At 62.3% G+C, this 57,216-nt stretch carries 46 protein-coding genes, 1 tRNA gene and 1 pseudogene (1 of these 48 only partly in view); 19 read left to right on the top strand and 29 right to left on the bottom strand.

The window, feature by feature from the left end:
• The 8 genes from DNK59_RS17290 to DNK59_RS17255 all read left to right on the top strand — a co-directional run.
• On the top strand, positions 1-599 hold the 3' portion of the coding sequence (locus DNK59_RS17290; protein ID WP_110724013.1) for an alpha/beta fold hydrolase. It extends 133 nt beyond the left edge of the window; the window shows 599 of its 732 coding nt (coding positions 134-732); its start codon lies beyond the left edge, outside the window; the stop codon is at positions 597-599.
• Positions 592-1,404 (top strand): malonyl-ACP O-methyltransferase BioC, encoded by an 813-nt coding sequence (bioC, locus tag DNK59_RS17285; RefSeq protein ID WP_110724012.1) that lies wholly within the window; start codon positions 592-594, stop codon positions 1,402-1,404. The genes DNK59_RS17290 and bioC overlap by 8 nt, the downstream gene beginning before the upstream one ends.
• Positions 1,401-2,081: a dethiobiotin synthase gene (bioD, locus tag DNK59_RS17280; protein WP_110724011.1), complete on the top strand. Its 681-nt coding sequence runs from the start codon at positions 1,401-1,403 to the stop codon at positions 2,079-2,081. Before bioC ends, bioD begins: the two co-directional genes overlap by 4 nt.
• A 107-nt stretch (positions 2,082-2,188) precedes the next feature.
• The gene (locus DNK59_RS17275; RefSeq protein WP_060841403.1) at positions 2,189-2,485 is read left to right on the top strand and encodes a hypothetical protein; all 297 of its coding nucleotides are present in this window, start codon (positions 2,189-2,191) and stop codon (positions 2,483-2,485) included.
• 299 nt (positions 2,486-2,784) lie between these two features.
• Positions 2,785-4,590 carry a phenylacyl-CoA dehydrogenase gene (locus DNK59_RS17270; protein ID WP_092309205.1) on the top strand — a complete coding sequence of 602 codons (1,806 nt, stop codon included), beginning with the start codon at positions 2,785-2,787 and terminating at the stop codon, positions 4,588-4,590.
• Between the two features lie 220 nt (positions 4,591-4,810).
• Entirely contained in the window at positions 4,811-6,103 is a 1,293-nt protein-coding gene (locus DNK59_RS17265) for a GGDEF domain-containing protein (protein ID WP_060841401.1), read from the top strand.
• 91 nt (positions 6,104-6,194) lie between these two features.
• Positions 6,195-7,991 carry an acyl-CoA dehydrogenase C-terminal domain-containing protein gene (locus DNK59_RS17260; RefSeq protein WP_110724010.1) on the top strand — a complete coding sequence of 599 codons (1,797 nt, stop codon included), beginning with the start codon at positions 6,195-6,197 and terminating at the stop codon, positions 7,989-7,991.
• 185 nt (positions 7,992-8,176) lie between these two features.
• Complete coding sequence (locus tag DNK59_RS17255; protein ID WP_092309210.1) at positions 8,177-9,955, top strand: acyl-CoA dehydrogenase C-terminal domain-containing protein; 1,779 nt, start codon at positions 8,177-8,179, stop codon at positions 9,953-9,955.
• 237 nt (positions 9,956-10,192) lie between these two features.
• On the opposite strand, the gene DNK59_RS17250 is transcribed toward DNK59_RS17255, so the two are convergent.
• On the bottom strand, positions 10,193-11,122 hold the full coding sequence (locus DNK59_RS17250) for a LysR family transcriptional regulator (RefSeq protein WP_092309213.1): 930 nt from the start codon (positions 11,120-11,122) through the stop codon (positions 10,193-10,195).
• Positions 11,123-11,224: 102 nt separating this feature from the next.
• On the opposite strand from DNK59_RS17250, the gene DNK59_RS17245 reads away from it, so the two are divergent.
• The 3 genes from DNK59_RS17245 (at position 11,225) to DNK59_RS17235 (ending at position 13,727) form a co-directional block, all read left to right on the top strand.
• Positions 11,225-11,923 carry an MOSC domain-containing protein gene (locus tag DNK59_RS17245; protein WP_092309215.1) on the top strand — a complete coding sequence of 233 codons (699 nt, stop codon included), beginning with the start codon at positions 11,225-11,227 and terminating at the stop codon, positions 11,921-11,923.
• Entirely contained in the window at positions 11,920-13,203 is a 1,284-nt protein-coding gene (locus tag DNK59_RS17240) for an aspartate aminotransferase family protein (RefSeq protein WP_110724009.1), read from the top strand. The genes DNK59_RS17245 and DNK59_RS17240 overlap by 4 nt, the downstream gene beginning before the upstream one ends.
• A 365-nt stretch (positions 13,204-13,568) precedes the next feature.
• Entirely contained in the window at positions 13,569-13,727 is a 159-nt protein-coding gene (locus DNK59_RS17235) for a YqaE/Pmp3 family membrane protein (RefSeq protein ID WP_011063854.1), read from the top strand.
• A gap of 41 nt (positions 13,728-13,768) precedes the next feature.
• On the opposite strand, the gene DNK59_RS17230 is transcribed toward DNK59_RS17235, so the two are convergent.
• The 10 genes from DNK59_RS17230 to DNK59_RS17185 form a co-directional block, all read right to left on the bottom strand.
• Positions 13,769-15,601, bottom strand: a complete 1,833-nt coding sequence (locus DNK59_RS17230; RefSeq protein ID WP_110724008.1) for a S9 family peptidase — start codon at positions 15,599-15,601, stop codon at positions 13,769-13,771.
• Complete coding sequence (pqqE, locus tag DNK59_RS17225) at positions 15,567-16,733, bottom strand: pyrroloquinoline quinone biosynthesis protein PqqE (protein ID WP_110724007.1); 1,167 nt, start codon at positions 16,731-16,733, stop codon at positions 15,567-15,569. Before pqqE ends, DNK59_RS17230 begins: the two co-directional genes overlap by 35 nt.
• The gene (gene pqqD / locus DNK59_RS17220) at positions 16,705-16,980 is read right to left on the bottom strand and encodes a pyrroloquinoline quinone biosynthesis peptide chaperone PqqD (protein WP_092309227.1); all 276 of its coding nucleotides are present in this window, start codon (positions 16,978-16,980) and stop codon (positions 16,705-16,707) included. Before pqqD ends, pqqE begins: the two co-directional genes overlap by 29 nt.
• Positions 16,977-17,729, bottom strand: a complete 753-nt coding sequence (gene pqqC, locus DNK59_RS17215; protein ID WP_103741680.1) for a pyrroloquinoline-quinone synthase PqqC — start codon at positions 17,727-17,729, stop codon at positions 16,977-16,979. The genes pqqD and pqqC overlap by 4 nt, the downstream gene beginning before the upstream one ends.
• A 74-nt stretch (positions 17,730-17,803) precedes the next feature.
• A complete protein-coding gene (gene pqqB / locus DNK59_RS17210) occupies positions 17,804-18,715 on the bottom strand; it encodes a pyrroloquinoline quinone biosynthesis protein PqqB (protein ID WP_092309233.1) in 912 nt (303 codons plus the stop codon).
• A gap of 103 nt (positions 18,716-18,818) precedes the next feature.
• The gene (pqqA, locus tag DNK59_RS17205) at positions 18,819-18,893 is read right to left on the bottom strand and encodes a pyrroloquinoline quinone precursor peptide PqqA (protein ID WP_003194766.1); all 75 of its coding nucleotides are present in this window, start codon (positions 18,891-18,893) and stop codon (positions 18,819-18,821) included.
• A gap of 157 nt (positions 18,894-19,050) precedes the next feature.
• Complete coding sequence (pqqF, locus tag DNK59_RS17200; RefSeq protein ID WP_110724006.1) at positions 19,051-21,510, bottom strand: pyrroloquinoline quinone biosynthesis protein PqqF; 2,460 nt, start codon at positions 21,508-21,510, stop codon at positions 19,051-19,053.
• 48 nt (positions 21,511-21,558) lie between these two features.
• Entirely contained in the window at positions 21,559-22,353 is a 795-nt protein-coding gene (locus DNK59_RS17195; protein ID WP_092309238.1) for a carbon-nitrogen hydrolase family protein, read from the bottom strand.
• Positions 22,354-22,451: 98 nt separating this feature from the next.
• The gene (locus DNK59_RS17190) at positions 22,452-24,134 is read right to left on the bottom strand and encodes an NAD(P)/FAD-dependent oxidoreductase (RefSeq protein ID WP_110724005.1); all 1,683 of its coding nucleotides are present in this window, start codon (positions 24,132-24,134) and stop codon (positions 22,452-22,454) included.
• A gap of 176 nt (positions 24,135-24,310) precedes the next feature.
• Complete coding sequence (locus DNK59_RS17185; protein ID WP_011063845.1) at positions 24,311-24,772, bottom strand: Lrp/AsnC family transcriptional regulator; 462 nt, start codon at positions 24,770-24,772, stop codon at positions 24,311-24,313.
• A gap of 207 nt (positions 24,773-24,979) precedes the next feature.
• On the opposite strand from DNK59_RS17185, the gene DNK59_RS17180 reads away from it, so the two are divergent.
• A complete protein-coding gene (locus DNK59_RS17180) occupies positions 24,980-27,352 on the top strand; it encodes a glucose/quinate/shikimate family membrane-bound PQQ-dependent dehydrogenase (RefSeq protein WP_110724004.1) in 2,373 nt (790 codons plus the stop codon).
• 173 nt (positions 27,353-27,525) lie between these two features.
• Here the strand turns inward: DNK59_RS17180 and DNK59_RS17175 are convergent.
• From DNK59_RS17175 to rpsU, 5 genes are all read right to left on the bottom strand, one after another.
• Positions 27,526-27,602 (bottom strand) — tRNA-Ile (locus DNK59_RS17175).
• Between the two features lie 15 nt (positions 27,603-27,617).
• Positions 27,618-31,361, bottom strand: a complete 3,744-nt coding sequence (locus DNK59_RS17170; RefSeq protein ID WP_110724003.1) for a bifunctional diguanylate cyclase/phosphodiesterase — start codon at positions 31,359-31,361, stop codon at positions 27,618-27,620.
• A 116-nt stretch (positions 31,362-31,477) separates the two neighbouring features.
• The gene (rpoD, locus tag DNK59_RS17165) at positions 31,478-33,325 is read right to left on the bottom strand and encodes an RNA polymerase sigma factor RpoD (protein WP_110724002.1); all 1,848 of its coding nucleotides are present in this window, start codon (positions 33,323-33,325) and stop codon (positions 31,478-31,480) included.
• 67 nt (positions 33,326-33,392) lie between these two features.
• A complete protein-coding gene (gene dnaG, locus DNK59_RS17160) occupies positions 33,393-35,366 on the bottom strand; it encodes a DNA primase (protein WP_110724001.1) in 1,974 nt (657 codons plus the stop codon).
• 481 nt (positions 35,367-35,847) lie between these two features.
• Positions 35,848-36,063: a 30S ribosomal protein S21 gene (rpsU, locus tag DNK59_RS17155; RefSeq protein WP_002551877.1), complete on the bottom strand. Its 216-nt coding sequence runs from the start codon at positions 36,061-36,063 to the stop codon at positions 35,848-35,850.
• A 200-nt stretch (positions 36,064-36,263) separates the two neighbouring features.
• Here rpsU and tsaD point away from each other — a divergent pair, with 200 nt between their 5' ends.
• Positions 36,264-37,289 (top strand): tRNA (adenosine(37)-N6)-threonylcarbamoyltransferase complex transferase subunit TsaD, encoded by a 1,026-nt coding sequence (tsaD, locus tag DNK59_RS17150; protein WP_110724000.1) that lies wholly within the window; start codon positions 36,264-36,266, stop codon positions 37,287-37,289.
• A gap of 45 nt (positions 37,290-37,334) precedes the next feature.
• Here the strand turns inward: tsaD and plsY are convergent, their stop codons facing one another.
• Positions 37,335-37,904 (bottom strand): glycerol-3-phosphate 1-O-acyltransferase PlsY, encoded by a 570-nt coding sequence (plsY, locus tag DNK59_RS17145; protein ID WP_092309279.1) that lies wholly within the window; start codon positions 37,902-37,904, stop codon positions 37,335-37,337.
• Between the two features lie 74 nt (positions 37,905-37,978).
• Between plsY and folB the strand changes: the two genes are divergently transcribed.
• Together folB and folK are read left to right on the top strand one after the other, a co-directional pair.
• Positions 37,979-38,332 (top strand): dihydroneopterin aldolase, encoded by a 354-nt coding sequence (gene folB, locus DNK59_RS17140; RefSeq protein WP_092309282.1) that lies wholly within the window; start codon positions 37,979-37,981, stop codon positions 38,330-38,332.
• A complete protein-coding gene (folK, locus tag DNK59_RS17135) occupies positions 38,323-38,838 on the top strand; it encodes a 2-amino-4-hydroxy-6-hydroxymethyldihydropteridine diphosphokinase (protein ID WP_092309285.1) in 516 nt (171 codons plus the stop codon). The genes folB and folK overlap by 10 nt, the downstream gene beginning before the upstream one ends.
• A 56-nt stretch (positions 38,839-38,894) precedes the next feature.
• Here folK and DNK59_RS17130 read toward each other — a convergent pair whose 3' ends face one another.
• From DNK59_RS17130 to DNK59_RS17080, 11 genes are all read right to left on the bottom strand, one after another.
• Positions 38,895-40,124, bottom strand: coding sequence for a multifunctional CCA addition/repair protein (locus DNK59_RS17130; protein ID WP_110723999.1), 1,230 nt, complete (start codon positions 40,122-40,124; stop codon positions 38,895-38,897).
• Positions 40,125-40,189: 65 nt separating this feature from the next.
• Positions 40,190-41,752 carry a SpoVR family protein gene (locus tag DNK59_RS17125; RefSeq protein WP_110723998.1) on the bottom strand — a complete coding sequence of 521 codons (1,563 nt, stop codon included), beginning with the start codon at positions 41,750-41,752 and terminating at the stop codon, positions 40,190-40,192.
• Complete coding sequence (locus tag DNK59_RS17120) at positions 41,749-43,020, bottom strand: YeaH/YhbH family protein (protein ID WP_092309294.1); 1,272 nt, start codon at positions 43,018-43,020, stop codon at positions 41,749-41,751. Before DNK59_RS17120 ends, DNK59_RS17125 begins: the two co-directional genes overlap by 4 nt.
• A gap of 118 nt (positions 43,021-43,138) precedes the next feature.
• Entirely contained in the window at positions 43,139-45,061 is a 1,923-nt protein-coding gene (locus tag DNK59_RS17115) for a PrkA family serine protein kinase (protein ID WP_011063831.1), read from the bottom strand.
• 299 nt (positions 45,062-45,360) lie between these two features.
• On the bottom strand, positions 45,361-45,690 hold the full coding sequence (gene glpE / locus DNK59_RS17110) for a thiosulfate sulfurtransferase GlpE (protein ID WP_092309297.1): 330 nt from the start codon (positions 45,688-45,690) through the stop codon (positions 45,361-45,363).
• Between the two features lie 33 nt (positions 45,691-45,723).
• Positions 45,724-46,593: a symmetrical bis(5'-nucleosyl)-tetraphosphatase gene (locus DNK59_RS17105; protein WP_110723997.1), complete on the bottom strand. Its 870-nt coding sequence runs from the start codon at positions 46,591-46,593 to the stop codon at positions 45,724-45,726.
• Positions 46,593-46,973, bottom strand: a complete 381-nt coding sequence (gene apaG / locus DNK59_RS17100) for a Co2+/Mg2+ efflux protein ApaG (RefSeq protein WP_060841373.1) — start codon at positions 46,971-46,973, stop codon at positions 46,593-46,595. The genes DNK59_RS17105 and apaG overlap by 1 nt, the downstream gene beginning before the upstream one ends.
• Positions 46,974-47,099: 126 nt before the next feature.
• On the bottom strand, positions 47,100-47,912 hold the full coding sequence (rsmA, locus tag DNK59_RS17095) for a 16S rRNA (adenine(1518)-N(6)/adenine(1519)-N(6))-dimethyltransferase RsmA (RefSeq protein WP_092309303.1): 813 nt from the start codon (positions 47,910-47,912) through the stop codon (positions 47,100-47,102).
• Positions 47,909-48,898, bottom strand: coding sequence for a 4-hydroxythreonine-4-phosphate dehydrogenase PdxA (pdxA, locus tag DNK59_RS17090; RefSeq protein WP_110723996.1), 990 nt, complete (start codon positions 48,896-48,898; stop codon positions 47,909-47,911). The genes rsmA and pdxA overlap by 4 nt, the downstream gene beginning before the upstream one ends.
• Complete coding sequence (surA, locus tag DNK59_RS17085) at positions 48,895-50,211, bottom strand: peptidylprolyl isomerase SurA (protein WP_042942111.1); 1,317 nt, start codon at positions 50,209-50,211, stop codon at positions 48,895-48,897. Before surA ends, pdxA begins: the two co-directional genes overlap by 4 nt.
• Positions 50,192-53,023 (bottom strand): LPS-assembly protein LptD, encoded by a 2,832-nt coding sequence (locus tag DNK59_RS17080; protein ID WP_110723995.1) that lies wholly within the window; start codon positions 53,021-53,023, stop codon positions 50,192-50,194. The genes surA and DNK59_RS17080 overlap by 20 nt, the downstream gene beginning before the upstream one ends.
• A gap of 130 nt (positions 53,024-53,153) precedes the next feature.
• Between DNK59_RS17080 and DNK59_RS17075 the strand changes: the two genes are divergently transcribed.
• Genes DNK59_RS17075 through DNK59_RS17065 form a run of 3 tightly spaced genes read left to right on the top strand, consistent with a single transcriptional unit; the run spans position 53,154 to position 55,619 of the window.
• Positions 53,154-54,179: an aminoglycoside phosphotransferase family protein gene (locus DNK59_RS17075; RefSeq protein ID WP_110723994.1), complete on the top strand. Its 1,026-nt coding sequence runs from the start codon at positions 53,154-53,156 to the stop codon at positions 54,177-54,179.
• Positions 54,176-54,850, top strand: coding sequence for an N-acetylmuramate alpha-1-phosphate uridylyltransferase MurU (murU, locus tag DNK59_RS17070; RefSeq protein ID WP_092309315.1), 675 nt, complete (start codon positions 54,176-54,178; stop codon positions 54,848-54,850). The genes DNK59_RS17075 and murU overlap by 4 nt, the downstream gene beginning before the upstream one ends.
• A gap of 1 nt (position 54,851) precedes the next feature.
• Positions 54,852-55,619 carry a TerB family tellurite resistance protein gene (locus DNK59_RS17065; RefSeq protein ID WP_110723993.1) on the top strand — a complete coding sequence of 256 codons (768 nt, stop codon included), beginning with the start codon at positions 54,852-54,854 and terminating at the stop codon, positions 55,617-55,619.
• A gap of 57 nt (positions 55,620-55,676) precedes the next feature.
• Here the strand turns inward: DNK59_RS17065 and DNK59_RS17060 are convergent, their stop codons facing one another.
• A complete protein-coding gene (locus tag DNK59_RS17060) occupies positions 55,677-56,666 on the bottom strand; it encodes an alpha/beta hydrolase family protein (RefSeq protein ID WP_110723992.1) in 990 nt (329 codons plus the stop codon).
• 74 nt (positions 56,667-56,740) lie between these two features.
• On the opposite strand from DNK59_RS17060, the pseudogene DNK59_RS17055 reads away from it, so the two are divergent.
• Positions 56,741-57,157, top strand: a pseudogene (locus tag DNK59_RS17055) (transporter substrate-binding domain-containing protein); the annotation flags it as partial.
• Positions 57,158-57,216 lie beyond the last annotated feature (59 nt).

Below are 57,216 nucleotides of genomic sequence, written 5' to 3'. Positions count from 1 at the left end.
GCGATCCGCAGGCATGGCTGGACGAGCTCGACGACGCGCTGCCGGAGGACGCCTGGCTGGGGGGCTGGTCCCTGGGCGGCATGCTCGCCACGGAGCTGGCGGCCCGACGCGGCGAGCGCTGCTGCGGCTTGTTGACCCTGGCCAGCAACCCCAGTTTCGTTGCTCACGAGCAATGGTCCAGTGCCATGTCCGGTGAGGTCTTTGATGGCTTCCTGGCCGGTTGCGCCGCTGATCCGCGCACCACCCTCAAGCGCTTTTCCCTGCTGTGTGCCCAGGGCGCGGTCGATCCCCGCGGCTTGTCGCGGATGCTGCTGGGCGGCGCGCCGACGACGCCAGGGCCGGTGCTGATGGCGGGCCTGGAGTTGCTGGCGCAGTTGGATACGCGCGAAGCCTTGCTGGGGTTTCGCGGCCCGCAGTTGCACCTGTTCGCCGGGCTGGATGCCTTGGTGCCCGCCGAGGCGGCCGCCGAGTTGCTGGCCTTGTTGCCGGATATAGAAGTTGGCCTGATCGAGCAGGCCAGCCACGGTTTTCTTCTGGAAGATCCCCACGGAGTGGCGGGGGCGATCCAGGCTTTCTTGCATGAGTCCGGTGATGACTGATCTGTCTGTTGCTGTCTTGCCCGCCGGCCTGCCTGACAAGCGTCAGGTGGCGGCGTCCTTTTCCCGCGCGGCGGCCAGTTACGACAGTGTTGCCGAGTTGCAGCGAGCGGTCGGCCAGCAGTTGTTGAGTCGCTTGCCTGAACGGCATGCACCGACGCGTTGGTTGGATTTGGGCTGCGGCACCGGGCATTTCAGTCGTGTGCTGGGGCAACGCTATGCGGGCAGTCAGGGGCTGGCCCTGGACATTGCCGAGGGCATGCTCAAGCATGCGCGGCCTCTGGGCGGTGCCGAGCACTTCATCGCCGGTGACGCCGAGCGCCTGCCCTTGCAGAACGGCAGTTGCGGGCTGATTTTTTCCAGCCTGGCGGTGCAGTGGTGTGCGGATTTTTCGGCGGTGCTCAGCGAGGCTCGGCGGGTGCTGCAACCGGGGGGCGTGCTGGCCTTTGCCAGCTTGTGTGTCGGCACCTTGCACGAGTTGCGCGAGAGCTGGGGGCGGGTCGACGGGCAGGTGCACGTCAATCGATTCCGTGAGTTCGAACGCTATCGTCAGTTGTGTGAGGCCAGCGGCCTGCAGGTGCGCAGCCTGGAGCAGAGCCCCCATGTGCTGCATTACCCGGATGTGCGCAGCCTGACCCACGAGTTGAAGGCCTTGGGCGCGCACAATCTGAACCCTGGTCGCCCCGGCGGCCTCACGGGGCGGGCGCGAGTCGCCGGGCTGATCGAGGCTTATGAAGGCTTTCGTCAGCCCGGGGGGCTGCCGGCGACTTATCAGGTGGTCTACGCCGTGTTGGAGAAACCGCTATGAGTGCTGCCTATTTCATTACCGGAACCGACACCGATGTGGGCAAGACCACCATCGCTGCCGGGTTGCTGCATGCGGCGCGTCTGGCCGGGTTGAGCACGGCGGCGGGCAAGCCGGTGGCTTCCGGTTGCGACTTGGGTCCCAAGGGCCTGCGCAATGCCGATGCCCTGGCGCTGCTGGCCCAGTCGTCGTTGCCACTGAGCTATGAAGAGGTCAATCCGTTCGCCTTCGAGCCGGCCATCGCGCCCCATCTGGCGGCGCGGGAGGCCGGCGTGGCGTTGACGGTGCAATCGCTGCTGATGCCGATGCGCGAGCTGCTGGCCAAGGGCGCGGACTTCACCCTGATTGAAGGGGCCGGGGGCTGGCGGGTGCCCCTGGCCGATCAGGACAATTTGTCGGACCTGGCCATGGCCCTGGGGTTGCCGGTGATTCTGGTGGTGGGCGTGCGCCTGGGTTGCATCAATCACGCATTGCTGAGCGCCGAGGCGATTGCCCAGGACGGTCTGCAGCTGGCGGGCTGGGTGGCCAATATCATCGAGCCGAAGACCTCTCGTCTGGAAGAGAACCTGGCGACTTTGGCTGAACGCTTGCCCGCGCCGTGCCTTGGCAGAGTGCCGCGACTCAAGCCGGCCACTGCCGAGGCGGTGGCCGAGCACCTGCAACTGGATCTGCTGGACTAGATTTTGCCTATGAACAGGCATATTGCTATTAGTGTTTTTGACGGGTGTTTTCTTGACGCGTCTGCTTCAATGACACCCGTCACTCATTTTCAAGGTCGAGTCCTTCCATGGAAATCTCCGGGAACAGCGCTTTCTACGCTGGCCTGAATGCCATTCAGGCCGGTCAGAATCGTGTCGATCAAGGTTCCAGCCAGATCGCCAGCAGCGCCGTTGAGCGCTCTTCCGACAGCCGGGCGTCTGCCGATCAGGTCAATCGCCTGAACGGCGTGGATCGCAGCCAGGAGTCGGACCTGGCCAGCAGCATGGTCGATATGTCCATGGGCAAGATCCAGGTGGAGCTGGGAGTCAAGGTTGCCAAGGCCTCTGATGAGGCACTCGGTACCCTGATCGATACCTACGCTTGATCACTTCTTACAAAAGCCCGTTTCCCTGAGGGGAGGCGGGTTTTTGCTCATGCCTTTCCTTCCTGTAGTTCCGCTTCTTCATTTCCTTGTGTAACTGATCGCCGGTGAACCGGCTCCTACACTTCATGGCAGAGCCGTGGGTATTGGCCTGCGCGTGCATTTTGTTTCGATGACGAAAGGCATCGGAGCGGCGCTTGACAAGATTTGGGCCTAAACGTATGTTTCAAACACCTGTTTGACCGCTATAAAAAATCAACGCGGTTGTTCATTCCCGGTTACATCAGCAGAGGTTTATCGCTATGCCTGACTACAAGGCCCCCTTGCGTGATATTCGCTTCGTTCGTGACGAACTGCTCGGCTATGAGGCGCACTATCAGAGCCTCCCGGCTTGCCAGGACGCCACTCCGGACATGGTTGACGCCATTCTTGAGGAAGGTGCCAAGTTTTGTGAGCAGGTGCTGGCTCCGCTGAACCGTGTGGGCGACCTGGAAGGTTGCACCTGGAGTGAATCCGGCGTTAAGACCCCGACCGGCTTCAAGGAAGCCTACAAGCAGTTCGTCGAAGGCGGCTGGCCAAGCCTGGCTCACGACGTCGCGCACGGTGGCCAGGGTCTGCCTGAGTCCCTGGGCCTGGCGGTGAGCGAAATGGTCGGCGAAGCCAACTGGTCGTGGGGCATGTACCCAGGCCTGTCCCATGGCGCGATGAACACCATTTCCGAGCACGGTACCCCTGAGCAGCAAGAGGCTTATCTGACCAAGCTGGTGTCGGGCGAATGGACCGGCACCATGTGCCTGACCGAGCCGCACTGCGGCACCGACCTGGGCATGCTGCGCACCAAGGCCGAGCCTCAGGCTGATGGTTCCTATAAGGTTACCGGCACCAAGATCTTCATCTCCGCCGGCGAACACGACATGGCCGACAACATCGTGCATATCGTTCTGGCTCGCCTGCCGGACGCACCGGCCGGCACCAAAGGCATTTCGCTGTTCATCGTGCCCAAGTTCCTGCCTAACGCCGATGGCAGTGTCGGCCAGCGCAACGCGGTCAGCTGCGGTTCCCTGGAACACAAGATGGGCATCCACGGCAACGCCACCTGCGTGATGAACTTCGACGCGGCCACCGGCTTCCTGATCGGCCCGGCGAACAAAGGCCTGAACTGCATGTTCACCTTCATGAACACCGCGCGTCTGGGCACCGCTCTGCAGGGCCTGGCCCACGCCGAGATCGGCTTCCAGGGTGGCCTGAAATACGCTCGCGACCGTCTGCAGATGCGCTCCCTGACGGGCCCGAAAGCGCCGGACAAGGCCGCTGACCCGATCATCGTGCACCCTGACGTGCGTCGCATGCTGTTGACCATGAAAGCCTTCGCCGAAGGCAACCGGGCGATGGTCTACTTCACCGCCAAGCAGGTGGACATCGTCAAGTACGGCGTGGATGAAGAAGAGAAGAAGAAAGCCGATGCGCTGTTGGCTTTCATGACTCCGATCGCCAAGGCGTTCATGACCGAAGTCGGTTTCGAAGCCGCCAACCACGGTGTGCAGATCTACGGTGGCCACGGCTTCATCGCCGAGTGGGGCATGGAGCAGAACGTTCGCGACAGCCGTATCTCGATGCTGTACGAAGGCACCACCGGTATCCAGGCTCTGGACCTGCTGGGCCGTAAAGTGCTGATGACTCAGGGCGAGGCGCTCAAGGGCTTCACCAAGATCGTCCACAAGTTCTGCCAGAACAACGAAGGCAACGAGGCCGTGAAGGAGTTCGTTGCACCGTTGGCCGCACTGAACAAGGAGTGGGGCGAGCTGACCATGAAAGTGGGCATGGCCGCGATGAAGGACCGTGAAGAAGTCGGTGCCGCTTCGGTGGACTACCTGATGTACTCCGGTTACGCCTGCCTGGCCTACTTCTGGGCCGACATGGCGCGCCTGGCGGCTGAAAAACTGGCAGCCGGTACGACCGAAGAGGCGTTCTACACCGCCAAGCTGCAGACGGCGCGCTTCTACTTCCAGCGCATCCTGCCGCGTACCCGCACTCACGTTGCCAGCATGCTGTCGGGTGCCAACAACCTGATGGACATGAAGGAAGAGGACTTCGGCCTGGCTTACTGAGCCTGACTGGACGCCTTTGCCAAGCCGCTCGCCCTTCGGGTCGAGCGGCTTTTTTGTGCCCGCAGAATCTTCATGAAAATTCCCGACTAAAACGCTAAGCAGAAGCGATTTCCTGCCGTTAAAGAGATGGCAATGTGATGCCTGTCACAGCAAGTGTGCTCAACTTCAGTAAGCGAAGGCACAATGCCATCTATTGATCAGCCGGGTCGGAGTTTTACCCTTGCCGCGTTCTTCCGCTGTACGTTTCAGTCACTTTCTACCGTCTTTACTGCTTTTGCTTGCGGGGCTGGCGGCCGCCTACGTCAAGGACCTCAACGTCTTCTTCACTTCGCTGTTCAACGTGCTGCCGACCTTGGTGCTGTTGCTCGGCGGAGCCTATTGCGCGGTGTATCGTCGCCAGCGCGAACTGTTCCTGATGGTCACGGTGTACATCGCCTATTTCCTCCTGGATACCCAGACCGACTTCTATCGGGATAACGGCCGGGTCCGCGAAGATGCGGCGGTGGTGTTCCATCTGTGCTGTCTGCTGCTGCCTTTGTTGTTTGGCTTGTTCGCCGCCTGGCAGGAGCGCACCCATCTGTTTCAGGACATGGTGGCGCGCTTTGCCGTGCTGCTGGCATTTGGCAGTGTGGCCCTGGGCCTGGAGCAGAGTTACCCGCAGGCCTTGCTGAACTGGCTGGCGGAGATTCGCTGGCCGGCCTTGCACGGCAGCTGGATGAGCCTGATCCAGTTGTCGTATCCGGTGTTCTTCGCCGCCTTCCTGTTGTTGGCGATCCAGTATTGGCGCAGCCCGCGACCACTGCATGCCGCACAGTTGGTGGGCCTGCTGGGGCTGTTCTGGATGCTGCCCAAGACCTTCATCCTGCCGTTCACCCTGAACATCATGTGCAGCCAGGTGATGCTGATGATCGCCGCGGCGGTGGCTCATGAGGCCTATCAGATGGCCTTTCGCGACGAGCTCACCGGCCTGCCGGGGCGCCGGGCCCTCAATGAGCGGATGCAGCGCCTGGGGCGCAACTATGTGCTGGCCATGACCGACGTCGACCATTTCAAGAAATTCAACGACACCCACGGCCACGACGTGGGCGACCAGGTGCTGCGTCTGGTGGCCAGCAAGCTGTCGAAGGTCACCGGCGGCGGGCGGGCCTATCGCTATGGCGGGGAAGAGTTCGCCGTGGTGTTCGCTGGCAAGACCCTGGATGAATGCATGCCGCACCTGGAGATGATTCGCGAGATCATCGCCACCTACAACATTCAGCTGCGCAACCAGGACAGCCGTCCCCAGGATGATCAACAGGGGCGCCAGCGCCGTGGCGCGGCGGGAGCATCCAGTGTTTCGGTGACCATCAGTATCGGTGTCGCCGAGCGGCTGATGGAGCATCGGACCCCCGAGGAAGTGCTCAAGGCCGCCGACCAGGCGCTCTATAGCGCCAAGGGCGCTGGCCGTAACTGCGTCATGGCATTCGGTCAGAACCGCCGTGGTGCGGTGCGCATGGATACCGCTGCGGGTTGATTGATGACGGTGCATTCAGCGACTGCAGCGTCATTGGCAGGCTGAGGGCGACGGCAGTAGGTTGGGATGATCTGCTACCGGAGAAACCACCATGCCCGAGTATCAAGCTCCCCTGCGCGACATGCGCTTTCTGATCGATCACGTCTTTGACTTTCATGCCGGCTATGCCGCACTGGGTGCCAGCGATGCCAGCCCGGACATGGTCAACGCGATTCTTGAGGAAGGGGCGAAGTTCTGCGAGAACGTCCTGGCCCCGCTCAATCGCTCGGGTGACGAGGAAGGCTGCCATTTTGACAATGGCGCAGTGACCACCCCCAAGGGTTTCAAGCAGGCCTTCGCGCAATACGTCGAAGGCGGCTGGCATGGCCTGGCCGCCGATCCGGCCTACGGCGGCCAGGGACTGCCCCAGTCCCTGGGACTGGTGATCGGCGAGATGGTGGGTTCCAGCAACACTTCCTGGGGCATGTACCCGGGGCTGACCCATGGCGCCATGTCGGCGATTCATGCCCATGGCAGCGATGAACAGAAGCAGTTGTACCTGCGCAAGCTCACCGCCGGGCAGTGGACCGGCACCATGTGCCTGACCGAAGCCCACTGCGGCACGGACCTGGGGCTGATCAAGACCCGCGCCATACCCCAGGCCGACGGTAGCTATGCGGTGTCGGGGAGCAAGATTTTCATCTCTGCCGGCGAGCACGACATGAGTGACAACATCATTCATCTGGTACTGGCCAAACTGCCGGACGCACCGGCCGGGACCAAGGGCATTTCCCTGTTCATCGTGCCCAAGTTCCTGCCGGATGCGGCAGGTGAGGCCGGCGAGCGCAATGCGCTGAGTTGCGGCTCCATCGAGCACAAGATGGGGATCAAGGCCTCGGCCACTTGCGTCTTGAACTTTGACGGTGCCAGGGGCTTTCTGCTCGGCGAGGCCAACAAAGGCCTGAACTGCATGTTCACCATGATGAACCACGCGCGCCTGGGCACCGGGATGCAGGGCTTGTGCCTGGGGGAAGCCAGTTTCCAGGGCGCGGTCCGCTACGCCAACGATCGTTTGCAGATGCGCTCCCTGAGCGGGCCCAAGTCCCCGGACAAGGCGGCGGATCCGATCATTGTCCATCCGGATGTGCGGCGCATGCTGTTGACCATGAAAGCCTTCAACGAGGGCAACCGTGCCCTGGCCTATTTCACCGCCCAGTTGCTGGACGTGGCCCACCTGAGCAGCGATCCGGCCCAGCGTCAGGATGCCGAGAACCTCCTGGCCTTCCTGACCCCGATCTGCAAGGCCTTCATGACCGAGACCGGCCTTGAGGTGACTAACCACGGCATGCAGGTGTTTGGCGGCCATGGCTACATTCGTGAGTGGGGCATGGAGCAACTGGTGCGCGATTGTCGTATCGCCCTGATCTATGAAGGCACCAACGGCATCCAGGCCCTGGATTTGCTGGGGCGCAAGGTGCTGGGCAGCCAGGGCAAGCTGTTGCTGGGGTTCACCAAGATCGTGCACAGGTTCTGTGGGGCCCATGCCGAGCATCCTCAGCTCAAGGCCCATGTCGCGCAACTTGATGGCTTGAACCGTCAGTGGGGCGAGTTGACCACCAGGCTCGGCATGGCCGCGCTGAAGAACCCGGACGAAGTGGGGGCGGCGGCCCAGGATTACCTGATGTACAGCGGTTACATCGTCCTGGCCTATCTCTGGCTGCGCATGGCCCTGGCGGCTCGGCAACAGCTCGATGCCGGCCAGGGGGACAGCGATTTTGCCCGCGCCAAGCTGGCGACCTGTGAGTTCTACTTCAAGCGCTTGTTGCCGCGTACTGCTGCGCACCTGGGGGCGATCGATGCCGGCAGTGATTGCCTGATGCAGCTCCCAGCACGTTGCTTTGCTCTGTAAATAGACGTGATGTCCGAATGAAGCCCGCTTCGTGCGGGCTTTGTCTTGCGCATTCATGCTGGTGACCAAAATTAACAATAAAGTCACTAGTTGACCCTATGTGTCGCAAAAGTTGTTCGGGTACACTCGGCTTTTCGTCAATGGGCCCGTTGCGGTCCGCTTGTTTAGATTCTGCGAGGTTTGCCATGGCTGACTACAAAGCGCCCCTGCGCGATATGCGCTTCGTCCTCAATGAAGTTTTCGAGGTCGCCAAACTCTGGGCCCAGTTACCGGCATTGGCTGAGACTGTGGACGCCGAGACAGTCGAGGCGATTCTGGAGGAAGCGGGCAAGGTCACCGCCCGCAGTATCGCTCCGCTGAGCCGTGCTGCCGACGAGGAAGGCTGTCACTGGAATGACACCGCGGTCACCACTCCCCAGGGTTTCCCCCAGGCTTATCAGACCTACGCCGAAGGCGGTTGGGTGGGCGTGGGCGGTGATCCCGAGTTTGGCGGAATGGGCATGCCCAAGGCGGTTTCTGCCCAGGTCGAGGAAATGGTCAACTCCGCGAGCCTGGCCTTTGGCCTGTATCCGATGCTGACGGCGGGCGCCTGCCTGTCGATCAACGCCCACGCCAGCGAAGAGCTGAAAGCCACTTACCTGCCGAACATGTACGCCGGTGTCTGGGCCGGTTCCATGTGCCTGACCGAGCCCCATGCCGGTACCGACCTGGGCATCATCCGCACCAAGGCCGAACCCCGGGCCGACGGTGCCTACGCCATCAGCGGTACCAAGATCTTCATTACCGGCGGTGAGCACGACCTGACGGAAAACATTATCCATCTGGTGCTGGCCAAGCTGCCGGACGCCCCGGCCGGCCCCAAGGGGATCTCCCTGTTCCTGGTGCCCAAGTTCCTGGTCAACGCCGATGGCAGCCTGGGCGAGCGCAACCCGGTGAGCTGTGGTTCGATCGAGCACAAGATGGGCATCCAGGCTTCGGCCACCTGCGTGATGAACTTCGATCAGGCCATCGGTTACCTGGTAGGCGAGCCGAACAAGGGCCTGGCGGCGATGTTCACCATGATGAACTACGAGCGCCTGGGCGTTGGTATCCAGGGCTTGGCCACTGGTGAGCGCTCCTATCAGAACGCTGTTGAGTATGCTCGTGACCGTCTGCAGAGTCGTGCGCCGACCGGGCCGCAAGCCAAGGACAAGGTCGCCGACCCGATCATCGTGCATCCGGACGTGCGGCGCATGCTGCTGACCATGAAGGCCGCCAACGAAGGCGGTCGGGCATTTTCCACCTATGTGGCGATGCAACTGGATACCGCCAAGTTCAGTGAGGACGCCCAGACCCGCCAGCGCGCGGAAAGCCTGGTGGCCTTGCTGACCCCCGTGGCCAAGGCATTCCTGACCGACCTGGGCCTGGAAACCACGGTGCATGGCCAGCAGATCTTTGGCGGGCACGGCTACATTCGCGAATGGGGCCAGGAACAGCTGGTGCGTGACGTGCGGATCACCCAGATCTACGAAGGCACCAACGGTATCCAGGCCCTGGACCTGGTGGGGCGCAAGATCGTGGGCAGCGGCGGGGCTTTCTATCGTCTGTTTGCCGATGAGATCCGCCATTTCACCGCGACGGCCGATGGGCAACTGGCAGAGTTCACCCGGCCGTTGAATGCGGCCCTGGACAATCTGGATGAACTGACCGCCTGGCTGCTGGATCGAGCGATCAGCAACCCGAATGAAATCGGTGCGGCTTCGGTGGAATACCTGCAGGTGTTTGGCTACACCGCTTATGCCTACATGTGGGCGTTGATGGCCAAGGCGGCTTTGGGCAAGGAGCAGGAAGAGGAGTTCTATGCCAGCAAACTGGGGACCGCGCGGTTCTACTTTGCACGTCTGCTGCCGCGTATTCACTCACTGACCGCCTCGGTGAAAGCGGGTAGCGAATCGCTGTTCCTGTTGCCGGCTGAGCAGTTTTAACTGGAAAGGGGTTTTGTAAGTAATCTCTTACATAACGTGCTGCTGATCGTCCATATCGGTAGATGACGGCTGAGGCTAATCTACTTCACATGGACGTCGCGCAGGAAGCGCAAAGCAACAACACGGACACGTAGGATTCCGCCAGGATGGTGGAGTGAAAAGGATGTCAGGGAAACAGTCTGCAAAACCCCGCTTCGGCGGGGTTTTCTTTTGCCCGGCTTTTTTATTCCGGCGAGTTCAGCCCAGGATGTCTGGCACTACCGTTGTGCCCAGGCGTCCGTCGTGGGTGTGCGTCGAGTCTTCCAGCAAGGTTCGCAGCAATTCCAGGGTCCCTTGCTGACGTTGCAGATCGCGACAAACCAACCCGACTTTCAATGGCACCCTGGGTTCGCTCAAGGGCTTCCACAGCAATTCGCTGTTGCTGTGCTGGTGTTGCGAACGCCCCGGCAGCACGGTGGCCAGTTGGGTGTGAGGCAGGCTGTCGAGGATGCCGGCCATATTGTTCAGCTCCGCCTGCACCTGCGGGCGCCGTCCCAGATTGGCCAGTTGTGCCTGCCAGATCTGGCGCACTTGAAACTCCTCTCCTAGTAGCAACATCGGCAGTTCCGCTGCCTGGCTCATGGATACCTTCTTGAATTCGCGCAGCGGGTGTTGCGCGGGGATGACCAGTGTCAGCTCGTCTTCATAGAGCGGAACGCCATGCAGGCCGGGCTGGCGTGGTGGCAGGTAGCTGATGCCGATATCCAGCGAGCCATTGAGCAAGCGCCGTTCGATCTCCAGGCCCGTCAGCTCGTAGATCTGCACCACCAGATGGGGTTGGGCCTTGCGTACCCGTTCGAGCATCTGCGGCACCAGGCTGGTGTGCACCGTTTGCAGTACGCCGATGGCCAGGGTACGCAAGGCCTGGCCCTTGAAGTTGCGCAAGGCTTCGCGGGCCTGTTGCAGGCCATCGAGCAGGGGCAGGGCGTGATTGTAGAGAGTGTGGGCGGCCAGGGTCGGCAAGAGCCGCTTGCTGCTGCGTTCAAACAGGCTGACGTCGAGGTTCTGTTCCAATTGGCGGATCTGCTGGGACAGTGCCGGTTGCGAGATCGACAGGCGCTCTGCGGCACGGCCCACGTGGCCTTCTTCATACACCGCGACGAAATAACGCAGTTGCTTGAAATCCATAAGTGTTTCTTATCGAAAAAGCTTAAAAATCGAAATGGCCCGGAGCCCGCAAGGCGCCTAGTCTAGCGCCTATTCACAAGGCTTACAGGGCCAAGAAGCGCGATGAATACCGTTTACGTCGATGGTGTTTACATAGGCAAGGCAAAAAATATCGGCCAGGGTCTGGTCATAGATACCGACAAGCACCCGGTTGCAAACCGCCTCTGGTTGTGGCCACAAGGCCTGGGCAGCGATGAACAGGGTGATCCGCGCTTTCATACCGGTCCTGAACGGGCCCTGCATCACTATCCTGCCGAGCACTACGCCCACTGGCGCAAACGTTATCCACAGTTCGATTGGGCGGCTCCGGCCTTTGGCGAAAATCTCTCGACCCGCGGCCTGACCGAAGAGCAGGTGTGCCTGGGGGACATGTTCCGCTGGGGCGGTGCGTTGTTGCAGGTCAGTCAGCCCCGTTCACCCTGCTACCGCCTGAGCCAGCGCTGGGGGCTGGTCAATCTGCCTCGGCAGGCCCAGGACAATGGCCGCTGTGGCTGGTTCTACCGGGTGCTCAAACCCGGCTTCGTCCAGGCGGACGAACCCTTCGAACTGATTCAGCGCAGCTATCCCGGCCTGACCGTGGCCTGGGCCCTGCGCTGTTTTTTCCAGGAACCCCTGGAGCCTGCCGGTCTGAAAACCCTGATTGACTGCCCCGCGCTGTCCTCGCGCTGGCGCGATATCGCCATCAAGCGCCTGCGCACCGGTCGTGTCGAGGACTGGTCCTCGCGCTTGTTGGGGCTGCCCCTGGAGGGGTTGCGGGCATGAATCTGTTCAATCTGCGCCGTACCCCGCCCAGTCTGGAGGATCTGGCCGTCGAGCCATGTCTGGCTGCCGTGGACGATGGCTGTGCCAGTGAGTGCCTGATGCCCAGTGTGCCGCGCCCCCAGACAGTGTTCGTGCGTGGCCAGGGTTCCTGGCTATGGGACAGCAATGACCGCACTTATCTCGACTTCACCCAGGCCGGAGCCGCCAACAGCCTGGGCCATAGCCCTTCGGTCGTGGTCAACGCCCTGGCCGCTCAGGCCCAGTCGCTGATCAACCCCGGCTCGGGTTTCTACAACCGCGGCATGCTCAAGCTTGCCGATCGCCTGTGCCGCAGCACCGGCAGCGACCAGGCCTATCTGTTGAGCAGTGGCAGCGAAGCCTGCGAGGCCGCGATCAAGCTGGCACGCAAGTGGGGACAACTGCACCGGGGCGGCGCGGCCGGCATCATTACCGCCAGTCGCAGTTGTCATGGTCGTGGATTTGCCGCGCTGTCGGCGGCGGGGCGTGATGCCTCGGGCAATCGCTTCGAGCCGCAACTGCCGGGCTTCAGCCAGGTACCGTTCAATGACCTGCCCGCTTTGCATGCGGCAGTGGATGCGCAAACCGTGGCCATCATGCTGGAGCCGATCCAGGGCGAGGCCGGGGTCATTCCAGCGACTGAACACTACCTCAAGGGCGTGGAACGTCTGTGTCGTGAACTGGGCATCCTGTTGATTCTCGATGAGGTGCAGACCGGCATCGGCCGCTGCGGCACGTTGCTGGCTGAACAGTTGTATGGCGTGCGCGCCGACATCATTGCCTTGGGCAAGGGCCTGGGCGGCGGCGTGCCGCTGGCGGCGCTGCTGGCGCGGGGCAAGGCCTGCTGTTTCGAAGCGGGCGAACTGGACGGCACGCATCATGGCAATGCGCTGATGACCTCGGCCGGCCTGGCGGTGCTGGACAGTCTGCAGGAACACGGGTTTCTGCAGCAGGTGCGCACTCATGGCCAGTACCTGGGGCAGGGGCTGACTCGTCTGGCGAGCCGTTATGCACAGGGCGAGGTGCGCGGCCATGGACTGCTCTGGGGCATGAGCCTGGCCGACGCCTCGGCTGAGGCGGTGGTCAAGGCGGCGTTGCTCGAAGGGTTGTTGCTCAGTGCCACGCAACCGGACTGCCTGCGCTTCACTCCGGCCCTGAGTGTCAGCAAGGGCAATATCGATGAAATGCTGCTGCGCCTGGCCCGGGCTTTCTCCCGGGTGCGCACTGCGCAACTGCAATGCCGCAAGGGGGTGGTGGTCTGATATCCAGACCGATCCTGCGCGCTTCACCGAGGTTTGCTGCCGAGTACTTGCGACCTCACGTTGACTGAATTCCTGAACCGTCTCGCGGTATAACGCATCGCCCCGTGTCCGATTTTTCGCACGGGGCGTTTTTTTTGTCTCCGTGCTTTTCAGCACCCAGTGTTGCTCCAGAAGCAACGGTCGATTGCTGATTCGTTGCGCCTATCGACCCGGGCCGTCGCTGTCATCGGCGCAATGCCATTGGGCCGGTCCACTGGAGCAAGACCGCCATCCGGCTGGCAGGTGATTATTCTGAACCCTGGCCCGTGGCCGGAGTCGATTGCAGGCAAGGCTCAACCGAGTCGATTTCCAACAGGAGCTGCCCTATGGACTTGATCCGCATCATCTTCGCCATTCTCTTGCCGCCCCTGGGGGTTTTTCTGCAAGTGGGCTTTGGCGGCGCTTTCTGGCTGAACATCCTGCTGACCCTGTGTGGCTACATCCCCGGTATCGTCCACGCGGTCTACATCATCGCCAAACGCTGAGGGGCCGGCCCGCCCGTTCCGATAGAACGGGCGGGGCTTGCTCAAGGCTGCGCCTGCAGCACCTTCTGATAGAACCGCCACTCCTGCTCCAGGGCATGGGCCTGATTGTCCGCCTTGCGAAAGCCGTGGCGCTCATCCGGGTAGTAATGCGCCTCGGCGGCAATGCCCTGGTCCTTGAGTGCCTTGAGCATGTCGCGGGTTTGTTGCGGCACCACCACGGCGTCCAGCGCGCCCTGGAAAAACACCACCGGGACACGGATATCGCCGGCGTGCAGCAGCGGTGTGCGGGCCAGATAACGCTGCCGGTCCTGCTGCGGATCGCCGATCAGCCAGTCCAGATAGTCGCCCTCGAACTTGTGCGTGGAACGGGTGAGGGCGATGGGATCGCTGACGCCGTACAAGCTGGCGCCAGCACAGAACACCTTGGCGAAAGCCAGGGCGCAGAGGGTGGTGTAGCCCCCCGCGCTGCCGCCACGGATAAACGCCTGCTGTGGATCGATCAGCCCTTGCTGGTCCAGGTAGGCCACCACCGCGCAGGCGTCTTCCACATCCACTTCACCCCAGCGCAGATGCAGGGCCTGGCGATAGGCCCGGCCATAGCCGCTGCTGCCCCGGTAGTTCAGGTCGGCCACGGCGAAGCCGCGTTGGGTCCAGAACTGGATGCGCGGATCGAGTATCGGGTAACAGGCGGAGGTCGGGCCTCCGTGGATGAACACCACCAGCGGCGGTCGGTTGGCCCCGTTCATGGCCGGGTAGAAAAAACCGTGGGCCTGGCCGTCACCGCTGGGGTAGCACAGGGTTTGCGGACGACTGATATGTTCCGCCGGCAACGGCGCCGCGCCGCCGGCCAATACCTGTACCTGCCGGGTTTCACGCTCGATGGTGATCACCGCCGAGGGGCTGACGGGAGAGGCGGCGATGCAATACAGGTAGCGCTGATCCTGCGCCAGGCCGCGAAAGCGACTGTAGTCGCCGGTGAAGTCCTGTTGCGTACCGTCTGCGTGGTGCACGCCGAGCCGACCGAAGCCGTTCTCGGTCCAGCTGCCGAACCAGGCGTCACCGCCCAGGGGCATCCAGGTGCTGCAGCCCAGTTGCCAGGGTGCAGGAGCGTGATCGGCCGCGGCACAGGGCAGCGGCCGCAAGCCACTGCCAGACTCGGCCCAGGGTTGCCAGAAACCCTGGCGATCGGTCAGGCAGTAGAGTTGCTGCTCCTGGTCGAAGCGTGGCTGCTGCAGGGACTCCGGCTCACCGTCTCCGGCCACGCAGCGCGGCTCACCCCAGGTGCCGTCGCCGCGGCGTTCGGCGAGCATCAGGCGAGTGCAGGTCCAGGGCTGATGGGGGCGATCCCATTCGATCCAGGCCAGGCGTTGGCCGTTGGCGCTCAAGGTCGGAGCTGCATAGAAGTCAGCCCCGGCGGCGAGCAGCTGCCGACGCCCGTCATGGCGGTCGATGGCCACCAGCCGATGCTCGCTGGCGCATTCTTCCACGGCCAGGACCTGATCGGCGTGAGCCTGCAGATCGCCGTAGCGGCAGTCGCCCCGGGTCAGGGCTTCTGGCGCGCCGCCCGCCAGGGGCTGGCGATACAGCTGCTGGTCCGCGTCGTTGACGAACACCAGGTGTTCGCCGCTGATGCAGAAGGCGCCGCCGCCATATTCGTAGACCCGACTGCGGGCGCTGAAACCCTCCGGGGTCAGGCAACGGGCCTGGCCTTGCTGCCAATGCCAGATCCGGCAACTGGCGTCTACGGGACGGTATTCATTCCAGAACAGGCCGTGAGGCGTCAGTTGCAGTTCGGCAAAATCGGTTCCGGCGGCGGTGGCCTGGTTGGCGCTGAAGGGCTCAACCCTTGGCGATGAGGCGCGAGTTTCGTTCATTGCGAAAGGCCAGTTGCTCAATGGTTTGGGTGGCGGTTTCGGATTCTTCGCGGGCCTTGAGAATCATCCCGTGATGTTCCGATTTGCTGCACACCGGGTCGGCATTGCTGGCGTCCCCCGTGAGCATGAAGGCCTGGCAGCGGCAGCCACCGAAGTCCTTTTCCTTCTCGTCGCAGGAGCGGCACGGCTCGGGCATCCAGTCGTAGCCGCGGTAGCGGTTGAAACCGAAGGAGTCGTACCAGATGTGCTGCATGCTGTGGTCGCGCACGTTGGGGAACTGCACCGGCATCTGCCGCGCGCCGTGGCAGGGCAGGGCGGTGCCGTCCGGGGTCACGGTGAGGAAGAGGCTGCCCCAGCCGTTCATGCAGGCCTTGGGGCGCTCTTCGTAGTAGTCCGGGGTGACGAAGATCAGTTTGCAGGGATGGCCCTGGGCTTCCAGCTTGGCGCGGTACTCGTTGGTGATGCGTTCGGCGCGCAGCAGTTGCTCCTGGGTCGGCAGCAGGCCGACGCGGTTGAGCTGGGCCCAGCCGTAGAACTGGCAGGTGGCAAGCTCGACGAAGTCGGCTTCCAGGGCGATGCACAGCTCGATGATGCGGTCGATTCTGTCGATGTTGTGCCGATGGGTGACGAAATTCAGCACCATCGGATAGCCATGGGCCTTGACCGCGCGGGCCATCTCCAGCTTCTGCGCGAAGGCTTTCTTCGAGCCGGCCAGCAGGTTGTTCACCTGCTCGTCGCTGGCCTGGAAGCTGATCTGGATATGGTCCAGGCCGGCTTTCTTGAAGTCGCTGATCTTCTGTTCGGTGAGGCCGATGCCGGAGGTGATCAGGTTGGTGTAGAAGCCCAGCTTGCGTGCCTCGCCGATCAGCTCGGCGAGGTCCTGGCGCACCAACGGCTCTCCGCCGGAAAAACCCAGCTGCGCGGCGCCCATCTCCCGCGCTTCGCGAAACACCTTGATCCATTGTTCGGTGCTCAACTCCTGGCCCTGCTCGGCGAAATCCAGGGGATTGGAGCAGTAGGGGCATTGCAGCGGGCAGCGGTAAGTCAGCTCGGCCAGCAACCAGAGTGGCAGGCCGACTGGCGGTTTGTCGGGCACGGCGACTTCAGCCGAGTTCGATCCAGTGCTGGGCACGGGCGACCTCCATGAACTGCTCGATATCGTCACCGAGCTCGGCCACCCCCGGGAACTGTACTTCCAGTTCGCTGATGATCGCCGCCACGTTCCGCTCGCCATCAATCAGCCCGCCAATCAGTGCCGCACTGTCGTTGAGCTTGATCATGCCTTCCGGGTACAGCAGCACGTGGCCCTTTTGCGCCGGTTCGTACTGGAAGCGGTAGCCGGGGCGCCAGCGTGGGGTCTTGCTGCGGTCGAAACTCATAGAGGGATCCCTTTATGCCAAACCCGCTGATCGGTAACGCTGTGATAAGGCGGGCGGTTCAGTTCATAGGCCATGCTCATGGCGTCGAGCATGCTCCAAAGGATGTCCAGTTTGAACTGGAGAATTTCCAGCATGCGTTCCTGTGCCGCCCGAGTGGTGTAGTGCTGCAGGGTGATGGCCAGGCCGTGTTCCACATCGCGCCGGGCCTGGCCCAGGCGGGTGCGGAAGTATTCGTAGCCGGTCGGGTCGATCCACGGGTAATGCTGGGGCCAGCTGTCCAGGCGCGACTGGTGGATCTGCGGGGCGAACAGTTCGGTCAGCGAACTGCTGGCGGCCTCCTGCCAGCTGGCGCGGCGGGCGAAGTTGACGTAGGCGTCCACGGCGAAGCGCACGCCGGGCAGTACCAGTTCCTGGGAACGCAGTTGGTCCGGGTCCAGGCCCACGGCCTGGCCCAGGCGCAGCCAGGCCTCGATGCCGCCGTCTTCGCCGGGGGCGCCGTCGTGGTCCAGCAGGCGCTGGATCCACTCGCGGCGTACTTCCCGGTCCGGGCAGTTGGCGAGGATCGCCGCATCCTTCATGGGGATGTTCACCTGGTAGTAGAAGCGGTTGGCGACCCAGCCCTGGATCTGCTCGCGGCTTGCCCGGCCTTCATACATCGCCACGTGATAGGGGTGATGGATATGGTAATAGGCGCCCTTGGCGCGCAGTGCCTGCTCGAACTCGGCAGGGGACAGGGGGGTGTCGGTCATCTGTGTTCTCCGGGGGGCTGTCCTTTCGCGGGCAAGCCCGCTCCTACGCAAAGCGAGCTTGGAGGCGATATGGCCTACAGCTCAATACTCATTCCGTCGTAGGCCACTTCCACCTTTCGACGTACCAGTTCGGCACGTTCGGCGGAGTCTTCGTCGAGGATCGGGTTGGTGTTGTTGATGTGGATCAGCACCTTGCGCTGGCGGGGCAGTTGCTCCAGCACCTCAAGCATGCCGCCGGGACCGTTCTGCGCCAGGTGGCCCATTTCCTGGCCGGTGCGGGTGCCAACGCCACGGCGTTGCATTTCATCGTCTTCCCACAGGGTGCCGTCCACCAGCAGCACGTCGCTGGCGGCCATGATCTCCAGCAGGGGTGCGTCGACCTTGCCCAGGCCCGGAGCATAGAAGAGTTTGCCGCCGCTGCGCAGGTCTTCGACGATCAGGCCGATGTTGTCCCCCGGGTGCGGGTCGAAACGGTGCGGAGAATAGGGCGGCGCCGCGCTGCGCAGGGGCAGCGGCGTGAAGCGCAGGTTGGGGCAGGCGGGGATGCTGAAGCTCTGGTCCAGCTCGATGCGGTTCCAGTTCAGGCCGCCGTTCCAGTGGCTGAGCATCTTGAACAGCGGGAAGCCGGTGCTCAGGTCTTCGTGGACCATGTCGGTGCACCAGACCTGATGCGGGCAGCCTTCGCGCAGGCTGAGCAGGCCGGTGGTGTGGTCGATCTGGCTGTCCATCAGGATGATGGCGCCGATGCCGCTATCGCGCAGGGCCCGGCCCGGCTGCATGGGGGCGAAGCTTTGCAGTTGGGCGCGGATGTCCGGCGAGGCGTTGCACAGTACCCAGTTCACCCCGTCATCGGAAATCGCGATGGACGATTGGGTGCGGGCCTGAGCCCGCAGGCTGCCGTCGCGAAACCCTGCGCAGTTCACGCAGTTGCAGTTCCACTGCGGAAAACCACCGCCGGCGGCGGAACCTAGAATCTGGACAAACATGGACACTCCCGGGGTGACGACGTGAACAAGGTGGGCGACTGAAAATAAAAACGCCCCGGACGGGCCGAGGCGTTGCGCTGCGTGTTTTGGCCAGAAGCAGAAATCAGCGGCTGGCGAAGTACATGGTGACTTCGAAGCCGATACGCAGGTCGGTGTAGGCAGGTTTGGACCAAGTCATAAAAATGCTCCTTTGAGGTGGGGGGTACGGGTATTGCCTATACATTTAGTCCACCTCCGGCGGGAGATGTTCAGATGCTTAGGCGGGCTATCTTACTAAATTCCCGCAAAAGGTTGCCTGCAAATCTGAAGAAGGCTCATTGCAGCGCCGGTAATGATCATTGTGCTTCTTGCCAGGGGGCTCCAGGGCAAGGCCCGTTGGCCAGTAGTGTCCAGCCGCCGGCCGCCTGCAGGGCCCTGGCGGCCTGAATCACGGTGTCGGGCGTAAGCGCCAGGATGCTGGCGTGCAGTTGCGTCAGGTAATCAGACGGATGGCCGGCCAGTTTCGCCTGCCAGAGCCATTGCGCAGCCTGTTCCAGGGGGAGCTGCGAGGCTTGGAACTGCTGGGCCAAAGCCTGTCGCTGCTGGTTCCAGAATGCCTCGTCGAGCGTTTGCAGATATTCCGGCAATTGCTGGAGAAACTGCTCCACGTGCTGAAGGATTTCGCTGAGCGTTGCGCTGGGCGATTGCACGCCGAACAGTAGGCCGGTCTGGCCGTTGCGCTGGCGCACGGCGCTGAACACCGCATAGCCCAACTGCAACTCCACCCGCAGGCGTTGATAGAACGGCGTCTGGCACAGCTGGCCGAGCAGGCGCCAGGCCGCTTCATCGGCCAGGTTCGGGCCGGGCGTCTGGCAGAACAGCAACAGCGCCTGTTCCCCAGCATCCCCGGGCAGGCTCTGCCAGCGGCGGCTCGCCTCGGGTACCGGCTGCTGGCAGAGCCCGGCATCCGCAGAGCCCGGCATCCGTTGCAGCACCCGACCAAGGGCCTCTTGAATGCCTGCGGGCAAGCCCAGGGCCAGGCCATCCCAGTGGGCATCGGCCCACAGTGCTTGCAGATCCGACTCTTGCGCGGAACGCGAGCCGACGGCTTGTGGCTGCTCGCTGAAGGCCTTGAGCAGCCGCCGGATTGGCATCAGCGGTGCTTCGTCCAGGGGGGCTGGGTTCTCCTGCCAGAACGAGTCGGCGGGCTGGGTCAGTTGTTTCAAGGCTTGTTGCAGCACCGCTGGCAGGGGGTGCTGCAGGCCGCTGAGTGTCAGCATCCAGTCTTCGCCAGCGCTGGCAAAGCTCAATTGCACACCGGCCTGGGCGGCGTCGCTGCGCAAGGGCGCGAGGCTGTGCAGCAGCCGCTCGTGCAAGCCGGCCGGAGCAGGCGAGGCCAGGCGCCAACGCAGAATCAGGGCCCCGTCATGACCGTCCGTGGGCAGGGCCTGGCTCAGGTGCAGTGCCGACGTTTCTCGGCGGCTTCGCGAGCGATCCTGGGCGAAGGTGCGCAGCCCGCGGTGTGCGCTGGTCTGGCCACGAATCAGTCCCGCCCGCGGCGCCTCGGCAGGGCTGCGCAGGAAAGGGTTGGCCGCTGGCAGGTGCCATTCGCTGCTGAAGTTATCCACAACCTGAGGCTGCAACTGCGCGAGCACCGCCTTGAGCGCCGCGAGTCCTTGTTCATTCAGCTCATCGACGCTCTGTCGGCTGTCCCGCTGGGCCAGTGCCAGAGCACTGGCGACCTGCAACGGGCGTTGTCGCAGCAAGGCATATTCCTCCCGCAGCTCAGGCCAATCGCCCTGGGCCCTGAAGAATCCCAGCCAGTCTCCGACCAGCTCGCTGACCTGGGCCGCGGCTGTCGCGGCCCGGGTACTGAGGTTCACCTGCAGGTGCAACAAGGCCTGCCCGGCAAATTCATACAGCGTCTGTGCCTTCAGGCTCTGGGCCAGTTGGCGCTGCTGGAGCCCGGCAAGCAGCCCTCCCGGCTTGGCCGACTGCAGCCAGGTACAGAGAAAGTCCAGGGCGGGTGCTGCGCCTTCGGGCAGTTGTTCGAAGGCGAACAGCAGGTCCAGGCGTTGTGCCTCTAGCTGTTGATAACTGCGGGTGCCGCAGGGCAACAGCGCGGGAGGTCGGCGCTGATCAAGATACCGGCCTCGGGCCAGCGCCGCGCCGTAGCGTTCGGCCAGGGCGCGGAGTTCTTCCAGAGGCTGGGGGCCGACCAGGCTCAGGGTCATTTGCCCGGCCTGGTAAAACTCCCGATGAAACTGCTGCAGCCCTTGCTGAAAGCCGCGGCTGGCCAGGTTCAGGCTGTAACGGTTGCCGGCATGGAAGGCCCGCAGCGGATGAGCGCCAGACAGACCGTCGAAAAGCGCGAACTGACGCTGCGCCGCCTGATCTCGGGACCAGGCGATAAATTCCGCGTGCAGCACTTCCCGTTCCCGGCGCTGGTCGTCAAGGTCCAGGCGCGGGTGGGCGAGCATGTCGCACAGGCGTTCCAAGCCTGCGGCAAGGGCACTGGGCGGCAGTTCGAAGAAGAATTCAGTCGCGCGTTCACAGGTCTTGGCATTGAGCTGTCCGCCCTGGTTTCGCACATGGGCCATCAGCCCCTGTTCAACGGGAAAGCGCTCGGTGCCGAGAAACAGCAGGTGCTCCAGGAAGTGCGCCAGCCCCGGCCAGGCCGGTGGTGCATCGTGGCTGCCGGCGCAGACTCGCAGTGCGGCGGCGCAACGTTTCAGGTGTGGGGCATGACGCAGGGACACCCGCAGGCCGTTGGCCAGGGTTTGCAAGTGGGGCAGGGGGTGGTTCAGCGCGGGCATGAGCACTTCCAGGACAGAGAAGCGCCCATGCTAGCGGATATGGGCGGATCAGCGCTTGCTCAGGTCGTCGTACAGCTCGGGGCGACGATCGGCAAGGTAGCGATTCAGTGCACGGGATTGGTTCATCAGCGGGCGGTCCAGGGTGCCGATGATCAGGGCCTCGTCCAGCCCGGCCAGGGCGATCCGGCTGCCGTCGGGAGCGGCAATCGAGCTTTGGCCGCAATAGCGGATCTGCTCTTCCCGGCCACAGTAGTTGGCGTAGGCCACGTAGCACTGGTTTTCGAAGGCCCGGGCGCGAATCGTCACATCGGCGACGAAGTCGTAGGGAATCATGTTTGCCGTCGGCACCAGGATCAGCTCGGCACCGGCCAGGGCCAGGCGTCGGGCGTTCTCCGGAAATTCGATGTCGTAGCAGATCAGGAAGCCGAGTTTCCAGCCATTGAGCTCCACCAGGGGGAAGTCATCCGCACCGGCGCTGAACATCGAGTGATCCAGATCACCGAACAGATGAGTCTTGCGGTAGTTGCACAGGCGGCGGCCCTGGGCGTCGATCAACTGCACGGCATTGTAGATCTGGCCGTCGCTGCTGCGCTCCGGGTAGCCGTAGAGAATCGCCGTACCCGCCGCTTGGGCGATGGTGGCGATGCGTTGGGCCGAGGGACCGTCCTGGGCTTCGGCCAGGGCACCGACCGCTTCGGCGCCGATGTTGTAGCCGCTGAGAAACATCTCCGGCAGCACCAGCAAGTCGGCATCCGTGGCCTCCATGGCCACCTTGTGCAGGCGTTGCAGGTTACCGGCCACATCCAGTGGCACGGGCGGGCACTGGTACAAGGCGACATGCATGGTCTTCACTCCTCTGACTGGCTGGCCGGCCACTGTAGCGGCTGGCGCAGGCGGCGATAAGCCCCGTCAGGAGCTTGCCGCGCGCCGTGCCCCATTACTCAATCGGCCAGGGCAATCGGCCCGATCTCATGGAACACGTCCCCCGGACCCGGGTTCTCGGGATGGGTGGCGCCACCGAAGTGCTTCATGATCCCCCACACGGCGTTGAGCGAAGTCTGCACCGCGCCTTCGACCCAGGCCGGAGTCCACGACACATCGTCGCCGGCGATGAAGATGCCACGTTGTTCGGCCGGCATGTCGTCCTGCATGAAGTGCGCATACATGCGCTGGTTGTAGCGGTAATGGCCCGGCAGCGCGCCCTTGAAGGCACCGAGGAAGTGCGGATCGGCTTCCCAGGACACGGTGATCGGATCGCCGATGATGCGGCTGGCGATGTCCACGTTCGGGTAGATCTTCTTCAGTGCGTCCAGGGCCAGTTTCACGCGCTTTTCCACGGGCTGCGGGAGCATCTTCAGGGCATCGCTCATCCACGAGTAGGACAGGCAGATCACCCCCGGCTTGTCGTCGCCGTTGTCGAACAGGTAGGTGCCGCGGGTCAGGCGGTCGGTGAGGGTCATGCTCATCAGGTCGCGGCCGGTTTCCGGATCCTTGTCCTTCCAGAATGGCCGGTCGACCATGACGAAGGTCTTCGACGACTGCATGTAGCGGGTGCGGTCCAGGGCCATCCACATCTTCTGCGAGAACAGCGATTCCTCGCATTCGATCTGGGTGGTCAGCAACCAGCTCTGGCAGGTGGTCAGCACCGCGGCATATTCCCGGGTGTCGCCCCAGTTGTCGGTGACGCTGAAGCGGCCGTCGGCGGCCCGGGCAATGCGCTTGACCCCGGTGCGTGGCGCGCCATGGTGCAGCGAACTGAGGCTGGTGCCGGCCGGCCAGTGGGCGCAACGCTCCGGCACGTGGCGCCAGATGCCCAGGGGCACCTGTTCGACGCCGCCGACCACCAGGTGCTGGTGATCGTCGCAGTTGGTCATCACCACGCGGAAGATTTCCAGCATCGAGTTGGGGAAGTCCGAGTCCCAGCCGCCAGTACCGAAGCCGACCTGGCCGAACACCTCGCGATGGTGGAACGACAGTTTGGCAAAGGCCTTGGAGGTGGCGACGAAGTCGTAAAACGTGCGGTCGTCCCACAGCGGCACCAGGGTGTTCCACAACTCCTTGAGGCGCGGCACGTCGCGATCGCGAATGGCTTGCTGGATCTCGCTGAAGCGCGAGCCGTCCTCCAGGGCGTCGGCCCAGGCGTCGGCGACTTCCTGGAACAAGGCCGGCAGGTCGGCGAGCTTCTGTGCGTAGTGGGTCTGGCCTTCAAGATCGATGACCGTGCTGCCCGACGCCGGGGTCAGCGGGTTGGGGAAGGGCTTGGTCTCAAGGCCGAGCTTGTCGACGTAGTGATAGAAGGCCGTGGACGACACCGGAAAGCGCATGCCACCCAGCTCGGCGATGATCCCTTCGGCGCCTTCGAAGGCCTGGGAGCGCAGGCGGCCACCCATTTTCGACGCTTCATAGACCACCGGCTTGAGGCCCAGCTTCATCAGTTCGTAAGCGGCGACCAGGCCGGCGATACCCGCGCCGACGATGGCCACTTCGGTGCCGTGCTGGGCTTCGGGAATACTGCCGAGGCCGGCTGGATGCTCGATCCAGTCGTCGAAGGCGAAAGGAAAATCCGGGCCGAAGATGGTGATCGGCTTTTTACCGTCTGCAGGATGGCGATTGTTCTTGTTCATGGCTGACCTTGGCGGGCGGCTCAGCAGAGTGCTGAGTATAGGAAAAGATGGCAGCCATTCTAGAGAGGGGGAAACACGTAAATAAGACGCAAACTGTTGTCGTTATGCATTGTTATTTATCAATCTGACGAACAGATGATTCAGATTGACGATCAAGCGCTGTCGGCTGCGATGCTTCAGAGCGCATGCCCGCGATCGATCTTGCTGCTGAGGATGATCGAGGTGGTGGTCTTTTCCACGCCGTCGACGCTGCCGATCTGGTCCAGCAATTGGTCCAGCTGTTCCGGCGAGTCGGTGCGCAGCCAGGCCACGTAATCGAACTCACCGCTCACCGCGCACAGTTGCTGGACCTGGGCCATGCCGCTCAGGCGCCGCAGCACTTCCTTGCCGGAGCGCGGCTGGACCTTGATCCCCACATACGCCTGCAAGCCGCCGTCGACCACTCTCTGGCCCAGGCGCACGCCGTAGCCGGTGATGACCCGGGTCTTTTCCAGGCGCGCCAGGCGCGAAGTCACGGTGGTGCGGGCAATACCCAGCTGCCGGGCGAGCATGGCCACGCTTTCGCGGGCATTGATCTGCAGGGCGGCGATCAGTTGGCGATCGACTTCATCAAGAACGGGCGGGCGGCTATCGGACAAGGGGGGGCTCCAGCACGGCTATCGAGGGAGCGAGCATGTTACAGCCTCGGGCAAACCCTGGCTGCTGCTGCCGATTGTCTGTTCTGGCCAGGGACTGAGCTTTCGCCATCGGGACTTTTTTTGAAACAAATAGCCTGCGACAAGTTGTCATAAGTAACCAGTTAGTACATTCTCGCGACCTGGTTTTACAGATGGCAGAGGTTTGACATGAAAAACACGGGGGCTGCCACCGGCAGCCGATGGCTCCTGGCGGGGCTGGGCATGCTGATTGCCCTGATCGGGCTGGGCCTGGCGGGAGGCGGTGGCTATCTCCTGAGCCTGGGAGGCAGCGCCTATTTCCTGTTGATGGGCTTGGCGATGCTGGTGTCCGGCGTGTTGATCGCCCGGAGGAATCCTCGTGGTGCCAGGCTGTACGGCGTGGCCCTGGTGCTGACCGCGATCTGGGCGGTCTGGGACGCGGGCCTGGAATACTGGCCGCTGGTTTCGCGGGTGCTGACCTTTGCCGTGATCGGCCTGGTGGTGGCGCTGGTCTATCCGAGCCTGATGCGTGCCTCCGGTGCCCGCCCCGGCCGTGCGGCCCATGGGCTGGCGGGGCTGCTGGGCGTTGGCGTAGTAGCGACCCTGGCCTACATGTTCGTGCCGACCCACATGGTCAAGGCGGACAAGGTGCCGGCGATCCAGCCAGTGGCACCGGGTACTGAACAGAAAGACTGGGCCCACTGGGGCAACACCACAGCGGGCAACCGCTTTGCCGCCCTGGATCAGATCAACAAGGGCAATATCGGCCAACTGCAAGTGGCCTGGACCTTCCGCACTGGCGACCTGCCCGAAAGCAACGGCGCTGGTGCCGAAGACCAGAACACCCCGCTGCAGATCGGCGATACCGTCTACACCTGCACCGCCTACGGCAAGGTGTTCGCCCTGGACGCCGACACCGGCGCCGAGCGCTGGAAGTTCGACCCGCAAGGCTATGCGCCCAACTGGCAGCGCTGCCGTGGCTTGGGGTATTTCGACGCCTCGGCCGCCGCAGCCACGTCCTCGGCGCCTGCCGCTGCTCCTGCGGCTTGCACCAAGCGCCTGTTCCTGCCGACCGGCGATGCGCGCCTGATTGCGCTCGATGCTGAAACCGGCAAGCCCTGTGCAGACTTCGGCCACCAGGGCACGGTCGATCTGAAAACCGACATGGGCGAGATCAAGCCGGGCTACTACCAGCAGACTTCGACGCCCCTGGTGGCGGGCACGGTCGTGATCGTCGGCGGCCGGGTGGCGGATAATTTCTCCACGGGCGAACCGCCAGGCGTGGTACGCGCCTTCGATGTGCGCAGTGGTGAACTGATGTGGGCCTGGGACCCGGGCAACCCGGCCACCACCAAGCGTCCGCCGGCGGGTGAAACCTATACCCGTGGCACCCCGAACGTCTGGTCGGCGATGTCCTATGACGCCAAGCTGGGCCTGGTGTACCTGCCCACCGGCAACGCCACGCCGGATTTCTTCGGCGGTCAGCGCAGCGAGTTCGATGACAAGTGGAGCTCCTCGGTCGTCGCCCTTGACGTGAAGACCGGTCAGGTGCGCTGGCACTTCCAGACCACCCACCACGACCTCTGGGATTTCGACCTGCCGGCACAGCCGCTGCTGTACGACATTCCGGACGACAAGGGCGGCGTGCAACCGGCGTTGGCCCAGGTCACCAAGCAGGGCGAGATCTTCCTGCTCAATCGCGAGACCGGCCAGCCGATTGCCCGGGTCGAAGAGCGTCCAGTGCCCCAAGGCAATGTCCCGGGTGAGCGTTATTCGCCGACCCAGCCGTTCTCGGTGGAAATGCCATCGATCGGCAACCAGACGTTGACCGAGTCCGACATGTGGGGCGCGACCCCGTTCGACCAACTGCTGTGCCGCATCCAGTTCAAGGGCATGCGCCATGAGGGCGTGTACACCCCGCCTGGCCTGGATCACGCACTGCAGTTCCCCGGCTCCCTGGGTGGCATGAACTGGGGCAGCGTGTCGGTGGATCCGACCAGCCACTACATGTTCGTCAACGACATGCGCCTGGGCCTGGCCAACTATATGATCCCCCGCGATCAGATTGGCGCTGGTGCCAGCGGCATCGAAATGGGCGTGGTGCCCCAGGACGGCACGCCGTTCGGCGCCATGCGCCAGCGCTTCCTCTCGGCGGTGGGCATTCCCTGCCAGAAGCCGCCGTTCGGCACCATGTCGGCCATCGACCTGAAGACCCGCAAACTGATGTGGCAGGTGCCGGTGGGCACCGTGCAGGACACCGGCCCGCTGGGGATTCGCATGCACCTGCCGATCCCGATTGGCATGCCGACTCTGGGCGCGTCCCTGGCGACCCAATCCGGCCTGCTGTTCTTCGCCGGCACCCAGGACTTCTACCTGCGGGCCTTCGATACCGGCAACGGTAATGAAATCTGGAAAGCGCGCCTGCCAGTGGGTAGCCAGTCGGGCCCGATGACCTATGTCTCGCCCAAGACCGGGCGCCAGTACATCCTGCTCACCGCAGGTGGCGCGCGGCAGTCGCCGGATCGTGGCGACTACGTGATCGCCTACGCGTTGCCCAAGTAGCCGCAGGGTTCCGACAGCCTGAAAGAGCCGCGCAATGCGCGGCTTTTTCATGGACGCGTGCCAGGTGTTCCGACTTTGAGGGCTGAAAAAGATTGCGCGAGGCGGGGCCCATTCGGTTGCCAGGCAAAGCCTGCGGGCACAAAAAAAGCCGCGACATGGCGCGGCTTTGAAGATGGTGGGCCCACACGGACTTGAACCGTGGACCAAAGGATTATGAGTCCTCTGCTCTAACCAACTGAGCTATAGGCCCTCAGTAGGCCGCGGATTATAGCGACGGTTTCTCGGCTGTGCTATCCGAAAAATCGGAAACCCGGATCTGCAGGAAGGTCTCGCAGAACTCCTCGGCCTCCAGCGGCAGGCTGACGATGTAGCCCTGGATCTGTTCGCAGCCTTCCTGGGCGAGGAAGCTCTGCTGGTCATGGTTTTCCACCCCTTCGGCAATCACGGTGAATTGCATGCTGCGACCCAGGGCGATGATGGCGCGGACAATCGCCACGTCGTGGGGGTCGTCCGGCAGGCCGCGGACGAAGGATTGGTCGATCTTGAGGAAGTCCAGGGGCAGGCGCTTGAGGTAGCTCAGGGACGAGTAGCCGGTGCCGAAGTCATCGATGGCCAGTTGCACGCCCAGGCGCTTGAGCTGATGCAGCACTTCCAGGGCTTCTTCGGCCTGGCTCATGATGAAGTTCTCGGTGATCTCCAGTTGCAGCAGCCCGGGCTGCAGGTCGTAGTCGCGCAGCAACTGCTCGATACGGCCCAGGAGATTGGGTTGGCGCAACTGCGCGCCGGCCAGGTTTACCGACAGCGGTCCGAAGTGCTCGTAGTGCTGGTTCCAGCTATGCAGGTGCAGGCAGGCCTGTTCCAGGACCCAGTCGCCGATCAGCAGGATCATGCCGTTTTCTTCGGCCAGGGGGATGAAGTGCTCGGGCGGGACATCGCCGAAAGTGGGGTGGTGCCAGCGGATCAGCGCTTCGGCGCCCACCAGTTCGTGGCTGCTGAGGCTGATCTTGGGCTGGAAGTACAACGACAGCTCATCGCGTTCGATGGCCCGACGCAGTTCGTGTTCCAGGGCCACCCGCTCGCTGGCCTGGGCGGTCAGGTCGCGGGTGTAGCGTTCGACGCGGTTGCGGCCCTTGGCCTTGGAACGGTACATGGCGGCGTCGGCGTTCTTGATCAGGGTGGCGACGTCGCAGCCGTCCTTGGGGTAGAGGCTGGTGCCGATGCTGGCGCTGATGAAGAACTCGTGTTCACCGGCCTGGAACGGCGCGGTGAAGCAGTTCAGCAACTTGGTGGCGATGTGGTCGGCGTCGCTGGCCTGGTGCAGCCCGGGCAGCAGGATGATGAATTCGTCCCCGCCCAGGCGAGCCACGGTGTCGATGTCTCGCAGCTGTTCCTTGAGGCGTACGGCGATGCCCTTGAGCAGCAGGTCGCCTACCGGGTGGCCGAGGCTGTCGTTGATGTGCTTGAAGCGATCCAGGTCGAGGAACAGCACCGCGCCCTGGCCGCCGCTGTCCTGCTGGCCGTTGAGCGCGGCCAGCAGGCGGCTTTCGAACAGTGTGCGATTGGGCAGGCCGGTGAGGGGGTCATGGTGGGCCTGATAATCGAGCCGTGCCTGGGCGTGCTTGAGGCTGGAGATATCGGCAAATACCGCCACGAAATGGGTGATCTGCCGTTCCTTGTTGCGCACGGCGTTGATGGTCAGCCAGTTGGGGTAGAGCTCGCCGCTCTTGCGACGGTTGGAAATCTCGCCCTGCCAGTGGCCTTCCAGGGTCAGTTGATGCCACATCGCGGCGTAGAAGGCGCTGTCGTGCAGTCCCGATGCCAGCAGGCGCGGGGTTTGGCCCAGGGCTTCAATTTCGCTGTAGCCGGTGATTTCACTGAAGGCCCGATTGACCGCACTGATGCGCTGCTGGGTATCGGTGATCATCACGCCCTCGGCGGTGCTTTCAAACACCGTGGCGGCCTGTTGCAGTTTTTCCTGCATTTGCTGGCGATCGGTAATGTCCCGGGCGATGGTCAGCATGCAGTCGTCGTCACCAATCGGCAGCGGTCGGCTCGACAGTTCACAGAGACGGATCTGGCCATCGTTGCGTCGGATATGGCAACTGAAGTCGCGGACAAAACCGTCCCGCTGCAGCAGGTCGAGCATCTGCTTGCGTTCGTTGAGGTTGACCCAGATCCCCAGGTCCAGGGTCGAGCGGTCCAGTGACATGGCGCTATTGAAACCGGTGATGCGGCTGAAGCCCTCGTTGACCTCGATCAGCAAGCCATCGCGCTGGCGGCTCAGCAGCAGTCCATCCGGGGAGGCGTGGAAGGCTTTGGCGAACTTCTCCTCGGAGGTTTGCAGTTGCTGCTGGGTTTCCTTGAGCTGGCTGATATCGCGCACCACCACCACCAACGCCGGGGTGGTGTCGAGGTCAAAGGGCTCGGCGGAGATCAGGCCGGTGAACAGCTGGCCACTGTGGCGGCGAAAGGGCATCTCCAGGTTGCGAATGCTGCCGGCCTGCAAGCGTTGCAAGAGGCTGGGGCCGACTCCTGGGATCCCCCAGATGTTCAACTCGGTGGCGGTCTGGCCGATGACCGTTTCGGCACTCAGGCCGATCTGTTCCTCGAAGGCCTTGTTGACCTCCAGCAGACAGCCGTCGGACAGGCGTGCGATGACCAGGATGTCCGGACATTGCTGGAACACCGAAGCGAACTTCTGCTCGGACAGGCGTAGCGCTTCTTCGGTGTGCTTGGCTTCGCTGATGTCGATCATCAGTCCGCGCATCACCGGTTCCTGGCCGTGCTCGATCAAGCTGACGATGTCGCGTACCCAGAGACAGCGGCCATCGGCGGTGATCACCCGGTAGTCGAGGCTGTGGTCGCGCCCGGCCTGGACCTCGTGATCGCAGAACGCCTGGGCCCGGGTCAGGTCGGCGGGGTGGATGATGTTGCGCCAGAACCCGGGGATCAGCCAGTGAGCCTGGGGATAGCCCAGCAGCGCTTCGGCGTGGGGCGAGACGTAGCTGTAGGTGAAGTCGCTGACACGCGCTTCCCAGGCGATGGCGGAGAGGCTCTCCACCAGGCTGCGATAGTGGTATTCGCTGCTGCGCAGTTCCTGTTCCAGGGCCACCCGGCGGGAGATTTCCGAACTCAGGCGGCGGTTGATGCGGATCACTACCGCGAGCACGGTGACCAGCAGGAGCAGCCCGGGCAGCCCGTAGAGCAGCACGTCGGACCAGAAGGTTCGATGGTCGAGCACGCTGCCGACCCAGTGTTGCTGAATCGCACTGATTTCATCGGGGCTGAGGTCGGCCAGGACCTTGTCGAGAATGCCCACCAGGATCTTGCTGTTGCGCGGGACGCCCATCGCCAGCTGGTAGCGATAAGGGGTTTCGCCGCTGACATACAGGCCCTCGAGCTTGAGCTGGCGCAGGCTCCAGACACTGGACGCGAGGTCACCGACCACGGCATCCACCTCGTCGGTGGCCAGGGCCTGGAGCGCGGAGCTGATGTTGGGCAGGGCGACCAGGTTCAGGTCCGGATGATGGGTGCGCAGTAGTTCGTGAGGGGCGTAGTTTTCCACCACGGCCACTTTCAGGCCGTAAAGGTCCTGAAGATTGCGCGGTTGTGCGCCGCCCCTGTGGGCGAGGATGACGATGGGGAAGTCAAGGTAGGGGCGGGTGAACGCCATGTAGCTCTGGCGCTCCGGGGTCGACATGATCCCGGGCAGCAGGTCCAGTTTGCCCTGCTTGGCGTCCTCGAGCACCTCGGTCCAGCTGGCGGGCTCGATGGGTGTCAGGCTCACTGACAGGCGTTCCTGGATCAGGTGGATGTAGTCCGCTGCAAGGCCCTGGTAGCGGCCTTCCTCGTCTCGATACTCGAAGGGCGGCCAGGACGCGTCTACACCCAGGCGCAGTTCCGGGTGAGTCTTGAGCCAGCTACGTTCTTCGTCGGTAAGAGTCAGCGCGCCAGCCGTTGCGGTCCAGGTAAGCAGCGCCAGCAGAAGCATGGCCGACAGTCTGGGCATAACCGTCTCGTTATGGCACGGGGATTGTTTCGAGTGTAGACGGGCTGTGCGCCGGGGAAGGAAAGAAGGACGGGTTGCAGAAAGCAAAACCCCCAGCTGGGCTGGGGGTCTTGGGCTTACTCGTCGAGGAAGGAGCGCAGATGCTCGCTTCGCGTCGGGTGGCGCAGCTTGCGCAGCGCCTTGGCTTCGATCTGACGAATCCGCTCGCGGGTCACGTCGAACTGCTTACCAACCTCCTCAAGGGTGTGGTCGGTATTCATGTCGATGCCGAAGCGCATGCGCAGGACCTTGGCTTCACGGGCAGTGAGGCCGGAGAGTACTTCGCGGGTCGCTTCTTTGAGGCTCTCAACGGTGGCTACATCGATTGGCGACTGCATGGTCGAGTCTTCGATGAAGTCGCCCAGATGGGAGTCTTCGTCATCACCGATCGGGGTTTCCATGGAGATCGGCTCTTTGGCGATCTTCAATACCTTGCGGATCTTGTCCTCAGGCATTTCCATGCGTTCGCCCAGCTCTTCCGGGGTCGGTTCACGACCCATTTCCTGCAGCATCTGCCGGGAAATGCGGTTGAGCTTGTTGATCGTCTCGATCATGTGCACCGGAATACGGATGGTGCGGGCCTGGTCGGCGATCGAGCGAGTGATCGCCTGACGGATCCACCAGGTGGCATAGGTCGAGAACTTGTAGCCACGACGGTATTCGAACTTGTCCACCGCTTTCATCAAGCCGATGTTGCCTTCCTGGATCAGATCGAGGAATTGCAGGCCACGGTTGGTGTACTTCTTGGCGATGGAGATCACCAGACGCAGGTTGGCTTCAACCATCTCTTTCTTCGCGCGGCGGGCCTTGGCCTCACCGATCGACATGCGACGGTTGATGTCCTTGATCTCGGCGATCTTCAAGCCGGTTTCGACTTCAAGAGCGGTCAGCTTCTGCTGGCAACGGATGATGTCCGGTTGCAGGCGGGCAATGGCTTCGGCGTATTTGGTCTTGCCTTTGGCCAGTGCTTCGGTCCAGCTTTCGTCCACCTCGTTGCCCGGGAACTGGCGCAGGAAGTCGGCACGCGGCATGCGGGCATCACGCACGCAAAGCTGCATGATCGCGCGCTCCTGCTGACGCAGGCGATCCAGGGCGCTGCGTACACGTTCAACCAGGCCTTCGAATTGCTTCGGAACCAGTTTGATCGGCATGAACAATTCGGCCAGGGCCAGCATTTCGGCGATGGCTTGCTTGTTCTCGCGGCCGTGCTTCTTCAGCGCCTTGCGGGTGATCTCCATTTGATCGGCGACGGCGCCAAAGCGCTGCGCGGCGATAACAGGATCCGGACCGCTTTCGGCTTCTTCTTCGTCTTCGGTCGCTTCAGCTTCTTCGTCGTCGCTGTCGTCATCCGCTTTCGCGGTCTTGGTGTCGACAGGCGGCGGCACTTCGGCGGCAGGCGGCGTAATGCCGTCGTCCGGATCGATGTACCCGCTGAGAACGTCAGACAGGCGGCCACCTTCGGTGGTGACGCGAGTGTATTCGGCGAGGATGTGATCAACCGTGCCAGGGAAGTGCGCGATTGCGCCCATCACTTCACGGATGCCCTCTTCGATACGCTTGGCGATTTCGATTTCGCCTTCACGTGTGAGCAGCTCTACCGTGCCCATTTCGCGCATGTACATGCGCACTGGGTCGGTAGTGCGACCAATGTCGGTTTCCACAGCCGCCAACGCTGCGGCGGCTTCTTCAGCTGCTGCTTCGTCGGTGTCGGCTTCGGCCAACAAAAGGGCATCCGCATCCGGAGCACTCTCGAATACGTTGATCCCCATGTCGTTGATCATGCGGATGATGTCTTCCACCTGTTCCGGATCTGAAATATCCTCCGGCAGGTGGTCGTTGACCTCCGCGTAAGTCAGGTAACCCTGCTCACGTCCACGGCTGATCAACTCTTTGAGGCGAGACTGCTGTTGCGCTTTTCCGGACATAACACCCTATCCACTGAAGGTCTTGGCGGGCAAAAAACAAGCCGAGGATTATACCCGAGCTATGACCTCACGCGCCAGTTGAGGTCGGGTTCGATGCGGGAACATTGCGTTTTAAAAGCTCAACCAGCTGAATTTTCTCTTCGCTGCTGAGCTCGCTTTGACGCGATTTCCTGAGAAGTTGGTCTAAAACACGCTCGCGTTGGCGAGCGGACAAGCTATTAATGGTGTCGAAAAACTGTTGTTCAAGGTTATCTCCGTCGATCAACCACTCTTTTTCTGCCAGTGCAGTCAGCAAGTGGCCCTGCTGAGTGCCGTGCCAGCGCGCCATCAACTGATGAATAGAGCGTAGCTTAGGATTTTTCTGTACGGCTTCGATCAGGGCGACCAGCAACTGTGTATTGATGTTGTCGTCATCGGCAAAGTGCCCGGCATCTTCAACTTTTTCTGCCAATTGCGGGTGATGCAGCAAGGTGCGCAGGGCTGCCAGGGTCGGAGGTTCCACCGCTGCCGGAACCCGCGGGCCCCTGGGCTGGTCGCGATCGCCCTGGCGCTTGCCCTTGCCGTTCTTGTCCCAGGGCTTGCCTTCCCACTTCTTGCCGCCGCCATTTTTCTTCGGCGTCCACTCCTGTTGAGGGACGTAGGCTTCCTGGTGGGGCTCATGGTAGTCGGCGTAATCCGGCATTGCGTCGTAATCAATGCCGGCGTCGTAGACGGGTGGCGCTTCCGGCGCTGCGTTGTGGACCAGTTGCGTGACTGTTTCGCTGGTCAGGCCGGTGATTTCGCTAAGGCGCTGGCGCATCAGGGTGCGCAGGTTGGCACCAGGGATTTTTTCGATCAACGGCGCAGCCAGCGTGGCTAGATGGGCCTTGCCTTCTAGGGAGCGCGGGTCTGCTTCGTCGATCAGTTGCTGGAAAAAGTAATCCGCCAGCGGCTGCGCATGCTGATTGATCCGCGCGCGGAAAGCGTCGGTGCCTTCGGAGCGGACCAGGGTATCCGGGTCTTCACCTTCCGGAAGGAACAGGAAGCGGGCGCGGCGCCCGTCCTGCAGGCAGCCCAGGGTGGCTTCCAGGGCGCGCCAGGCGGCCTTGCGTCCGGCCTGGTCGCCGTCGAAGCAGAACAGCACGTTGGGCACGATGCGGAACAGGCGCTTGAGGTGCTCCTCGCTGGTGGCCGTGCCCAGGGTCGCGACGGCATTGCGCAGGCCTTGCTGGGCCAGGGCAATCACGTCCATGTAGCCCTCGACGACGATGATTTCGTCGAGGTTGCGGTTGTTCTTGCGCGCCTCGTACAGGCCGTAGAGTTCCTGGCCCTTGTGAAACACCGGGGTTTCCGGGGAGTTCAGGTATTTGGGTTTGTCATCCCCCAGCACCCGGCCGCCAAAGGCAATGATCCGGCCGCGGGTATCGCGGATCGGAAACATCACCCGGTCGCGAAAGCGGTCATAGCGTTTGCCGGTCTCGGCGTTCTCGATCAGCAGGCCAGCGTCGATCATGGCTTTTTGCTGCAGAGTGTCGCTGCTCAGGTGCTTGAACAGGTTGTCCCAGCCGGGCGGGGCGAAGCCCAGGCCGAAGTCGCGGGCGATCTCGCCGGTGAGGCCGCGGCCCTTGAGGTAGTCCACCGCCGCCTTGCGTGCCGGGTGGCTTTTCAGAGCCTGACGATAGTAGTCGGCAGCGGCAGTAAGCAGTGGATAGAGCGGGGAATCCGTGGGCTGTCGGGGTTTGCGCTGGCCGCGAGTGCTTTCCTCGCGGGGGATCTCCATTCCAGCGGCTTTCGCCAGTTCCTCGACGGCCTGGGGGAAGTCCAGGTTGTCGTGGTCCATGATGAAGCCGAGGGCGTTGCCGCCGGCGCCACAGCCGAAGCAGTAGTAGAACTGCTTGTCGGGGCTGACGCTGAAGGAGGGCGTCTTTTCCTTGTGGAAAGGGCAGCAGGCGGTGTAGTTCTTGCCGGCTTTCTTGATTTGCAGGCGCGAGCTGACGACATCGACGATGTCGGTGCGGTTCAGAAGGTCGTCAATAAAGCTCTGGGGAATGAGCCCGGCCATGGCGTTCTCGTCATCACTGCGGGAAAAAATAGCCCTGGCGACGCTGTCGAAAGACCGGATGCGGCGAGGCGTGAAAGTTGCGCGGCTCGGTCCGGGGTTTCGGCGTGATCGCAGTCGGGGAGTGTATCTGCCGAACGTCCACTGACGTTAGTTTCAATCAGTATTCGACTATTTGAAGGTGTTGCGCTGAGTCCGACAGTGGCCTTTGGATGGCCTCGGATAGCTCATTAAGCGGGCGCTGGAGAAGTGCGCCTTGGGCTGATCGTCTGCAGGAATCAGTAAGGGTGTGCTCGTCAGTAGCCTTGGAAGGCTCGTCAGAAAAGACGTGCACCGCTGGCAGGAGCCAGGTCTGACGTGGTGAAGCAGATTCGTCTGGGTCGCATGGGCGGCTTCGACGGTGAAGCATCAAGCGTATTCCGCAAATGCCATTAGCCCGGCTTAGGGCCGGGCTTGGCAGAAGCTTGCAGCGAACGTCTGTGTATTAGTACAGACGTACGGCGCGGCGCTGTTCGCGCTGAACTTTCTTGGCGTGACGCTTAACAGCAGCAGCTGCTTTGCGCTTACGCTCGGAAGTCGGCTTCTCGTAAAATTCGCGGCTACGAACTTCAGCCAGAACACCGGCTTTTTCGCAGGAGCGCTTGAAACGACGCAGAGCTACGTCGAAGGGTTCGTTCTCTTTAACTTTGACGGCTGGCATCCAGAGCTACCTTCATTCATTACCGGGGTCAACGTTCTCGTCGCAAAAATCGCGGCTGAGGTCGTCGGTTTTTAAGGGTTGCGGATGTTAACCCCTCAACGCTCGGAATGCAAAGCCTCTGATCGAAAACCGCTGGTCGGGCGCTGGAGTGGCGACTATTATGCGCGCCTTCGAATTCAGCCTCTACAAGGCGCAAACCCATGCTAGTACTGGGATTAGAAACCTCCTGCGACGAAACCGGCGTCGCGCTTTACGACAGCGAGCGTGGCCTTCTGGCCGATGCGCTGTTCAGCCAGATCGACCTGCACCGCGTCTACGGCGGCGTGGTGCCGGAGCTGGCTTCCCGTGATCACGTCAAGCGCATGCTGCCGCTGATCCGTCAGGTTCTGGCTGAGGCCGACTGTGTGCCCACCGAGATCGATGCCATCGCCTATACGGCCGGTCCCGGCTTGGTCGGCGCACTGCTGGTAGGGGCTTCCTGCGCCCAGGCGCTGGCGTTCGCCTGGGGTATTCCGGCCTTGGGCGTGCACCACATGGAAGGCCACCTGCTGGCGCCAATGCTGGAAGAGCAGCCACCGGAGTTTCCATTCGTCGCTTTGTTGGTGTCCGGCGGTCATACCCAGCTGGTTCGGGTCGATGGCATCGGCCAGTACGAGCTGTTGGGCGAGACGCTGGATGATGCGGCAGGCGAGGCGTTCGACAAGACCGCGAAGATGATCGGCCTGAATTATCCCGGTGGGCCTGAAATTGCCCGTCTGGCCACTCAAGGCGTACCGGGACGGTTTGTCTTCCCACGGCCAATGACCGATCGTCCTGGCCTCGATTTCAGTTTCAGCGGCTTGAAAACCTTCGCCCTCAACACCTGGCAGCAGTGTGTCAGCGCTGGAGACGACGGTGAGCAAACCCGTTGCGACATCTCCCTCGCGTTCCAGCAGGCCGTGGTGGAAACTTTGACCATCAAGTGCAAGCGTGCCCTGAAGCAGACCGGTCTCAAGCACCTGGTGATCGCCGGGGGCGTGAGCGCCAACAAGGCCTTGCGCGAGGCTCTGGAAAAGATGCTCGGGGAGATGAACGGCAATGTGTTCTATGCTCGCCCCCAGTTCTGCACCGACAACGGCGCGATGATCGCCTTTGCCGGTTGCCAGCGCTTGCAGGCCGGGCAACAGGAAGGCCTGGCAATCACTGTGCAGGCGCGTTGGCCGATGGAGCAGTTGTCGGCTCTTTAGAGGCTGCGCGAAGGCGTAAGCTTGAGTCCTTTGATCGTCGAGGACTCAGAAATGCCGTTCGCGGCCGGCAAACAGGTCACGCAGATTGCCGCGATGGCGCCAGACGATCAGCAGCGTCAGCACGCTCATCGGCAGCAGCGCTTCGGGCTCCTGCCAGGCCAGCAGTGGCAGGGTCAGGGGCGTGGCGATCAGGGCGGCCAGCGAGCTGGTACGGGTGAGGTAGAAGGTCAGCGCCCAGGCGGCGACGGCCAGCAGGGCGGCTGGAGGATAGAGTCCCAGCAGCATGCCGGCGGCGGTGGCGACACCTTTGCCGCCGCGAAAGCGGAAATACAAAGGGAACAGGTGGCCAAGGACGGCGTAGAGTCCGACCCAGGCCTGTTGTTGCAGCGAGAGCCCCGCGAGGTGCGCGATCAGTACGGGCACCAGGCCCTTGCAGAGATCCCCCAGCAGGGTCAGGACGGCGAGTTTCTTGCCGGCCAGGCGCAACATGTTGGTGGCGCCGGCATTACCCGAGCCACTCATTCGCGGATCGGGATTGCCCGTCAGGCGGCTGAGCAAAATGGCGAAGGACAGAGAGCCAAGCAGGTAGGCGAGAATCGCCAGTAACCAAAACATGCTAACTATTCCGGGCGAGGAAGCCCTGATTCTAACGGCGCATTGCGCCCTTGTCGTGCTGCGGAGAAGAGTGCTTGGACAGAGTGTTTATCGAAGGACTGGAAGTGGACACCGTGATTGGAGCCTATGACTGGGAGCGGGGCATCCGACAGTGCCTGCGTCTTGATCTGAGCTTTGCCTGGGATAATCGCCCGGCCGCCGCAGGGGATGATCTGACGCTGGCGCTGGATTACGCCAGCGTTTCCACGCGGATCCAGGCGTTTGCCGAGCAGGCCCAGTACCAGTTGGTGGAAACCTTTGCCGAGCGTCTTGCCGAAGTGCTGATGAGTGAGTTCCACATCCCTTGGCTGCATTTGAAACTGACCAAGCCGGGTGCCGTTGCGGCGGCCACGGGCGTGGGTGTGGAGATCGAGCGCGGATGTCGCTGACTCAGGTGTTTCTGGGGCTTGGTAGCAATATCGAGCGCGAAGTCCACCTGTGCGCCGGGCTTGATGCCCTGGCCGGCTTCCTGGTGGACATGCGTTGTTCGGCGGTGTTCGAAAGCCAGCCGGTGGGGATCAAGAGCGGCCCGTTCTTCAATCTGGTGGTGGCGGGCCACACCGATCTGCCATTGATCGAGCTGGATCGACGCCTGAAGTTCATCGAGGCGGACAACGGCCGCTATGCCCCGGACCGCAAAGGCTTGCCGCTGGACATCGATGTGTTGCTGTACGGCGATCTGACCGGCAATTTCGATGGTCTGATCCTGCCACGTGCTGAGATCCTGAAGAATGCCTTCGTGCTCTGGCCGTTGTCGTTGATGGCTCCTGAGCGGGTGCATCCGCTGGTCGGCAAGAGCCTGGCGGCGCTCTGGCAGGAAGCGCAGATCGATCAGGTGCTGGCGCCGGTGGCATTCGAATGGCGAGGCCGGCAACTGACGCCTCCGGGCCTGTAGTCCCCAGCCTAGGCATCTGACGCGGGCAAGGCCTGTGCCTTGCCCGCGTCAGGGGCTCAAGGTGTGGGCGGCTCCTTGTAGGCCTTGAGCGCTTTCAGTCGCTCCAGTCTCAGCGCCTCGCCCAGCGCCGGGCCTTTGAAGCCTTGCTCAAGCAACGGCTGGACCGCCACTGCCCGGGCCACATTGGCCGCGCCGCGCAGATAGTCCGCTTGGGGGTAGGGGCGCGACTCCAATCCCAGTCGCCCGCGGGCATCCATCTCGCAAGCGGCAATGAACTCTTCAAAGCGCTGCGGGCGGCGGAACACGTCGAAGCTTTGCAGCAGTTCCAGCAGTGTCGAGGCCTTCAGTTCCTGCGCCTTGTGGGCGTGGGTGTGGTACTGGCCCACCAGCAATGCCAGGTCCTGGCATTCCCGAGGCACCTTGAAGCGCTCATTGACGGCCTTGATCAGCTCCAGCCCCTTGTGTTCGTGTCCGATGTGCCGGGGCCACTCCTGCTCGGGGGTAACGCCTTTGCCCAGGTCGTGCAGTAGGCATGCCCAGCGTACCGAGAGGGGCTGTTGGTGCAGTGCCGCTTGCTGCAGAACGCTGAGGGTATGCAGGCCGGTGTCTATCTCCGGATGGTGTGCGGCTGGCTGGGGAACGCCGAACAGAGCGTCGACCTCGGGCATCAGCACCGCCAGGGCGCCGCAGTCTCGGAGCACCTGGATGAAGACCTGGGGCTGTTCCTCCATCAGGGCCCGGGAAATCTCCTTCCAGCTGCGCTCCGCCGTGAGCGCCTGCAGCTCGCCTGACTCGCTGAGTTCACGCATCAGTTCGAGCGTCTCTGCGGCCACCCGGAAACCCAGGCTGGCATAGCGTGCGGCGAATCGCGCTACTCGCAGTACTCGAAGGGGATCTTCGGCGAATGCCGGGGAAACATGACGCAACAGCCGTTCTTGAAGATCCTTCTGGCCGTGATAGGGGTCAGTCACCAGGCCCTGATCATCCTCGGCCATGGCGTTGATCGTCAGGTCGCGGCGAATCAGGTCTTCTTCCAGGGTGACTTCCGGGCTGGCGTGGAAGGTGACCCCGCCGTAACCGTGCCCGCTCTTGCGCTCGGTTCGGGCCAGGGCATATTCCTCGCCATTCTTGGGGTGTAGAAACACCGGAAAATCGGCCCCAACCGGGCGAAAGCCCTGGGCGATCATGTCTTCCGCGCTGGCACCGACTACCACCCAGTCGATATCAGTGACCGGCCTGCCGAGCAAGCGATCGCGCACTGCGCCGCCGACTTTGTAAATCCGCATAAAAAACCTCCGTTAGCGCGACAGAATAACGCTTGTGTCGGGCTGACGGAGGACTGTTGTTGGGTTCAGAGGTGGATGACTGCCAGGTCCAGCCGGCCATAGTCGTTGTCGTTGTGATCGCTTCTTGGTGGCACGTGATGGGTTTTCACCACTTGATCGCCCTGCAGGGTTTCCAGGTGAATGTCGAAGCCCCACAGGCGATGCAGGTGCTTGAGTACCTCGTCGGTGGAGTCGCCAAGGGGTTTGCGATCGTGTTGCTGGTGGCGCAGGGTCAGCGAGCGGTCGCCACGGCGGTCGATACTCCAGATCTGCACGTTGGGTTCGCGGTTGCCCAGGTTGTATTGCGCGGCCAGGGTTTCGCGGATGATCCGATAGCCGCTTTCGTCGTGGATCGCCGGCACCAGCAGGTCGTCCTTCTGGTCGTCATCCATGATGCTGAACAGCTTGAGATCGCGGATCACCTTGGGCGACAGGTACTGCAGGATGAAGCTTTCGTCCTTGAAGCTGCTCATGGCGAACTTGATGCTGGACAGCCAGTCGGTGCCGGCCAGTTCAGGGAACCAGCGGCGGTCCTCTTCCGTGGGTTCCTCGCACATGCGACGGATGTCCCGGTACATGGCAAAGCCCAGGGCGTAGGGGTTGATGCCGTTGTAGTAAGGACTGTCGAAGCCCGGTTGAAAAACCACGCTGGTATGGGAGGCGAGGAACTCCATCATGAAGCCATCGGTCACCAGGCCTTCGTCGTACAGATCATTCATCAGGGTGTAGTGCCAGAAGGTCGCCCAGCCTTCGTTCATCACCTGGGTCTGGCGCTGCGGGTAGAAGTACTGGGCGATCTTGCGCACGATGCGCACGATCTCCCGCTGCCAGGGCTCCAGCAAGGGCGCGTGCTTTTCAATGAAGTACAGGATGTTTTCCTGAGGCTCGGCGGGGAAGCGCGCATTGTCCTTGTCGCTGTATTTGTCCGCGCCTTTGGGAATGGTGCGCCACAGATCGTTGATCTGTTTCTGCAGGTGCTCTTCCCGATCCTTCTGCCGGCGTCGCTCTTCCTCGGCGGAGATCGGGTAAGGCCGTTTGTAGCGGTCGACGCCGTAGTTCATCAGGGCATGGCAGGAATCCAGCAGATCCTCCACGGCATCGATGCCATGGCGCTCCTCGCACTGCATGATGTACTGCTTGGCGAACACCAGGTAGTCGATGATCGAGCTGGCATCGGTCCAGGTGCGGAACAGGTAGTTGCCCTTGAAGAAGCTGTTGTGGCCATAGCAGGCATGCGCGACTACCAGGGCCTGCATGCAGATGGTGTTCTCCTCCATCAGGTAGGCGATGCAAGGGTCTGAATTGATCACAATCTCGTAGGCCAGTCCCATCTGCCCGCGGCTGTAGGATTTCTCAGTGCTGAGAAAGTGCTTGCCGTAGGACCAATGGTGATAACCCAGGGGCATGCCCACCGAGGCATAGGCATCCATCATCTGCTCGGCAGTGATCACTTCGATCTGGTTGGGGTAGGTATCCAGGGCATAGCGAGCCGCGATACGGCTGATTTCGCGATCGTAGGCCTGGATCAGCTCGAACGTCCATTCCGAGCCGGTGGAGATGGGTTGGCGCTTCTGCTCTCTGGCGGTCATGTCACTAACCTGCGCTGGAAGAGTTCACGGAAGACCGGATAGATATCGCCGGCCGAAACCAGTTGTTGCTGGGCGAACGTGTCGGAGAAGGCCTCGGCGATGCGTTCGTATTCGAACCACAGAGCCTGATGCTCTCGTGGAGTGATCTCCACGTAGGTGTAGTACTGCACGAAAGGCATGATCTGGTTGATCAGGATATCGCGGCAGATGGGCGAGTCATCGTTCCAGTTGTCACCGTCGGAAGCTTGCGCGGCGTAGATGTTCCATTCGTTGCTGGGGTAGCGCTCGGCCATGATCTCCTGCATCAGTTTCAGGGCGCTGGAGACAATGGTTCCGCCGGTTTCCCTGGAATAGAAGAACTCTTCCTCGTCCACTTCACGGGCGCTGGTGTGATGGCGGATGAAAACCACGTCGATCTTGTCGTAGTTGCGTTTGAGGAACAGATACAAAAGGATGAAGAAGCGTTTGGCGATGTCCTTGGTGGCCTGGGTCATGGAGCCGGAGACGTCCATCAGGCAGAACATCACCGCCTTGGAACTGGGGTTGGGCTGCTTCACCAACAGGTTGTACTTGAGGTCGAAGGTGTCGAGGAAGGGCACGCGATGAATGCGAGCGCTGAGGCGTTCGATTTCTGCTTCAAGTTCCTGAATATCGCCGAAGTTGTCCGGCTCTTCGCGTTTCAGGCGTTCCAGCTCTTCCTTCACCTCCCGCAACTTGGCCCGGCTGCTGCCGGACAGGGCGATGCGTCGGGCGTGGGCTGAGCGCAAGGTGCGGATGATATTGATCCGCGACGGATTGCCTTCGTTGCTGATCCCCGCTCTTACGGTCTTGAAGGTGTCGGTGCCGCTCAGGTTGCGTTTGACCAGGTTGGGCAGCTCCAAGTCTTCGAACATGAACTCGAGGAATTCTTCCTGGGTGATCTGGAAGACGAATTCGTCCATGCCTTCGCCGGAGTTGCCGGCCTTGCCGCGGCCCCCGCCACCGCCGCCGCCCTGAGGCCTGGCGATATGTTCGCCAGCGGTAAATTCCTTGTTTCCGGGATGGACCACGGTCTGCTTGCCACCACGGCCGTGGTGCAGCACCGGTTCGTCGATATCCCGACCGGGAATGCTGATTTGTTCGCCGTGCTCCATGTCAGTGATGGAGCGGCGGCTGACGGCCTCTTCGACGGCCTTTTTAATATGGTCACGGTAACGCCGCAGGAAGCGCTGGCGGTTCACCGTGCTCTTGTTCTTGCCATTGAGACGTCGGTCGATCACATAGCTCATGGGCCCCTCCGGGGAGCTTCAAGACATAAGCCTCAAGCCGCAAGCCGCGCAGCGGCGGGGCCCGGGAAGGCTCCGCAGCATCGCGCTTGCAGCTCGTAGCTAGAAGCTTGCCGCTGCATCACTGCGATTTTCTGACCCGCAGATACCATTCGGACAGCAGCCGGACCTGTTTGTCGGTGTAGCCGCGCTCGACCATTCGTGTGACGAAGTCGTTGTGTTTCTGTTGATCCTCCTTGCTGGCCTTGGCGTTGAAGCTGATGACCGGCAGCAGGTCCTCGGTGTTGGAGAACATTTTTTTCTCGATGACCACCCGCAGTTTTTCGTAGCTGAGCCAGGTGGGGTTCTTGCCGTTGTTGTTGGCCCGGGCGCGCAGGACGAAGTTGACGATCTCGTTGCGGAAATCTTTCGGGTTGCTGATGCCAGCAGGTTTCTCGATCTTCTCCAGCTCCTCGTTGAGGGCCACGCGATTGAGGATCTCGCCGGTTTCCGGATCGCGGTATTCCTGGTCCTGAATCCAGAAGTCTGCGTAGAGCACATAGCGGTCGAAGATGTTCTGGCCGTACTCGCTGTAGGACTCCAGGTAAGCGGTTTGAATCTCCTTGCCGATGAACTCGATGTAGCGCGGCGCCAGGTATTCCTTGAGGAAGCGCAGGTAGCGCTCGCGGGTTTCCGCCTGGAACTGTTCCTGCTCGATCTGCTGTTCCAGCACATACAGCAGGTGCACCGGGTTGGCCGCCACTTCATGGGGGTCGAAGTTGAAGACTTTCGACAGGATCTTGAAGGCGAACCGGGTCGACAGGCCATTCATCCCCTCATCGACGCCGGCGCTGTCGCGGTATTCCTGGATCGACTTGGCCTTGGGATCGGTGTCCTTGAGGTTTTCACCGTCATAGACCCGCATCTTCGAGTAGATGTTGGAGTTCTCGGGCTCCTTGAGGCGCGACAGCACAGTGAACTGCGCCAGCATTTTCAGGGTGTCGGGGGCGCAATGGGCCTTGGCCAGGGAGCTGTTGAACAGCAGCTTGTCGTAGATCTTCACTTCATCGGTGACGCGCAGGCAGTAAGGCACCTTGACGATATAGATCCGGTCGATGAAGGCTTCGTTGTTCTTGTTGTTGCGGAAGGTGTGCCACTCCGATTCGTTGGAGTGAGCCAGCAGGATGCCGGTGAAGGGGATCGCCCCCAGCCCCTCGGTGCTGTTGTAGTTGCCTTCCTGGGTTGCGGTCAGCAATGGGTGCAGCACCTTGATGGGTGCCTTGAACATCTCGACGAATTCCATCAGGCCCTGGTTGGCCCGGCAGAGTGCCCCGGAGTAGCTGTAGGCATCGGCATCGTTCTGCGGGAATTCTTCCAGCTTGCGGATATCCACCTTGCCGACCAGTGCCGAAATGTCCTGGTTGTTCTCGTCCCCGGGCTCGGTCTTGGCCACGGCGATCTGGTTGAGAATCGACGGGTACAGCTTCACCACGCGGAACTGGCTGATGTCGCCGCCAAACTCCGACAGGCGCTTGGTGGCCCAGGGCGACATGATGGTGTTGAGATAGCGCCGGGGAATGCCGAAATCCTCTTCGAGAATCGCGCCATCTTCCGTGGCGTTGAACAGCCCCAGTGGCGATTCAAAGACCGGGGAACCCTTGATGGCGTAGAAGGGCACTTTCTCGATCAGTTGCTTGAGCTTCTCGGCCAGGGACGATTTACCACCGCCCACCGGACCCAGGAGGTAGAGGATCTGCTTCTTCTCTTCCAGGCCCTGAGCGGCGTGTCGGAAGTAGGAGACGATCTGGTCGATGCATTCTTCCATGCCATGGAAGTCTTCAAAGGCCGGATAGCGCCGGATCACCTTGTTGGAAAAGATTCGCGACAGCCTCGAGTTGGTCGAAGTGTCCAGCAGTTCTGGCTCGCCGATGGCCAATAGCAGGCGTTCGGCGGCGGATGCATAGGCGCTTCGGTCCTTCTTGCACAGCTCCAGGTATTCCTGCAGCGAGAACTCTTCCTGGCGTGTGGATTCGAAGCGCTGTTGGAAGTGGCTAAAAATACTCATGACGTCACCTCGCTCGATACGTTGAGCCGGCGTCGGATCAGTCAGTCAAGTGCTGGCGAGCAACTGAAAATCCAGTTGCCGTTTACCCCCCAGAACACTTCCAAAGCTATCGACCTTGAAAGCTAGTACCGATGACCCACTCGCCGGTGTACCGGCTCTCCCCTGATTTGGATGGCCTGAGGCTAAGGATAGTTCGGAATCCGGGAGGTCAAGGCGAGATGGGGAATTAGTTGCGCACTACCGTTCGTCCGGTGGCGCGTCAGCCCGCGTAGTACGCGGGCTGGAGCTCGGGAAAAAAATTATTCGGCGGTGCCTTGGGCGATTTCCGTCGGGTAGGTGCTACGCCACAGTTCGAAGCCGCCGTCGAGGCTGTAGACATCGGAAAACCCCTGGCTCACCAGATATGCGGCGGCGCTCTGGCTGGAGTTTCCGTGATAGCAGACCACCACCAGCGGGGCGTCCAGGTCGGCGCCGCGAATGAAATCGGAAATGGAGTGATTATCCAGATGCTGCGAGCCGCTGATATGGCTCAGGGCATAGGTTTGCGGGTCGCGGATGTCCACCACCACGGCGCCTTGCTCGCGCAGTGCCTGGGCCTGTTCTGGGGGAATGCGTTTGAATTCGCTCATGGCGGGCTCCTGGAGCTTGATAGTCAGCGCCGACTAGCGCTTTGCCGAAACAGGCAAGGGGTTGGGAGGAAGGTGTGCGGCGTGTCCCTGAGCATCGCAATCACAGGTAAGGCGCACGCCGCTGTCGACATTCAGCAGGGTCATGGACCCGCCCCAGACGCAGCCGCTGTCGAGGGCGAAAATACCGGGTTGGTTGCTGTGGCCTTCCAGGGCCGCCCAGTGGCCGAAGATGATCTTCAGGTCCCGGGTCTTGCGCTCCTTGTGACTGAACCAGGGGGCATAGCCCGCCGGGGCGGTATCCAGTCCTTCCTTGCTCTTGAGGTCGAGCTTGCCCTCGCTGGTGCAGAAGCGCATGCGGGTGAAATAGTTGGTGATGACCCGCAGGCGGGTCACGCCCTTGAGGTCGCTGTCCCATTTCGCCGGATCGTTGCCGTACATGCCGTCCAGAAAGGGTTCGAAGAGGTTGTCGTCACGAAGTGCTTCTTCCACCTCGGCGGCGCATTTGAGGGCCTTTTTCAGCGACCACTGAGGGGCGATGCCAGCATGCACCAAGGCCACATTGCGGGCTTCGTCGTAGTGCATCAGTTTTTGCTGGCGCAACCACTGCAGCAGCTCTTCGCGGTCGGGAGCCTCAAGGATCTCGCGCAGGGTATCGGACTTTTTCAGGCGCTCGATGTTGCGCCAGGCGGCCAGCAGGTGCAGGTCATGATTGCCCAGTACGCAGACCAGGGAGTCGCGGATCGAGTACAGGTAGCGCAGGGTTTCCAGCGACTGCGGGCCACGGTTGACCAGGTCGCCCACCAGCCACAGGCGATCCCGGGTTGGGTCGAAGGCGACTTGTGCAAGCAGGCACTGCAGCGGCTCCAGGCAGCCTTGCAGGTCGCCGACAGCGTAGGTTGCCATCAGTGCAGGGCTCCGGGGACCGCCAGGCGGAAGGGCGCAATGATGGCGTCGAACTGTTTGCCGTCTTCGGCGAGCATCTGATAGCTGCCCTGCATGTTGCCGACCCGGGTGGTCATCACGGTGCCGCTGCTGTAGGTGTGGCTTTTGCCGGCGGCGATCAGCGGTTGCTGGCCCACCACGCCGGCGCCGCGCACTTCTTCCACGTGACCGTCGCCGTCGGTGATCACCCAGTGCCGGGACAGTAGCTTGGCCGGGAGCGAGCCATTGTTATGAACGGTGATGGTGTAGGCGAAGGCGAAGCGGTTTTGCTCGGGTTGCGATTGGTCTGCCAGAAAGCGGGTGACGACGCTGACATCGACCTGATAACGAGGATCGGACATGCAAGAGGCCTTTAAAGCAAAGCGGGGCGCGGGACAAAGCTGATGGAGGTCAGTCTAGGTCAAGTACCGGGTAGTAAACCAGACATCCTGTCCGGCGTCCTACCCGATCTCGGGCAGGGGGAGCGCTCAGTCGGCGGCAGGCTTGGGCTGGTTGGCCAACTGGTCGGCCAGGCGCACGAAAGCGGCCAGGTCCAATTGCTCGGGGCGCAGGCTGCCGTCGACGCCGGCTGCTTCGATCTCGGCGCTGCTGAGGAGGGCCTTGAGGGTGTTGCGCAGGGTCTTGCGGCGCTGGTTGAAGGCTTCGCGCACGATGCGTTCCAGCAGCCGGTGATCCTTGGCCGGGTGTGGCAGTACCGCATGAGGCACCAGGCGCACGATGGCCGAGTCGACCTTCGGTGGCGGGTTGAAGGCGCCGGGACCGACGTTGAACAGGTGTTCCACGCGGCAGTGATACTGGACCATGATCGACAGGCGGCCCCAGTCACCGCCGCCTGGACCGGCTGCCAGACGCTCGACCACTTCTTTTTGCAGCATGAAGTGCATGTCGCGGATCAGCCCGGCGTTCTGCAGCAGGTGGAAGATCAGCGGAGTGGAGATGTTGTAGGGCAGGTTGCCGACCACCCGCAGGCTGCTTGGCGCCGCGCCCAGGGTGTTGAAGTCGAACTTCAAGGCGTCGCCCTGGTGCAGGTTGAAGTTGCTCTTGCCGGCGAACTGCTGGTTGAGGATCGGGATCAGGTCCTTGTCCAGCTCCACCACATCCAACTGCGCGCCGCTGCCCAGCAGGCCTTCGGTCAGGGCGCCCTGGCCCGGGCCGATTTCCAGCATGCGGTCTTCGGGCTTGGCGTGGATGGCTCGCAGGATGCGGTCGATGACGCCAGCGTCGTGCAGGAAGTTCTGGCCGAAGCGCTTGCGCGCCCGGTGTTGGTATTGCTCGCTCATAAACGGTTCTCGGCCATCTGGTAGGCGGTTTCCAGGGCGACCTGCAGGCTGCCGGTGTCGATCTTGCCGCTGCCGGCCAGGTCCAGGGCGGTGCCATGGTCGACGGAGGTGCGGATGATCGGCAGGCCGAGCGTCACATTGACGGCCGCGCCGAAGCCTTTGTATTTCAGCACGGGCAAGCCTTGGTCGTGGTACATCGCCAGCACTGCATCGCAGTGCTCCAGATATTTGGGGGTAAACAGAGTGTCCGCAGGCAAAGGACCGCGCAGGTCCATGCCCTCATTGCGCAGGCGCTCCAGGGTGGGTTCGATGATGTCGATTTCTTCGCGGCCCAGGTGTCCGCCTTCGCCGGCATGAGGGTTGAGCCCGCACACCAGGATGCGTGGCTGGGGGATGCCGAACTTGTGCTGCAAGTCGGCATGCAGGATCCGTGTGACCCGTTCCAGGCGCTCGACGGTAATGGCGTCGGCAATCTCCCGCAAGGGCAGGTGGGTGGTCACCAGGGCCACGCGCAGGCCACGGGTGGCCAGCATCATTACCACTTGTTCGGTGTGGGTCAGGTCCGCGAGAAACTCGGTATGCCCGGAAAAGGCGATCCCGGAGTCGTTGATCACGCCCTTATGCACGGGGGCAGTGATCATGCCGGCAAAGTGCCCATCCAGGCAGCCCTGGCCGGCGCGGGTCAGGGTTTCCAGGACGAAGGCGGCATTGGCCTGGTCCAGCTGGCCGCTGACCACCGGTTTGCCGAGGGGCGTGTCCCAGACATAGAGGCTGTCTGCGGGTGCGGGTTCAGTCGGCAGTTGCTCCAGGGTTACCGGCAGCAGATTGACTGCCACGCCCAGCTGCGCGGCCCGCTCAAGGAGCAGGTCGCGGCTGGTAATGGCAATCAGGGGATGGGGCTGGGGTTGCGAGGCGAGCAGCAGGCATAGGTCAGGACCTATACCCGCTGGTTCGCCGGGTGTCAGAGCGAAACGTCTGGGTTTCACTGTGCCGCCTGTTCAGCGCCAGGCAGCTTGATTTCGACGTAGGCTTCGTCACGGATCTGCCGCAACCAGGTCTGCAGTTCTTCGTCGTACTTGCGGTTACGCAGCACGGTCATGGCTTGTTGCTCGCGGGCCTGACTGGTGCTGTCGGTGGCGCGACGGCCAAGGACTTCCAGTACGTGCCAGCCATAAGGGCTCTTGAACGGCTTGGATAGCTGACCTTGTGGGGTCTTGGCCATCACTTCGCGGAATTCCGGCACCAAGGCATTCGGGTCGATCCAGTTGAGATCGCCGCCATTGAGCGCCGAGCCCGGGTCTTCCGAGTAGCTTTTCGCCAGTTCGGCGAAGTCTTCGCCGGCTTCGATGCGCTCGTAGAGCTTCTGCGCCAGGCGCTTGGTTTCTTCTTCGCTGCGAATCTCGCTTGGCTTGATCAGGATGTGGCGTACATGCACTTCGTCACGCACCTGATTGCCGCCGCCACGTTTGTCCAGCAGCTTGAGGATGATGAAGCCGCCTGGAGTGCGAGCAGGCTGGGTGATGTCACCGACGGCCATTGCGCTCAGTTCGCGATCGAACGGAGGTGGCAGTTGAGCGGCTTTACGCCAGCCCATGTCGCCGCCTTCCAGGGCGTTGTCGCTGCCGGAACGGGCAATCGCCAGCTGGGCGAAGTCCGCGCCTTGCTTGAGTTGCTGGTACACGTCCATGGCCTGGCGGGCGGCACTCTGAATCGCTTCGGAGTTGGCGCTTTCCGGGGTCGGGATCAGGATATTGGCCAGGTGCAGTTCTTCGGAGAGCTGCATCTTGCCCAGGTCCGAGGCCAGGAAGTTCTTCACTTCCTGCTCCGATACCTGAATGCGTTCGGCCACACGGCGTTGACGCACGCGGCTGATGATCATCTCGCGGCGAACCTGATCACGCGCGTCTTCATAAGACAGGCCATCGTGAGCCAGGGCGGCGCGGAACTGCTCGATGCTCATGCTGTTGCGCTGGGCAATGGTGCCAATGGCCTGGTTCAGCTCTTCATCGGTGATGCGGATGCCGGAACGTTCGCCGATCTGCAGTTGCAGGTTTTCAACGATCAGCCGCTCCAGAACCTGTTGTTCCAGAACGCTGGTAGGCGGCACGCCACCGCCACGCTTGGCGATGGTTTGCTGGACTTCGTGAACCCGCTGGTCCAACTGGCTCTGCATGACCACGTCGTTATCGACGATGGCCACGACCTTGTCGATGGACTGCACCGCGGCGCTGGCCGCGGTACTCAGGAACAGCGCGCCCAGCATCAGCGGGCGCAGACAATCAGAAAGCTTGGTCTTCACGTTCACGATAACCTTGGATGCCTTTGTCGAGGAAGCTCTCTACTTTGGTGCCCATGACGCCACCGAGACCCTTCAGAACAATTTGGAGGAAGATGCCGCGGTCGCCTTTCTCGTTCTCCGGAGCGTTCTGACTGAACTCGTCATACTTGACCCAGTAACGGCTGATCAGGCGCAGTTTCCAGCAGCAGTTGTCGTATTCGAAACCACCGAAGGCCTCGAGCGTGCGGTTACGGTTGTAGTCGTACTGCCAACGGCTGATGGCGTTCCATTGCGGCACGATCGGCCAGATCACCGAGAAGTCATGCTGCTGGATCTTGTAGTAGTCCTTCACGTAGCCAGGTTGGCCCGGAGTGCCATAGTCGCCGCCCATTTTCCAGGTGCCGCTGTTCTGGTCATAGCGGATCTGGTCGTTGCGATAGCGATAGCCGGCGTTGATAACCTTGTTCGGGTTGTCTTCAGGCTGGTAGTGGAGCATCGCACTGCCGGAGCGCGTGCTGTGGCTGTCCGGGTCCCAGTTGTAGTCGGCCGTGGTGCGCCAGTCGCGGTTGTAGCGGTATTCGTATTCAAGCGCGTAAGGCGAGACATTGGACGTGGCGTCGGCGCGGGTGCGGTAGTCGATGCCCGGAAGCTGGACGGTGCGGTCCTTGAAGTACATAGCCTGGCCGACGCTGATGCGTTGACGCTGGAAGCCGTTGTCTTCGATCCAGCGGCTGGTCACGCCCAGAGACAGCTTGTTCTCGTCGCCGACGCGGTCGGAGCCGGAGAAGCGGTTGTCACGGAACAGCGAGGCGTAGTTGAAGGTGTACTCGCCGGTATCGAACACCGGGATGTCCTTCTGGTCTTCCTTGGGTACATAGAGGTAGAACGCACGCGGCTCCAGGGTCTGGCGGTAGTTCTTGCCAAACCATTGGGTGTTGCGGTCGAAGTACAGGCCACCGTCGAGGCTGGCGATTGGTACGCCGCGGTTCTGCGAGCTCTTGTAGGACTCGCCTAGTGCTGAGGCATTATTCCTATTGGTGACCAAGTCGCCTTTGCCTTGCGCATCCAGATCAAGGTTGTACTGGGTGTACATGTACTTGAGGGACGGTGTCAGGTAGCCGTAGCTCCAGTTCAGCGGCAGGCTGACGCCAGGCTTGAGGTTCAGGCGGTCACCGTTGGAGCGGGCCAGACCAGCAACGTTTTCATCCAGGCGACGAGTTCCGATTGCATTGCCGCTGGCATCGAATGGGCCGCCGTCCTTGTCAAAGTAGTTGCCTTTCCTCAGGTCGCGCTCGAACCGCACCAGCTCGGTTTCATAGGTGAAATCCAAACCCTGCGGGTGGTACGGCAAGGCACCGTTGAAGGTGATCTGCGGCAGGCGGTTGTACGGGGTGATGTTGGATACGCTTGCCAGCTCGTACTCCTGTACGTTGAGGCGCGCAGTGTAGTCATCGCCACGATAGGTCACGACGCCTTGCTGGTTGACGTAGTCGGTGGACGACTTCACGCCGAGCTGATCGGTCTGCAGATCCTGGAAGTAGTAAGGATCACTGATCTTGGTGTAGTCAACCTCTGTCATCAGACGCGAATCAAGCCCGCCCTTGTGCTGCCAGTTGAGCATGTAGCGGGTTTTTTCGTAGTCGGTCTGCTTACTGCGATCGGTATCGTCGTCGTTGAGGTAGGCGGCGCCGAACTGACCTTCGCTGCTCTTGGTCAGGTAGCGGAACTCGCCTTCCATCAACAGGCCGCGCTTGGCCATGTAGCGTGGGTACAACGTGGCGTCGTAGTTCGGTGCCAGGTTGAAGTAGTACGGCGTGACCAGCATGAAGCCGGTATCACCACCACTGCTGATGCTCGGTGGCAGGAAGCCGGACTGGCGACGGTCGTCGATCGGGAAGTAGATATACGGGGTGTAGAGCACCGGAATGTCTTTGACCCGCAAGGTCACGTTGGTCGCGGTGCCGAAGCCGGTGGCCGGGTTCAAGGTGATGTTGTTGCCCTTGAGCTGCCAGGCGTTGCTGTTCGGTTCGCATGTGGTGTACGTACCATCCTTGAGGCGGATGATGGCGTTTTCCGCACGCTTGGCGTACAGCGCGCTGCCCCGTACCCGCGACTTGTGCATCACGTATTCGGCGTTGTCGACCTTGGCTTCACCGGTGTCGAGCTGCACGTCGGCATGGTCGCCGACCATCAGCGTGCCGTTGTCGCGAATCCGTACGTTGCCGCTCAGTTCACCGCGATTCTCGGCCTGATACAGGTTGGCCTCGTCGGCCTCGACCTGCATGCTGCCCTGACGCATGACCACGTCACCGGCCAGGGTCGCCACTTGTTCTTCCTGCTGATAACGCGAGGCCTTGGCACCGATAAAGGTCGGGGCGTCACTTTTATTCGTCTTGTCATTCATGCCAGGACGAATCGGTTCGATATAGGAACCAGAGCAGTAAGGACCGGTCTCGGCCAATTGTGCGGCGGTGAGCTTCTCGCGCGGCACCCAGTCGAGGTGGCTGTAGTCGGCACTGCGGGATTTCAGTCCACGGCCTTTGGCTTCGGTCACCAGCGTCGGCTTGTCGCCGCTGGCTGCTTCGCCCGCAGCGCCGGCATCAGCTGCTGTAGCAACGCTGGAGCTGACCGAGTTGGCGTCGTGGACCGGCCGTGGAGGCAGTTGGGCTGCGGTGGCTTTCGGCGCACAGGCCCAGCCACCCGAAGCAGAGACTGAGCAGTCATACTGTTCCGCAGCGACCACGAAGGAAGTGGCTAGAGGTTGCAGGGCCAGCAAACCGCCGGTAACCAGCAACGGGAATTTTTTACGAAACGCGGGGGATTTCAATGCCATCTTATTAGTCCGGGCTTCCTGCGTGCCATCTGCCCGCGGTGTGGGCCGCACGCCTCTCGATGGTCTGAAAAAGATGCTGGATAATAAAGCATGACCCGCTTGACGGCTAGCGCCGTCGGAGACCCTTGTAATGCCTGACCAAGATGTACGCTTGCAACACCTGAAAGTTTGGCTCGATGAGCAGTTGGCGATTGTTTACGCAGAGCAAGGCTGGGGCGAAGTGCCCCCGGCGACATTGACCGCGGCCAGTAGCGACGCGAGTTTCCGCCGTTATTTCCGTTGGCAGAGTGCGGACCGCAGCTTTGTGGTCATGGATGCCCCGCCCCCCCAGGAAAATTGCCAACCCTTCGTGGACATCGCCCATTTGCTGGCGACCTCGGGCATTAACGTGCCGAAAATATATGCACAGGATCTGGCGCGCGGCTTCCTGCTGCTCAATGACCTGGGCAACAAGACCTATCTCGACGTGATCGACGAGCACAATGCCGATGCGCTGTTTGGCGACGCATTGCAGGCATTGCTGGCGTTTCAGCAACTGCCGATGGCGGCGCCGCTGCCCAGCTACGATGTGGCTCTCCTGCGTCGTGAACTCGAGCTGTTTCCCGAGTGGTACGTCGGGCGCGAGCTGGGGATCACCTTTAACGCGCAGCAACGTGAACAGTGGCAGCGGGTCAGCGATCTGTTGATCGACAGCGCGCTGGCGCAGCCCAAGGTGCTGGTGCACCGCGACTACATGCCGCGCAACCTGATGCTCAGTGAACCGAACCCGGGCGTTCTGGATTTTCAGGATGCGGTCTACGGTCCCGTGACCTATGACGTCACGTGTCTGTTCAAGGATGCCTTCCTCAGCTGGCCGGAGCCTCGGGTCCAGAACTGGCTCAGCGACTATTGGAATCGCGCCCGGGCGTTGGGAATCCCGGTGCAGGACGATTTTGCAGCCTTTCTGCGTGCCAGCGACCTGATGGGCGTGCAGCGTCACCTCAAGGTGATTGGGATCTTCTCGCGGATCTGCCATCGCGACGGCAAGCCCCGTTACCTGACGGATGTGCCGCGCTTCCTTGCTTATATAGAAGCAGTGCTGGCCCGCCGTCCCGAGCTGGCCGAACTGGGCCAATTGCTGTGCAGCCTGAGCCAGCCCGCGGGGAGTGAGGCATGAAGGCGATGATTCTGGCGGCCGGCAAGGGCGAGCGCATGCGCCCCCTGACCCTGACCACCCCCAAGCCACTGTTGCCGGTGGCCGGTGTTCCCCTGATCGAATACCACCTGCGAGCCCTGGCCCAGGCGGGCTTTCGCGACATCGTCATCAACCACGCATGGCTCGGCCAGCAGATCGAGGATGCTCTGGGCGATGGCCAGCGCTGGGGCTTGAACATCCGCTACTCGGCTGAAGGCGAGCCGCTGGAAACCGCCGGCGGAATCTTCCAGGCCCTGCCATTGCTGGGGGACCAACCGTTCCTGGTGGTCAATGGCGATATCTGGACCGATTACGACTTCGCCGCATTGCGCCGCCCCCTGGCCGGGCTTGCCCACCTGGTCATGGTGGACAACCCGGCACATCACCCTAGCGGTGGTGATTTCTGCCTGGAGGGCGGGAGGTTGCATGACGCTCGTCCTGGCGTGGCGGCCCTGACCTTCAGCGGCATTTCGGTTCTGCATCCCGATTTGTTCCAAGGCTGCGTGGCCGGTCCTTCCAAGCTCGCTCCATTGCTGCGCGAAGCCATGGCCCGGGACCAGGTCAGCGGCGAGCACATGCAGGGACAGTGGATCGACGTGGGCACGATCGAGCGCCTGGCGCAGGTCGAGCGCCTGCTGCAAGCGAGTCGCTGATATGTGGTGGCCAGGGACTCTGATCGGAGCCGGAGCGGGTTTTGCAATTGCCAGCATTCCGGGGGCCATGCTTGGGGCATTGTTGGGGCAGGCGCTGGACCGGCGCCTGCAACTGCACAGCTGGGCACATGTGCGTGAGCGCCTGGGTGGACCCTCTGCGCTGCGCAACGATGAACTGTTGTTCGTACTGCTGGGGCGCCTGGCGAAAAGCGACGGTCGGGTGGTGGATGGGCACATTCAGCAAGCCCGCCAGGAAATGCGCTCGCTGGACATGAATGAAGCCGCACAGCGCAGGGCCATAGCGGCTTTCAACCGGGGCAAGTCGGGCAATGACCGTCTGCACGGTTACCTGCGGCGCCTCAGAGCCCAGCCTCACGCCGCGGAAGGGGTGCTGCGCGCCTGCTGGCGCATGGTCTGGGCCGATGGCCGTGTAGGGCCGGCTGAGCGAGAGCTGATCCAGCTCTGGGGCAAGTGGCTGGGCTGGACGTCGGAGCAGATCCAGGCCCTGGCACAGGATTATGGTCCGGCGAGACGCGCGCTGGCCGAAGCGCCGCTGACCTATCAGGAGGCGCTACGGCTGCTGGGGGTCGCCGCCACCAGCGAGCCATCGCAGATCAAGCGCGCCTATCGACGACTGCTCAGCCGTCATCACCCGGACAAGATCGCCGGCAGTGGCGCCAGTACGGAGCAAATACGCGAGGCCACGGAAAAGACTCGGGAACTGCACAGCGCCTATGCCCTGATCCGCCAGCGCCGGGATTTTCGCTGAGCTTGATAAGCCCGGGCCGCGCCGCCGTCGTCCCTCGGACGATGGCGGCCGGCGCTATCAGTTGTCGGTCTGTTGTGGGTTCAGCCAGCCGCGTACCCGACGGAACAGTTGCTCTTGCTGGGCGGCGGCGTTGCCGGGCACGGCCTTGAGAGGGATCTGGCTGAAGTTCGAGTGCTTCAGGCGCTTGCTGGCCTGCAGTCGCTCCAGGGCTGCTTTCTGTGCGGCGCTCTTGTCGGCGTAGAAAAAGTCCGCGGTGGCCAGTTTCAGGGTCGGTGTCAGTTCCGCCAGTTGGGGTTTGCCGTTGGCTGGCGTTTGAGCGGCGACCATCACCAGTTTTTGCACTTGCGAGGGCTGCTTCTCGCTCAGGTAGCGGGCGGCCCAGTAGGCGCCCGTGCCGTGGCCCAGTAACACGATGCTGCGCGCATTCTGTTGTTCGGCGAAGGCCAGGGCCGCGTCGATCCGGGTAAAGATCCGCTCGGCATCGGCCTTGACCTGTTCCTCGGTACTTTCCGCGACGACACGGTCGGCCACGTCGGTTTCGCCGCCGGCCACCTGTTCGATGGGCTTGGCTTCAGCGCTGGCGTCCTTGGCGGTGTTGCTCTTGTCGGTAGGCGCTGGAGCCGCCTCGACCACCCGCGGCTGGGCGGCTTCGCTGAGCATGTCCGGCAGGCTCAGGCTCAGGCTGCCCCAGTCGGTGTCCGGCAATTTGTTGCGCAGTGGCGCCACGGCTTGCGGCCAGTCAGCAGTCTCACCGGCGCCGGGGAGGATAATCACCACACCCTTGGGGTCGCTGGCGTTGGCCGGCTTCCACAGGGCCAGGAAGGTGTCGCCGCCGGCTTGCAGTTGCTGTTGCTCCTGGGCCGGCAACTGACGTGCCAGGGCACTGGCGTCTTCCTGGCTGCGCTCGGGCAGGGGTTGGCGTTGCGCCGGTTGTTCCTCGGGGGCCTTGGTTTGCGCAGCCGGATCGGCGGCTTGCACAGAAAAGGTCCAGGGCAGGATCAGCGACAGGCACAATGCAGGCAGTGCCGAGCGGTGGACAAGGGGCATCGGATATTCCAGGCCAGAAGTAATTCCGGCAGCCTAATGGGTTGGTCAGTATTTGTCAGGGTGTGAGACTTCAGATGATGCTTTTTCGCTGCCTTTTGCTTATCGGCTGTGTCGGCCTTCCCTTGATAGGCTGGGCGGCGCCGACGCCCCTTGGGCCCGTGGCGGCCTTGAGCCAGGAGCAGCGGCAATGGCTTGAACAGCACCCGGAGTTGCGAGTGGGCCTGGTGCTGCAGGCGCCTTTCGCTCAGTACGACCGGCGCCTGCAGCGTTTGTCCGGCGCCAACGTCGAACTGATGCAGGCGTTGGCCCAGGCGCTGAAGATCGAGCTCAGCTGGCGCAACTTCCCCGATCAGGCACAGCTGGAAAGAGCCTTGCGCGACGGCGAAGTAGACATGGCTCCGGGCCTGACCCAGACACCTGCCGGCCTGCGCCTGTGGCTGTTCAGCGACCCTTACATGCGTGTGCCGCAACTGGTGGTGGGGGAGCGCAAGGCTCTTTCCAGCTGTGCCTGATCGGGGAAGTTGCGCCAGCTGAGCTCGATCTTCAGCGC

It is taken from the genome of Pseudomonas sp. TKO26 (genome assembly GCF_003225665.1).
Taxonomy (GTDB): Bacteria; Pseudomonadota; Gammaproteobacteria; order Pseudomonadales; family Pseudomonadaceae; genus Aquipseudomonas; species Aquipseudomonas saponiphila.
This window is presented reverse-complemented; position numbering and strand designations above follow the sequence as displayed.

Bases quoted from the DNA above. Each gene is read 5' to 3' on its own strand.
- DNK59_RS17130 (WP_110723999.1), bottom strand. From the start codon at position 40,124: ATGCGGATTTACAAAGTCGGCGGCGCAGTGCGCGATCGCTTGCTCGGC.
- DNK59_RS17170 (WP_110724003.1), bottom strand. From the start codon at position 31,361: ATGCCCAGACTGTCGGCCATGCTTCTGCTGGCGCTGCTTACCTGGACC.
- DNK59_RS17275 (WP_060841403.1), top strand. From the start codon at position 2,189: ATGGAAATCTCCGGGAACAGCGCTTTCTACGCTGGCCTGAATGCCATT.
- DNK59_RS17255 (WP_092309210.1), top strand. From the start codon at position 8,177: ATGGCTGACTACAAAGCGCCCCTGCGCGATATGCGCTTCGTCCTCAAT.
- DNK59_RS17245 (WP_092309215.1), top strand. From the start codon at position 11,225: ATGAATACCGTTTACGTCGATGGTGTTTACATAGGCAAGGCAAAAAAT.
- rsmA (WP_092309303.1), bottom strand. From the start codon at position 47,912: ATGAGCGAGCAATACCAACACCGGGCGCGCAAGCGCTTCGGCCAGAAC.
- DNK59_RS17230 (WP_110724008.1), bottom strand. From the start codon at position 15,601: ATGAACGAAACTCGCGCCTCATCGCCAAGGGTTGAGCCCTTCAGCGCC.
- DNK59_RS17080 (WP_110723995.1), bottom strand. From the start codon at position 53,023: ATGGCATTGAAATCCCCCGCGTTTCGTAAAAAATTCCCGTTGCTGGTT.
- DNK59_RS17075 (WP_110723994.1), top strand. From the start codon at position 53,154: ATGCCTGACCAAGATGTACGCTTGCAACACCTGAAAGTTTGGCTCGAT.
- pqqB (WP_092309233.1), bottom strand. From the start codon at position 18,715: ATGTTTGTCCAGATTCTAGGTTCCGCCGCCGGCGGTGGTTTTCCGCAG.
- apaG (WP_060841373.1), bottom strand. From the start codon at position 46,973: ATGTCCGATCCTCGTTATCAGGTCGATGTCAGCGTCGTCACCCGCTTT.
- plsY (WP_092309279.1), bottom strand. From the start codon at position 37,904: ATGTTTTGGTTACTGGCGATTCTCGCCTACCTGCTTGGCTCTCTGTCC.
- DNK59_RS17270 (WP_092309205.1), top strand. From the start codon at position 2,785: ATGCCTGACTACAAGGCCCCCTTGCGTGATATTCGCTTCGTTCGTGAC.
- DNK59_RS17260 (WP_110724010.1), top strand. From the start codon at position 6,195: ATGCCCGAGTATCAAGCTCCCCTGCGCGACATGCGCTTTCTGATCGAT.
- bioC (WP_110724012.1), top strand. From the start codon at position 592: ATGACTGATCTGTCTGTTGCTGTCTTGCCCGCCGGCCTGCCTGACAAG.
- DNK59_RS17180 (WP_110724004.1), top strand. From the start codon at position 24,980: ATGAAAAACACGGGGGCTGCCACCGGCAGCCGATGGCTCCTGGCGGGG.
- folK (WP_092309285.1), top strand. From the start codon at position 38,323: ATGTCGCTGACTCAGGTGTTTCTGGGGCTTGGTAGCAATATCGAGCGC.
- glpE (WP_092309297.1), bottom strand. From the start codon at position 45,690: ATGAGCGAATTCAAACGCATTCCCCCAGAACAGGCCCAGGCACTGCGC.
- DNK59_RS17195 (WP_092309238.1), bottom strand. From the start codon at position 22,353: ATGCATGTCGCCTTGTACCAGTGCCCGCCCGTGCCACTGGATGTGGCC.
- DNK59_RS17120 (WP_092309294.1), bottom strand. From the start codon at position 43,020: ATGAGCTATGTGATCGACCGACGTCTCAATGGCAAGAACAAGAGCACG.
- rpoD (WP_110724002.1), bottom strand. From the start codon at position 33,325: ATGTCCGGAAAAGCGCAACAGCAGTCTCGCCTCAAAGAGTTGATCAGC.
- dnaG (WP_110724001.1), bottom strand. From the start codon at position 35,366: ATGGCCGGGCTCATTCCCCAGAGCTTTATTGACGACCTTCTGAACCGC.
- DNK59_RS17065 (WP_110723993.1), top strand. From the start codon at position 54,852: ATGTGGTGGCCAGGGACTCTGATCGGAGCCGGAGCGGGTTTTGCAATT.
- DNK59_RS17250 (WP_092309213.1), bottom strand. From the start codon at position 11,122: ATGGATTTCAAGCAACTGCGTTATTTCGTCGCGGTGTATGAAGAAGGC.
- tsaD (WP_110724000.1), top strand. From the start codon at position 36,264: ATGCTAGTACTGGGATTAGAAACCTCCTGCGACGAAACCGGCGTCGCG.
- murU (WP_092309315.1), top strand. From the start codon at position 54,176: ATGAAGGCGATGATTCTGGCGGCCGGCAAGGGCGAGCGCATGCGCCCC.
- pqqD (WP_092309227.1), bottom strand. From the start codon at position 16,980: ATGAGTTTCGACCGCAGCAAGACCCCACGCTGGCGCCCCGGCTACCGC.
- DNK59_RS17125 (WP_110723998.1), bottom strand. From the start codon at position 41,752: ATGACCGCCAGAGAGCAGAAGCGCCAACCCATCTCCACCGGCTCGGAA.
- DNK59_RS17115 (WP_011063831.1), bottom strand. From the start codon at position 45,061: ATGAGTATTTTTAGCCACTTCCAACAGCGCTTCGAATCCACACGCCAG.
- DNK59_RS17235 (WP_011063854.1), top strand. From the start codon at position 13,569: ATGGACTTGATCCGCATCATCTTCGCCATTCTCTTGCCGCCCCTGGGG.
- DNK59_RS17190 (WP_110724005.1), bottom strand. From the start codon at position 24,134: ATGAACAAGAACAATCGCCATCCTGCAGACGGTAAAAAGCCGATCACC.
- bioD (WP_110724011.1), top strand. From the start codon at position 1,401: ATGAGTGCTGCCTATTTCATTACCGGAACCGACACCGATGTGGGCAAG.
- DNK59_RS17105 (WP_110723997.1), bottom strand. From the start codon at position 46,593: ATGGCAACCTACGCTGTCGGCGACCTGCAAGGCTGCCTGGAGCCGCTG.
- rpsU (WP_002551877.1), bottom strand. From the start codon at position 36,063: ATGCCAGCCGTCAAAGTTAAAGAGAACGAACCCTTCGACGTAGCTCTG.
- pqqF (WP_110724006.1), bottom strand. From the start codon at position 21,510: ATGCCCGCGCTGAACCACCCCCTGCCCCACTTGCAAACCCTGGCCAAC.
- DNK59_RS17060 (WP_110723992.1), bottom strand. From the start codon at position 56,666: ATGCCCCTTGTCCACCGCTCGGCACTGCCTGCATTGTGCCTGTCGCTG.
- DNK59_RS17240 (WP_110724009.1), top strand. From the start codon at position 11,920: ATGAATCTGTTCAATCTGCGCCGTACCCCGCCCAGTCTGGAGGATCTG.
- pqqC (WP_103741680.1), bottom strand. From the start codon at position 17,729: ATGACCGACACCCCCCTGTCCCCTGCCGAGTTCGAGCAGGCACTGCGC.